The sequence below is a fragment of the Metapseudomonas resinovorans genome, assembly GCF_002003485.1.
Classification (GTDB): Bacteria; Pseudomonadota; Gammaproteobacteria; order Pseudomonadales; family Pseudomonadaceae; genus Metapseudomonas; species Metapseudomonas resinovorans_D.
This window is the reverse complement of sequence record NZ_BDMA01000012.1, coordinates 57,672-113,373: the sequence shown is the minus strand read 5'-3', so window position 1 is coordinate 113,373 and position 55,702 is coordinate 57,672. Positions and strand designations below refer to the sequence as shown.

At 64.0% G+C, this 55,702-nt stretch carries 58 protein-coding genes (2 of these 58 only partly in view); 5 read left to right on the top strand and 53 right to left on the bottom strand.

Features of this window, described 5'->3' with window-relative positions:
• From MnOB_RS03295 to ccmA, 11 genes are all read right to left on the bottom strand, one after another.
• On the bottom strand, positions 1 to 504 hold the 5' portion of the coding sequence (locus MnOB_RS03295) for a DUF4124 domain-containing protein (protein ID WP_077521979.1). It extends 45 nt beyond the left edge of the window; 504 of the gene's 549 nt are visible here — the first part of the coding sequence; the start codon lies at positions 502 to 504; its stop codon lies off the left edge, out of view.
• Positions 505 to 741: 237 nt separating this feature from the next.
• Positions 742 to 1,188, bottom strand: coding sequence for a hypothetical protein (locus tag MnOB_RS03290; RefSeq protein WP_077521977.1), 447 nt, complete (start codon positions 1,186 to 1,188; stop codon positions 742 to 744).
• A complete protein-coding gene (gene ccmI / locus MnOB_RS03285; protein ID WP_077521975.1) occupies positions 1,185 to 2,396 on the bottom strand; it encodes a c-type cytochrome biogenesis protein CcmI in 1,212 nt (403 codons plus the stop codon). Before ccmI ends, MnOB_RS03290 begins: the two co-directional genes overlap by 4 nt.
• On the bottom strand, positions 2,393 to 2,881 hold the full coding sequence (locus MnOB_RS03280) for a cytochrome c-type biogenesis protein (protein WP_077521973.1): 489 nt from the start codon (positions 2,879 to 2,881) through the stop codon (positions 2,393 to 2,395). The genes ccmI and MnOB_RS03280 overlap by 4 nt, the downstream gene beginning before the upstream one ends.
• Positions 2,878 to 3,414: a DsbE family thiol:disulfide interchange protein gene (locus tag MnOB_RS03275; RefSeq protein WP_077521971.1), complete on the bottom strand. Its 537-nt coding sequence runs from the start codon at positions 3,412 to 3,414 to the stop codon at positions 2,878 to 2,880. Before MnOB_RS03275 ends, MnOB_RS03280 begins: the two co-directional genes overlap by 4 nt.
• Positions 3,411 to 5,384, bottom strand: a complete 1,974-nt coding sequence (locus MnOB_RS03270; RefSeq protein ID WP_077521969.1) for a heme lyase CcmF/NrfE family subunit — start codon at positions 5,382 to 5,384, stop codon at positions 3,411 to 3,413. The genes MnOB_RS03275 and MnOB_RS03270 overlap by 4 nt, the downstream gene beginning before the upstream one ends.
• Before the next feature lie 4 nt (positions 5,385 to 5,388).
• Entirely contained in the window at positions 5,389 to 5,835 is a 447-nt protein-coding gene (gene ccmE / locus MnOB_RS03265; RefSeq protein WP_077521967.1) for a cytochrome c maturation protein CcmE, read from the bottom strand.
• Complete coding sequence (gene ccmD / locus MnOB_RS03260; protein WP_077521965.1) at positions 5,832 to 6,008, bottom strand: heme exporter protein CcmD; 177 nt, start codon at positions 6,006 to 6,008, stop codon at positions 5,832 to 5,834. Before ccmD ends, ccmE begins: the two co-directional genes overlap by 4 nt.
• Complete coding sequence (locus tag MnOB_RS03255; protein ID WP_077521963.1) at positions 6,008 to 6,760, bottom strand: heme ABC transporter permease; 753 nt, start codon at positions 6,758 to 6,760, stop codon at positions 6,008 to 6,010. Before MnOB_RS03255 ends, ccmD begins: the two co-directional genes overlap by 1 nt.
• Before the next feature lie 70 nt (positions 6,761 to 6,830).
• Entirely contained in the window at positions 6,831 to 7,502 is a 672-nt protein-coding gene (ccmB, locus tag MnOB_RS03250; RefSeq protein WP_028626578.1) for a heme exporter protein CcmB, read from the bottom strand.
• The gene (ccmA, locus tag MnOB_RS03245; RefSeq protein ID WP_077521961.1) at positions 7,499 to 8,134 is read right to left on the bottom strand and encodes a cytochrome c biogenesis heme-transporting ATPase CcmA; all 636 of its coding nucleotides are present in this window, start codon (positions 8,132 to 8,134) and stop codon (positions 7,499 to 7,501) included. The genes ccmB and ccmA overlap by 4 nt, the downstream gene beginning before the upstream one ends.
• A 151-nt stretch (positions 8,135 to 8,285) precedes the next feature.
• Here ccmA and fliK point away from each other — a divergent pair, with 151 nt between their 5' ends.
• Both fliK and MnOB_RS03235 read left to right on the top strand, forming a co-directional pair.
• Entirely contained in the window at positions 8,286 to 9,824 is a 1,539-nt protein-coding gene (gene fliK / locus MnOB_RS03240) for a flagellar hook-length control protein FliK (protein ID WP_077521959.1), read from the top strand.
• Positions 9,825 to 9,945: 121 nt separating this feature from the next.
• Positions 9,946 to 10,275, top strand: a complete 330-nt coding sequence (locus MnOB_RS03235) for an EscU/YscU/HrcU family type III secretion system export apparatus switch protein (protein ID WP_077521957.1) — start codon at positions 9,946 to 9,948, stop codon at positions 10,273 to 10,275.
• Here the strand turns inward: MnOB_RS03235 and MnOB_RS03230 are convergent.
• Positions 10,256 to 10,693, bottom strand: coding sequence for a rhodanese-like domain-containing protein (locus MnOB_RS03230; RefSeq protein WP_077521955.1), 438 nt, complete (start codon positions 10,691 to 10,693; stop codon positions 10,256 to 10,258). The two genes, MnOB_RS03235 and MnOB_RS03230, sit on opposite strands and share 20 nt — an antisense overlap.
• A gap of 391 nt (positions 10,694 to 11,084) precedes the next feature.
• On the opposite strand from MnOB_RS03230, the gene MnOB_RS03225 reads away from it, so the two are divergent.
• From MnOB_RS03225 to MnOB_RS03215, 3 genes are all read left to right on the top strand, one after another.
• Entirely contained in the window at positions 11,085 to 13,166 is a 2,082-nt protein-coding gene (locus MnOB_RS03225; protein ID WP_199824444.1) for a zinc metalloprotease, read from the top strand.
• A 70-nt stretch (positions 13,167 to 13,236) separates the two neighbouring features.
• On the top strand, positions 13,237 to 13,536 hold the full coding sequence (locus MnOB_RS03220; protein WP_077521953.1) for a hypothetical protein: 300 nt from the start codon (positions 13,237 to 13,239) through the stop codon (positions 13,534 to 13,536).
• A gap of 33 nt (positions 13,537 to 13,569) precedes the next feature.
• On the top strand, positions 13,570 to 16,341 hold the full coding sequence (locus MnOB_RS03215) for an HAD family hydrolase (RefSeq protein ID WP_077521951.1): 2,772 nt from the start codon (positions 13,570 to 13,572) through the stop codon (positions 16,339 to 16,341).
• A 36-nt stretch (positions 16,342 to 16,377) separates the two neighbouring features.
• Here the strand turns inward: MnOB_RS03215 and MnOB_RS03210 are convergent, their stop codons facing one another.
• The 41 genes from MnOB_RS03210 to MnOB_RS03010 all read right to left on the bottom strand — a co-directional run.
• Complete coding sequence (locus MnOB_RS03210; RefSeq protein ID WP_077521949.1) at positions 16,378 to 16,788, bottom strand: DUF2802 domain-containing protein; 411 nt, start codon at positions 16,786 to 16,788, stop codon at positions 16,378 to 16,380.
• A gap of 1 nt (position 16,789) precedes the next feature.
• Positions 16,790 to 17,269 carry a chemotaxis protein CheW gene (locus MnOB_RS03205; RefSeq protein WP_016493839.1) on the bottom strand — a complete coding sequence of 160 codons (480 nt, stop codon included), beginning with the start codon at positions 17,267 to 17,269 and terminating at the stop codon, positions 16,790 to 16,792.
• Positions 17,270 to 17,361: 92 nt separating this feature from the next.
• The gene (locus MnOB_RS03200; RefSeq protein ID WP_077521947.1) at positions 17,362 to 18,207 is read right to left on the bottom strand and encodes a CheW domain-containing protein; all 846 of its coding nucleotides are present in this window, start codon (positions 18,205 to 18,207) and stop codon (positions 17,362 to 17,364) included.
• Between the two features lie 85 nt (positions 18,208 to 18,292).
• A complete protein-coding gene (locus MnOB_RS03195; RefSeq protein WP_077521945.1) occupies positions 18,293 to 19,081 on the bottom strand; it encodes a ParA family protein in 789 nt (262 codons plus the stop codon).
• A 49-nt stretch (positions 19,082 to 19,130) separates the two neighbouring features.
• Entirely contained in the window at positions 19,131 to 20,018 is an 888-nt protein-coding gene (motD, locus tag MnOB_RS03190; RefSeq protein ID WP_077521943.1) for a flagellar motor protein MotD, read from the bottom strand.
• Positions 20,019 to 20,028: 10 nt separating this feature from the next.
• Positions 20,029 to 20,769, bottom strand: a complete 741-nt coding sequence (locus MnOB_RS03185; protein WP_077521941.1) for a flagellar motor protein — start codon at positions 20,767 to 20,769, stop codon at positions 20,029 to 20,031.
• 16 nt (positions 20,770 to 20,785) lie between these two features.
• On the bottom strand, positions 20,786 to 21,898 hold the full coding sequence (locus tag MnOB_RS03180) for a protein-glutamate methylesterase/protein-glutamine glutaminase (RefSeq protein WP_077521939.1): 1,113 nt from the start codon (positions 21,896 to 21,898) through the stop codon (positions 20,786 to 20,788).
• 44 nt (positions 21,899 to 21,942) lie between these two features.
• A complete protein-coding gene (locus tag MnOB_RS03175; RefSeq protein WP_077521937.1) occupies positions 21,943 to 24,180 on the bottom strand; it encodes a chemotaxis protein CheA in 2,238 nt (745 codons plus the stop codon).
• A 14-nt stretch (positions 24,181 to 24,194) separates the two neighbouring features.
• Entirely contained in the window at positions 24,195 to 24,983 is a 789-nt protein-coding gene (locus MnOB_RS03170; protein WP_077521935.1) for a protein phosphatase CheZ, read from the bottom strand.
• Positions 24,984 to 25,003: 20 nt separating this feature from the next.
• The gene (locus MnOB_RS03165) at positions 25,004 to 25,378 is read right to left on the bottom strand and encodes a chemotaxis response regulator CheY (RefSeq protein WP_003083073.1); all 375 of its coding nucleotides are present in this window, start codon (positions 25,376 to 25,378) and stop codon (positions 25,004 to 25,006) included.
• Positions 25,379 to 25,461: 83 nt separating this feature from the next.
• Positions 25,462 to 26,208, bottom strand: a complete 747-nt coding sequence (gene fliA / locus MnOB_RS03160) for an RNA polymerase sigma factor FliA (RefSeq protein WP_077521933.1) — start codon at positions 26,206 to 26,208, stop codon at positions 25,462 to 25,464.
• Positions 26,205 to 27,038 (bottom strand): flagellar synthesis regulator FleN, encoded by an 834-nt coding sequence (gene fleN / locus MnOB_RS03155; protein ID WP_077521931.1) that lies wholly within the window; start codon positions 27,036 to 27,038, stop codon positions 26,205 to 26,207. Before fleN ends, fliA begins: the two co-directional genes overlap by 4 nt.
• A gap of 70 nt (positions 27,039 to 27,108) precedes the next feature.
• A complete protein-coding gene (gene flhF, locus MnOB_RS03150; protein WP_077521929.1) occupies positions 27,109 to 28,458 on the bottom strand; it encodes a flagellar biosynthesis GTPase FlhF in 1,350 nt (449 codons plus the stop codon).
• Between the two features lie 15 nt (positions 28,459 to 28,473).
• Positions 28,474 to 30,597: a flagellar biosynthesis protein FlhA gene (gene flhA, locus MnOB_RS03145; RefSeq protein WP_077521927.1), complete on the bottom strand. Its 2,124-nt coding sequence runs from the start codon at positions 30,595 to 30,597 to the stop codon at positions 28,474 to 28,476.
• A 423-nt stretch (positions 30,598 to 31,020) separates the two neighbouring features.
• Positions 31,021 to 32,157: a flagellar biosynthesis protein FlhB gene (flhB, locus tag MnOB_RS03140; RefSeq protein ID WP_077521925.1), complete on the bottom strand. Its 1,137-nt coding sequence runs from the start codon at positions 32,155 to 32,157 to the stop codon at positions 31,021 to 31,023.
• Between the two features lie 210 nt (positions 32,158 to 32,367).
• Positions 32,368 to 33,144, bottom strand: a complete 777-nt coding sequence (gene fliR / locus MnOB_RS03135) for a flagellar biosynthetic protein FliR (protein ID WP_077521923.1) — start codon at positions 33,142 to 33,144, stop codon at positions 32,368 to 32,370.
• A gap of 2 nt (positions 33,145 to 33,146) precedes the next feature.
• Positions 33,147 to 33,416: a flagellar biosynthesis protein FliQ gene (fliQ, locus tag MnOB_RS03130; protein ID WP_077521921.1), complete on the bottom strand. Its 270-nt coding sequence runs from the start codon at positions 33,414 to 33,416 to the stop codon at positions 33,147 to 33,149.
• Positions 33,417 to 33,426: 10 nt separating this feature from the next.
• On the bottom strand, positions 33,427 to 34,176 hold the full coding sequence (gene fliP / locus MnOB_RS03125; RefSeq protein WP_077521919.1) for a flagellar type III secretion system pore protein FliP: 750 nt from the start codon (positions 34,174 to 34,176) through the stop codon (positions 33,427 to 33,429).
• Positions 34,176 to 34,616, bottom strand: coding sequence for a flagellar biosynthetic protein FliO (fliO, locus tag MnOB_RS03120; protein WP_077521917.1), 441 nt, complete (start codon positions 34,614 to 34,616; stop codon positions 34,176 to 34,178). Before fliO ends, fliP begins: the two co-directional genes overlap by 1 nt.
• 4 nt (positions 34,617 to 34,620) lie before the next feature.
• Positions 34,621 to 35,082 (bottom strand): flagellar motor switch protein FliN, encoded by a 462-nt coding sequence (gene fliN / locus MnOB_RS03115; protein ID WP_077521916.1) that lies wholly within the window; start codon positions 35,080 to 35,082, stop codon positions 34,621 to 34,623.
• A 42-nt stretch (positions 35,083 to 35,124) separates the two neighbouring features.
• Positions 35,125 to 36,096: a flagellar motor switch protein FliM gene (gene fliM / locus MnOB_RS03110; protein ID WP_077521914.1), complete on the bottom strand. Its 972-nt coding sequence runs from the start codon at positions 36,094 to 36,096 to the stop codon at positions 35,125 to 35,127.
• A 13-nt stretch (positions 36,097 to 36,109) separates the two neighbouring features.
• The gene (gene fliL / locus MnOB_RS03105; RefSeq protein WP_077521912.1) at positions 36,110 to 36,631 is read right to left on the bottom strand and encodes a flagellar basal body-associated protein FliL; all 522 of its coding nucleotides are present in this window, start codon (positions 36,629 to 36,631) and stop codon (positions 36,110 to 36,112) included.
• A gap of 235 nt (positions 36,632 to 36,866) precedes the next feature.
• On the bottom strand, positions 36,867 to 38,144 hold the full coding sequence (locus MnOB_RS03100) for a flagellar hook-length control protein FliK (RefSeq protein ID WP_077521909.1): 1,278 nt from the start codon (positions 38,142 to 38,144) through the stop codon (positions 36,867 to 36,869).
• 80 nt (positions 38,145 to 38,224) lie between these two features.
• The gene (locus tag MnOB_RS03095; RefSeq protein WP_077521907.1) at positions 38,225 to 38,578 is read right to left on the bottom strand and encodes an Hpt domain-containing protein; all 354 of its coding nucleotides are present in this window, start codon (positions 38,576 to 38,578) and stop codon (positions 38,225 to 38,227) included.
• A gap of 32 nt (positions 38,579 to 38,610) precedes the next feature.
• The gene (locus MnOB_RS03090; protein WP_077521905.1) at positions 38,611 to 40,305 is read right to left on the bottom strand and encodes an ATP-binding SpoIIE family protein phosphatase; all 1,695 of its coding nucleotides are present in this window, start codon (positions 40,303 to 40,305) and stop codon (positions 38,611 to 38,613) included.
• A gap of 11 nt (positions 40,306 to 40,316) precedes the next feature.
• Complete coding sequence (locus tag MnOB_RS03085; RefSeq protein WP_028626550.1) at positions 40,317 to 40,622, bottom strand: STAS domain-containing protein; 306 nt, start codon at positions 40,620 to 40,622, stop codon at positions 40,317 to 40,319.
• 410 nt (positions 40,623 to 41,032) lie between these two features.
• The gene (fliJ, locus tag MnOB_RS03080; protein WP_077521903.1) at positions 41,033 to 41,479 is read right to left on the bottom strand and encodes a flagellar export protein FliJ; all 447 of its coding nucleotides are present in this window, start codon (positions 41,477 to 41,479) and stop codon (positions 41,033 to 41,035) included.
• 6 nt (positions 41,480 to 41,485) lie between these two features.
• On the bottom strand, positions 41,486 to 42,838 hold the full coding sequence (fliI, locus tag MnOB_RS03075) for a flagellar protein export ATPase FliI (protein WP_077521901.1): 1,353 nt from the start codon (positions 42,836 to 42,838) through the stop codon (positions 41,486 to 41,488).
• Entirely contained in the window at positions 42,828 to 43,625 is a 798-nt protein-coding gene (gene fliH, locus MnOB_RS03070) for a flagellar assembly protein FliH (RefSeq protein ID WP_077521899.1), read from the bottom strand. Before fliH ends, fliI begins: the two co-directional genes overlap by 11 nt.
• A gap of 7 nt (positions 43,626 to 43,632) precedes the next feature.
• Positions 43,633 to 44,649 carry a flagellar motor switch protein FliG gene (gene fliG / locus MnOB_RS03065; protein ID WP_077521897.1) on the bottom strand — a complete coding sequence of 339 codons (1,017 nt, stop codon included), beginning with the start codon at positions 44,647 to 44,649 and terminating at the stop codon, positions 43,633 to 43,635.
• Positions 44,642 to 46,432: a flagellar basal-body MS-ring/collar protein FliF gene (fliF, locus tag MnOB_RS03060; RefSeq protein ID WP_077521895.1), complete on the bottom strand. Its 1,791-nt coding sequence runs from the start codon at positions 46,430 to 46,432 to the stop codon at positions 44,642 to 44,644. The genes fliG and fliF overlap by 8 nt, the downstream gene beginning before the upstream one ends.
• A 14-nt stretch (positions 46,433 to 46,446) precedes the next feature.
• Entirely contained in the window at positions 46,447 to 46,779 is a 333-nt protein-coding gene (fliE, locus tag MnOB_RS03055; protein WP_077521893.1) for a flagellar hook-basal body complex protein FliE, read from the bottom strand.
• Positions 46,780 to 46,971: 192 nt separating this feature from the next.
• A complete protein-coding gene (fleR, locus tag MnOB_RS03050; RefSeq protein ID WP_077521891.1) occupies positions 46,972 to 48,387 on the bottom strand; it encodes a sigma-54-dependent response regulator transcription factor FleR in 1,416 nt (471 codons plus the stop codon).
• 6 nt (positions 48,388 to 48,393) lie between these two features.
• Positions 48,394 to 49,599: a sensor histidine kinase gene (locus MnOB_RS03045; protein WP_077521889.1), complete on the bottom strand. Its 1,206-nt coding sequence runs from the start codon at positions 49,597 to 49,599 to the stop codon at positions 48,394 to 48,396.
• A 111-nt stretch (positions 49,600 to 49,710) separates the two neighbouring features.
• The gene (locus MnOB_RS03040) at positions 49,711 to 51,183 is read right to left on the bottom strand and encodes a sigma-54 dependent transcriptional regulator (protein WP_077521887.1); all 1,473 of its coding nucleotides are present in this window, start codon (positions 51,181 to 51,183) and stop codon (positions 49,711 to 49,713) included.
• A gap of 219 nt (positions 51,184 to 51,402) precedes the next feature.
• Positions 51,403 to 51,699, bottom strand: a complete 297-nt coding sequence (fliT, locus tag MnOB_RS03035; protein ID WP_077521885.1) for a flagellar protein FliT — start codon at positions 51,697 to 51,699, stop codon at positions 51,403 to 51,405.
• Between the two features lie 29 nt (positions 51,700 to 51,728).
• Positions 51,729 to 52,109, bottom strand: coding sequence for a flagellar export chaperone FliS (gene fliS / locus MnOB_RS03030; protein ID WP_077521883.1), 381 nt, complete (start codon positions 52,107 to 52,109; stop codon positions 51,729 to 51,731).
• Positions 52,110 to 52,168: 59 nt separating this feature from the next.
• Positions 52,169 to 52,567 carry a flagellar export chaperone FliS gene (gene fliS, locus MnOB_RS03025; RefSeq protein WP_077521881.1) on the bottom strand — a complete coding sequence of 133 codons (399 nt, stop codon included), beginning with the start codon at positions 52,565 to 52,567 and terminating at the stop codon, positions 52,169 to 52,171.
• Positions 52,567 to 53,982 carry a flagellar filament capping protein FliD gene (gene fliD, locus MnOB_RS03020; RefSeq protein ID WP_077521879.1) on the bottom strand — a complete coding sequence of 472 codons (1,416 nt, stop codon included), beginning with the start codon at positions 53,980 to 53,982 and terminating at the stop codon, positions 52,567 to 52,569. Before fliD ends, fliS (MnOB_RS03025) begins: the two co-directional genes overlap by 1 nt.
• Before the next feature lie 85 nt (positions 53,983 to 54,067).
• A complete protein-coding gene (locus MnOB_RS03015) occupies positions 54,068 to 54,433 on the bottom strand; it encodes a flagellar protein FlaG (RefSeq protein ID WP_199824442.1) in 366 nt (121 codons plus the stop codon).
• A gap of 76 nt (positions 54,434 to 54,509) precedes the next feature.
• Positions 54,510 to 55,702 carry the 3' portion of a flagellin gene (locus MnOB_RS03010; protein WP_077521875.1) on the bottom strand. It continues 325 nt past the right edge of the window, so 1,193 of the gene's 1,518 nt are visible here — the last part of the coding sequence; its start codon lies off the right edge, out of view; it ends in the stop codon at positions 54,510 to 54,512.

Here is a 55,702-nt window from a genome sequence, read left to right as displayed (position 1 = left end):
GAATGTCAGCACGTCCTGCGTGTCCGCCAGGCAATCGATGGAAACCCGGCTTTTCTCGCTGGCGACGTACTCGCTAACGCACTCACGCTCGTTGCGCTTCAGGCCCTTGTAGAAGTCGTCCATCTTGAACATCGCCTTGTCGAGCTGGTTCTGGGTGATCTTCTGCTTGCGCACCGCATCGCGGCCGAGCTTCTGCGTTTCGTTGATCAGGGTAGGCATGCGCGCGATGGCCGTGGAGCACTGCTGCAGTCCCTTCTGCTGGAGCTGGGCTGGGGTGGGCGATGGCTTCTGTGCCTCAGGGTCGACGGCCGGTTCCGGCGGTTTTGGGGGAAGCGAATTCATGCTGTTCACCTGGAGGTTCTCGCTCTCCACCGCGCGGCTCTGAGGCGGCGGGGTGTCGGTGAAATGCAGCTTCCCATCGGCATCGCGCCACTGGTAAACCTGGGCGGCAAGGGGTTGCGCCAGCAGCACGGCGATGGCGGCAAAAGCAAGACGGGGCAGCATCCGTGACCTCCGAGATAGCGGAATGCCAGCACGTTACAGAAGGCCAATGGCAGGGGCAACCGGAGGCGTTCATTTGAACGTGGGAAACCACGGCATGAAGCCGATCCAGTAGGGTGCGCCGTGCGCACCGGTGATCTGAGGGGTTACGAGGCCAGATCCCGGAATCGGTGCGCGCAGCGCACCCTACAAGAGGTCGGCCTTGTGCTCGGGGGACTACTGAAAATCCGGGTATACGAATCAGCGGAAATGCCGGCCCAGGCCTGCCGGAACGCCACTGGAATCGGTGGGTTGCCAGGGCCCCTGTGGGCCATTGGAGTAGCTCCAGCCATTGTCCCAGCGATAGTAGACGCGCTCCCGATAGAACACGTTGCGCTCACCTTCGAGCACATAGACGCCCAGACCGGTGTCCCAGTAGCAGTTACCGCCGGGTGGCGGCGCAAAGCGCGGATGGGCCTTCATGCGCGGAGCCTGCTTGGGAGGCTGCGGCTGAACCGGCGGCAGCGGGCGATTCTGCGGCGGCGGAGTCTGAACCGCTGGCGGCTTGCGGGAAGGTTCCCACACCGGCTCTTCGGGTTCTTGATAGGGGCCCTGGCCAGCACAACCGGCCAGGGTCAGGAGGATGCAGATCAGGGGCAGGCCGAAGCGGGTGCTCGGCGCTGCCGGAAACGCGGTGTGGATGGTCATTTCTTGTCCGGGCTGTCGATGGTCAGTCGTTGGGTATCCGACGTACCAGTAGACAGCGGCGAACTGCTTCCTATCCATTCACCTGCGGTCGCATTGCCACTACGGGAAATCCGGGCGACCAGTTGCACTTGGGGGAAATTGGACAGCTTGAGCTGCGGCATCATCGCGTCCGCGTCGCTCAGGCTGACTTCCACCGGCAGGTCGGCCACAGTCATGCGCTTGACCGCCAGCGGCATCGGCGGGCCCGAGGTGGCGCGGGCGAAGATGAACACGCTGTCGCCGGGCTGCACCTTGTCCTTTAGGGAGGCCGCCAGATCGACATGGACCTTGAGCTGGGCACCGGTCGGCGCCGGGGCTGTGGCCGGCTCTTCGACCGCCACGCCGCTCTCCTTGAGTTTTTCGCGCGCTTTGTCGATCCCGCCCTGCAGGGCGCCACGGGACGGATCGTCGGCCGGCAGCTGGGTGATCAAGCGTCCCCAGTAGGTGATCGCGTCCTGGAAGCGGCCTTCCTCGAAGCCGGCGATGCCGAGCAGTCCAAGGCTGGTGATTTCGTTGGGATCGGCCTTCAGGGCCTCTTCGGTCAGCGCCTTGACCTCGGGGGTCAGCTTCTTCTGGCTGGCGAAGTACAGGGCCTGGGCCCACTGGCCGAGCAGCTCGGGCTCGCGGCCGCCACGCTTGACGGCCTGCTCGTAGGCACGCGCGGCATCCGCCGGGCGATCCTGCGCCATGTAGGTGCGGCCGAGGAAGTACCAGCCTTCGGCGGATTCCGGTTGCGCCTCGACCATGCGCTCCAGGCGCGAGGTCATTTCCTCGATGCTGCGCGGTTGCTCGCGCAGCTCACGGGCCAGCTCCACCTTGCTGCTGGCGCCCCAGTGCAGGTACAGGCCGAAACCCAGTGCCGGCACAAGTATCGCGACCACCAGCGGCAGGGCTTTGCCCAGACGGGAAACGCGGCCGTTGTCGGCACCTTCGGTATCGGCCAGCAGTTCACGGGCAGCTTCCGCACGGCCGGCTTCAAATTGCTCGGCGGTCAGGGTGCCGGCGGCATGCTGGGAGTCCAGTTCGTCCAGGCGCTCCTGGTAGAGGGCGACGTTGAGGGAGGTGCGGTCTTCCTCGGTCTGGGCCTTGCGGCCGCGCAGCACGGGGATCAGCAGGAAAGCCAGGGCGACCAGCAGGAGCAGGCCGGCGGCGAGCCAGAAATCGATCATGAGTCTTTCTTGTCCTGGTTCTCGGAGTTCAGCAGGGCGTCGAGACGGGCCTGCTCATCGGCGGAAAGCAGCACCTGCGTGGGGCTGTTCTCCACCCGGCGACGGCGGACGACGATGATGCCCAGCACCACCAGGCCGCCAACCAGCAGGCCGGCGGGGCCATACCAGAGCAGCAGCGTGCGGGTGTTGACTGGCGGCTTGTAGCGCACGAAGTCGCCGTAGCGCGCCACCAGGTAGTCGACGATCTCGTCGTTGCTCCTGCCCTCTTCCAGCATGCGGAAGATTTCCCGGCGCAGGTCGGTGGCAATCGGAGCATTGGAGTCGGCGATGTTCTGGTTCTGGCACTTCGGGCAACGCAGTTCTTCGGTCAGGACGCGGAAGCGCTCGCGCTCGGCCTCATCCTTGAACTGGTAGGTGTCGATGGCGGCCTTGGCGACTCCGGTCAGGGCCAGCCCCAACAGGGCAGCGGCGATCAGGCGTTTCATTTGCCGCCCTCATCCACCAGGGACTGGTACAGCGGGGCCAGTTGCTCGCGCCAGACCACTTCATCGATCACACCGACGAACTTGTGGCGAATGATGCCGTCCTTGTCGATCAGGAAGGTTTCCGGAGCGCCGTAGACGCCCAGGTCCAGGCCGAGGCTGCCCTGCTCGTCGCGAATGTCCAACTGATAGGGGTTGTGGAACTCCTTCAGCCATTTCAGCGCGGCGGCGTTGTCATCCTTGTAGTTGACGCCGTAGATGGTCACGCCCATCTCCGCCAGTTTGTTCAGTACCGGGTGCTCCACGCGGCAGGACACGCACCAGGTGCCCCAAACGTTGACCAGCGCCGGCTTGCCCTTGAGGTCGGCCTCGGTGAGGGTGCGCTCTCCGGTGACGTTGGGCAGCGAGAAGGCCGGGAACGGCTTGCCGATCAGGGCCGAGGGCAGCTCGGCCGGATCGAGGAACAGTCCGCGATACAGGAACAGCGCGATGGCGAGGAAGCCCAGCAGGGGCAGGACGAGGATCAAACGCTTCATGCTTGGGCTCCAGCCATGCCCAACGCCTCACGGACGCGGGTCTTCACTTTCACGCGGTAGCGACGATCGAAGGCCGCGAGCAGGCCGCCGAGGCCCATCAGCAAGCCGCCCAACCAGATCCAGCGGACGAAGGGTTTGACGTGTACGCGTACGGCCCAGGCGCCATTGTCCAGGGGTTCGCCGAGCGCGACGTAGAGGTCGCGGGTGAACCCGGCGTCGATGCCGGCTTCGGTCATCACGGACTGCTGCACGGTGTACAGACGCTTCTCCGGATGCAGCACCGATACCTGTTTCTCGCCCTCGTAGACGATCACGGTGCCCTTGTCGGAGGTGAAGTTCGGGCCTTCATGGTGAGCCGCGCCCTCGAAGAGGAAACGATAGCCGCCCAGCTCCACCGATTCGCCAGGTGCCAGGCGCAGGTCGCGCTCGGCGCTGTACTGGCTGGAGAGCACTACACCCAGGGCACAGAGGGCAATACCGGCGTGGGCCAGTTGCATGCCCCAGTAGCTACGGGTCAGGCCAGCGGCACCTTTGAGCAGGCCCTTGTGGCGGGTCTTGTCGATCAAATCCCGGACACCGGCCAGCACGACCCAGGCAGACAACGCGCCCACGGCCAGCACCGCCCAGTGGAAGTCGCCATAGAAGAAGGCGGCCAGCACACCCAGCAACAGGCTGCCGATCAGCACCGGACCGAGCATGCCCAGCAGCCATTTCACCGGGGTGTCTTTCCAGCGCACCAGCACGCCGACGGCCAGGGCCAGCATGACGAGGCCCATCAACGGCACGAACAGAGCATTGAAGTACGGCGGGCCCACCGACAGCTTGGCGCCGGACAGGGCGTCCAGTACCAGCGGGTAGAGGGTGCCGAGCAGGATCATCGAGGCCGCCACCACCAGCACCAGGTTGTTCACCAGCAGCAGGGTCTCGCGGGACCAGAGGGCGAAGCCCACCTGGCTCTTCACCACGGGAGCACGCACCGCGAACAACGCCAGTGAACCGCCCACGACCAACAGCAGGAATGCCAGGATGAACACGCCGCGCTCCGGGTCGGAGGCAAAGGCATGTACCGAGGTCAGCACACCGGAACGGACCAGGAAGGTGCCCAGCAGGCTGAGGGAGAACGCCGCGATGGCCAGCAGCACGGTCCAGCTCTTGAACACGCCGCGTTTCTCGGTCACCGCCAGGGAGTGAATCAGCGCGGTCCCCACCAGCCAGGGCATGAAGGAAGCGTTTTCCACCGGGTCCCAGAACCACCAGCCGCCCCAGCCCAACTCGTAGTAGGCCCACCAGGAGCCGAGCACGATACCCACGCCGAGGAAGGCCCAGGCGATGATGGTCCACGGCCGCGACCAACGCGCCCAGGCAGCGTCCAGGCGACCACCGAGCAGCGCGGCAATGGCGAAGGCGAAAGCCACCGAGAAGCCCACGTAGCCCATGTAGAGCATCGGCGGGTGGACGATCAGGCCGAAGTCCTGCAGCAGCGGGTTGAGGTCATTGCCGTCGGCCGGCATGTTCGGCAGCAGGCGATTGAACGGGTTGGAGGTGACGATCAGGAACAGCAGGAAGCCGATGCTGATCATGCCCATCACGGCCAGTACACGGGCCAGCATCACTTCCGGCAATTGCCGGGAGAAGATCGACACGGCGAAGGTCCAGCCGCCGAGGATCAGTGCCCACAGCAGCAACGAACCTTCGTGGGCGCCCCAGACGGCGCTGAACTTGAAGTACCAGGGCAGTGCACTGTTGGAGTTGCTGGCGACGTAGGCGACGGAGAAGTCGTCCACCATGAACGCGTAGGTCAGGCAGCCGAAGGCGAAGGCCAGAAACGCAAACTGCCCCCAGGCGGCCGGCTGCGCCAGGCTCATCCACTGGCGGTCACCGCGCCAGGCGCCGATCAGCGGCAGCGTTGCCTGCACGAGCGCCATGCACAGGGCAAGAATCAGGGCCAGATGGCCGAGTTCGGGAATCATCAGGTCAGCCCTCCTTCTTCGGAAGTTGGCCACTTTCCTTGAGGGCCTTGGTCACTTCCGGCGGCATGTAGTTCTCGTCGTGCTTGGCCAGCACTTCGTCAGCCACCAGCACGCCATCGCCATTCAGCTTGCCGAGGGCGACGATGCCCTGCCCTTCGCGGAACAGGTCGGGAAGGATGCCGTGGTAGCGAATGGTCACGCTCTTGGCGAAGTCGGTGACGACGAACTGCACGTCGAGGGAGTCGCCACTGCGTTGCACCGAGCCCTTTTCCACCATGCCGCCAGCGCGGATGCGGGTGTCCTGCGGGGCCTCGCCGTTGGCGATCTGGGTGGGGGTGTAGAACAGGTTGATGTTCTGTTGCAGCGCGGAAAGCGCCAGCGCCACGGCAATGCCCACGCCCGCCACGATGGCAAGGATGATGAACAGACGCTTCTTGCGAACCGGATTCACTTTGACTCCTCCCGGCGCAAACGGCGCGCCTCGTCTTGCAGGTAACGGCGCCGCGCAATCAGCGGCATGGCGACGTTGATGGCCAGTACCACCAGGCTGATGCCGTAAGCGGTCCAGACATACAGGCCATGGTCACCCATGGCGAGAAATTCGGTGAAGGAAGAAAAACTCATCAGACCTTACCCACTTGTGCCTGAATCTCGGCCTTGGCCCAACTGGCGCGGGACTCGCGCCGGAGCACTTCCAGGCGCATGCGCATCAGCATCACGGCGCCGAAGAAGCAGTAGAAGCCGAGCACCATGATCAGCAGCGGCACCCACATTTCCGCGGGCATGGCTGGTTTCTCGGTGATCTTGAAAGTGGCCGGCTGATGCAGGGTGTTCCACCACTCCACCGAGTACTTGATGATCGGGATGTTGATCACGCCGACGATCGCCAGCACCGCACAGGCCTTGGCGGCGCTGTCACGATTGCTGATCGCCTGGCCGAGGGCAATCACACCGAAGTACAGGAAAAGGAGGATGAGCATCGACGTCAGTCGGGCATCCCACACCCACCAGGCGCCCCAGGTGGGCTTGCCCCAGATGGCGCCGGTCACCAGCGCCACGAAGGTCATCCAGGCGCCGATGGGGGCGGCGGCCTGCAGGGCGACGTCGGCGATTTTCATCTTCCAGACCAGGCCGACCACCCCGCACACGGCGAGCATGATGTAGCAGGACTGGGCGAGGAAAGCCGCCGGCACGTGGATATAGATGATGCGGAAGCTGTTGCCCTGCTGGTAGTCCGGCGGCGCGAAGGCCAGCCCCCAGACCAGGCCGAGGGTGATCAGGATCACCGCGCCCCAGGCGAACCAGGGCAGCCAGCGCCCACTGATTTCGTAGAACCACTTCGGCGAGCCAAGCTTATGGAACCAGGTCCAGTTCATCGGGGCCACCTGCTCGGCGCTGCGGCCTGTTCGGACATTGGCAGTTTTCTCATCAGGGCAACTCTATTTCTTATTCACCGACGCTGATGGTCAGGCCGGCGGCAATGGCAAAGGGTGTCAGGGTCACCGCCAGAGCGGTGAGGCTCGCCAGCCACAACAGGTGGCCAACGGTCGGCAATCCTTGCAGCGCCGCCTGCAACGCCCCGCTGCCGAGAATCAGCACCGGGATGTACAGCGGCAGGATCAGCAGCGCCAGCAGCAGGCCGCCGCGCTTGAGCCCTACGGTCAGTGCGGCGCCAACGGCGCCCAGCAGGCTCAAGACCGGGGTACCGAGCAGCAGCGAGAGCAACAGCACCGGCAGGCAACGCGCAGGCAAACCGAGCATCAGCGCCAGCAGCGGCGCCAGCAGGACGAGGGCCAATCCGGAAAAAAGCCAGTGTGCCAGCACCTTGGCCAGGACAAGAAGCGGCAGGGGGTGCGGCGAAACGACCCACTGTTCGAGGGAGCCGTCTTCGAAATCACTGCGGAAAAGCCCGTCCAGCGAGAGCAGCACTGCAAGCAGGGCCGCTACCCAGACCAGGCCGGGAGAAAGGCTTTGCAACAATTGGGTCTCGGGACCGACGGCCAGCGGGAACAATGCGACCACTATGGCGAAGAACACCAGCGGGTTGGCCAATTCCGCCGGACGGCGTACCAGCAGGCGTGCTTCGCGGGCGACCAGCAGGGTGAAGACGTTACTCATGCGCGGCGCTGCCCCAGGTCAAGTTCGCGATAACCGGCGGGCACCTGACCCATGGTGTGGTGGGTGGTGAAGACAACCAGGCCGCCCTGCTCACAGTGCGCCGCAAGATGCGCTTCGAGCTGGGAGACGCCCTGCTTGTCGAGGGCAGTGAAGGGTTCATCGAGAATCCACAGGGGCGGCGCATCCAGGTACAGACGTGCCAGGGCGACACGGCGCTGCTGGCCGGCGGACAGGGTGTGGCAGGGCACATCCTCGAAACCGCGCAGGCCCACGGCCTCCAGTGCCTGCCAGATGGCGTCGCGCTCGGCGGGCTGGTGCAAGGCACATAGCCAGCGCAGGTTTTCCTCGGGGGTCAGCAGTCCCTTGATCCCAGCGGCATGGCCAATCCACAGGAGGTTGCGCGCCAGTTCGCTGCGCTGGCTGGCCAACGCCTTGCCGTTCAGGCGAACTTCCCCCGCGGTGGGCTGCATCAGACCGCAGAGCAGACGCAGCAGGCTGGTCTTGCCGCTGCCATTGGGGCCGGCGACCTGGAGCATCTCGCCACGGGACAACTGCAGGTCCAGCCGCTCGAACAGCAGGCGCCAATCCCGCTCGCAGGCGAGGGCCACGGTCTCGAGATAGGGACTGGTCACGGCATGGGTACCCGGGATGTATTCAAGTCAGGAAGGTGCCGGCCGCTATACTGGAGAACCCCAAGGCTCGCGGCCGGCCCGGACGGGGCGGCATTATACATGCCATCTCTCACCCCCGAAGCCAGCTTTTTCGACAGGTTGTAACCCCTTCATGACCGAGATCAGCGGCGCGCGCCCTCTCCCGCCCAGCCAGCCCGTCTCCCGCCCCGTGCAGAACGCGGCGGACATGGCGCTCAAACTGCTCCAGCCCCTGGACGGACTGCTGGCCGCCGGCGAAAGCGCCGACGCCGAAGTGATCGCCCTCAAGGAAACCGCGCAGAGTTTCCAACTGCTGCTCAAGCTGACCCTGGCCAACGGCACCCAGACCACCCTGGAAGCCAGCAGCACGCGCCCTCTGGCCCAGGGAAGCCTGCTCAACATCACTGCACTGTCGGATACCCGCCTGGCCATGGCACTGAAAGGGGGTGAGCGCGCCCTCGGCAGCCTCGACCTCGATCTGCTCCCGGTGGGCACCCTGGTCCAGGGCAAGGTCGTGTCCAGCGAGCTGGCCGCCCAGAGCAAGGCCCAGGCGGCGGTCTACAAGGTGCTGGTCAATGTACTCAACACACCGCTGGCCGGTAGTCAGCTGAGCATCGAAAGCCCGCGCCCGCTGGCCATCGGCAGCCTGCTCAGCGCCCAGGTCCAGGGCAGCCAGATGCTGCAGTTCCTGCCTCTGGCCGCACAACTGGACCAGCTCGAACTCACCCAGCAACTGGCCGGGCAACAAAGCCGCCAGGGGTCCCTCGACGCCTTGATCGGCGCGCTGCAGAACACCGGCCGGGACAACCTGCCGGAAAACCTTCGAGCGGCCATGGACAAACTGCTAGGCGCCCTGCCCGACATCCGCCAGCTGGGCGACCCCAAGGTCCTGGCTGCTGCCCTGGAAAACAGCGGCGCCCTGCTGGAGGCGCGGCTTCTGGCTGGCCAGGCCGGCTCCCTGTCCCAGGACTTCAAGGCCAACCTGCTACGCCTGGTCGCCCAGCTGCTGCCGGCTTTGCCCACCGCGACCAGCCTGCCGACCACCGGCACCAGCAACGCCATGGCCCAGGCCCTTCCGGCCTTCATTCGCAATGCCCTGGGCACCCTCGGCCAGGCCAGTGCCCGTCAGCAGGCGTTGAGTTTCCCCTTGCCGTCGCGCCTGGCGCAGTCCGCCGAGGAAGAAGGCGACCTGGAAACCCTGCTCAAACTGGCCGCCGCCGCCGTTTCCCGACTGCAGACGCACCAGCTCTCCAGCCTCGCCCAGACCCAGGTGACGCCCGAGGGCAACCTGCTGACCACCTGGCAGCTCGAAGTGCCGATGCGTAACCAGCAGGACATCGTCCCGCTGCAGCTCAAACTGCAGCAGGAGCAGGAAGGCCGACAGGAAAAGAACGAGCGCAAGGAAAGCCTCTGGCGTGTCGAACTGGCCTTCGATCTGGACCCCCTCGGCCCCTTGCAGGTGCAGGCACAACTGGCACAGGGCAGCCTGTCCAGTCAGCTGTGGGCGGAGCGTGCCGACACCGCCGGATTGATAGGCCGCGAACTGCCGAACCTGCGTGAGCGCCTGCAGGCGGCGGGCCTCACTGTTGGAGAACTGGCCTGCATCCAGGGCCAGCCACCACGTGGCCACCGCACGACACTCGAACAACGCTGGGTAGACGAAACCGCATGATTCCAACTCCGTTGCATGCGTTCAGCTTTGTCGGCTGCGCACCCGACTCCTCGCCGTACGGTTCGTACTGTCTCGTCGCTGCTCGCTTGCCTTCGCGCTGCACATTTGCAAGGAAGCCGGAATGAGCAAGAAACCGCGCCAGGCCATTGCCCTCTCCTACGACGGCACCAGCGCCCCCAACCTGACCGCCAAGGGCGACGACGAGCTGGCCGAAGCCATCCTCGCCATTGCCCGCGAGTACGAAGTGCCCATCTACGAGAACGCCGACCTGGTGCGTCTGCTGGCCCGCCTGGAACTGGGCGATGCGATCCCCGAGCCGCTCTACCGCACCATCGCCGAGATCATCGCGTTCGCCTGGTACCTGAAGGGCAAATGCCCGGACGGCTTCGACCCTGACGCTGAACGCGACGCCACCCCTGCCCTGCCCCTGCTCAACGCTCCGGGTCACTGAGCACCAGGCGCTCACCCGCCAATCCCTTGCCCTGGGGGAAATCCTGCAACTGCCAGGCGAAATAGCCTTCGCGGAAATAGAAGACCTGCCGATAGCCCCAGCTCACGGCCATCTTCACCGCCTGGGCGCCATGGGGGCAGACCTCGCTGTCGCAATAGATCACCAGGGGAATCTGCCGTGGCCATTGCGGCTGGGCCAGATCGCTGAAGCGATCGAGCAGGTCGAGGTGCAGGGCGCCATGGATATGGCCCCAGGTCCACTCGCGCGTGGGTCGGATATCGATGAAGATCGCGCCGCGCTCGTACAGGTAACGTGCTTGCAACACATTGACCGTCATTGCGCCCTCTACTTCCATGGGGGCTTCCTGGGCTTGCAGACAGGACACCAGGCATAACAACAGAACTGGAAGTAGACGCATCGGCGGACCTCCCCGGAGAGAAGCCCCGGAATTTCAGCTTAGGCCAGTCCGCCCGCCTGGAACCGACCTGCGCGGAACCGCCCGACGACAGGCTAAGAACCCGCCGCGCTAACCCACCGCCGGACAACTTCGAAATTGCTGGAACCCGCGTACCAAGCGGGTTTCAGGCGATGAGTGGCGTTTTACAGACGCCGCCTCCGACCCATACTTTTGACGTCATGCGATTGTCGCCATGCATGACCCGACCTCATCGAAGGAGACAACATCAAGGGCACCGTACCGGATGTGCAGTCGCTCGCGTGCAAGCTGGATTCCACGGGCAGGGTGCGCCCCTTGTTGAATAGGAGTGTTCAACGTGTCCAACCTGCCAGATCAAAACAACATCCCTCCCATGCCCGACCTGATCCCGCCGACGCAGGAAGACGGTCCCACGCCCTCCACCACCACGCTCAACCCCAACCTGCCCCTGGCCATACCGGGCCGCCTCACCCTGCCGCCCATCCGCAGCGTGCGCGCCGGGTGCTGGTTGCTGAACTACAAACCGAGCGGTGCACCGCTGGTGTCCTACGACGGGACCCTGCGCGTGGAGAGCCACAGCGACGGCCGCACCGCCAGCGGCGACCTCTACCAGCGACCGGTGATCTTCCTGCCGATTCCCATCCCCTTGCCCTTCCCGGTCCTCCAGGGGCAGCCAATAGTCACCCACGACCTGCCGCTCAAGCCGATCCTCCTTGCCGGCCCCAATCCCGCTTCGGGCATCCCCATCCTGGCGCGCTCGCGCTACCGCTACTACGTCCGGGTCACCGCGCTGCCCGAGTACTTCTACCTCGGCAACAGCTTCGGCCTCAGCTTCCAGCTATACCGGTTCACCGCCCCGAACAGCTGGGCGCTGGAGTCCACCCTCACCGCGCAGATGACGCGAATGATCGCACCAGCCGGCTATCCCTCGTCCTCCGACTACGCAGAAGGGGATGTGAAGAACGCTGCCAACACGGTGGTCGGACGCCTCACCATGGGCTGGCTATCGGCCTACTTCCGCCGCTGCAGCGTCGAGATCGACACGGTGTCCGGCTCCGAACGCCCCACCAACAGCGGTATCGGCCACACCTGGGCGACCGTGATGGACGCCGTCGGCTGGCAGACCGCGGTGAACCTCAGCGATACCAATGTCGCCGAACCCTCGGGCAATTCGTGGACCGACGCCGAGATGCACGCGGCGATGCTGGCACGCCGTGCGGTAGTGAACCTCGACAGCGAATGGCGCTACCACATCCTCGCGGTGAAGAACATCGACTCTACGCCGCGCGGGATCATGTATGACGCCAGCGGAACCGACTCCAACAACGTTCCCCGCGAAGGTATCGGCATCGCTTCGCACTGGACCATCGCCGCTGGCTGGGGCACGGTCAGCGGCCAGCGCTTCGGCACGGCGGCGGCTCCATACTTCCGCACCGCGGTCCATGAACTGGGGCACGCCATGGGCCTCTACCACAACTTCGCCGACCACGGTTTCATGTGCACCAGCGATGTCATCGCTTCCGCCGGTACGCCTGCGACGCCTTTCCCCAGCAACATCCAGTGGTCCTTCAACCCGGACAACCTCAAGCAGTTGCGTCACTACCCCGATCCCTTCGTGCGCCCAGGCTCGGTGGCCTTCGGTGGTGCCTCCACCAGTACCCCGAGCATCACCCCGACCGACCTCGAAGCCGAGGTCTTCGGGCTGGCCGTGGAGGTCGCACCGCTGCTCGGAGAAGTGCCGCTGGGAGCCCCGGTGCGCGTCGGCGTAGCCCTGGTCAACCAGGGCGACCAGCCGGTCCGGGTGCCGGCAACCCTGAGCCTGAAGAGCGACTTCGTCAGTGGCACCGTCACCGATCCGGCCGGCAGCGTGCGCAGCTTCCGGACTCTGGTGCACTGCATCGAGGATCGTCCGTTCCGGGTGCTCCAGCCCGGCGAGCGTCTGGAAGACTCCATGACCCTTCTACGGGGGGCCGAGGGCGCTCTCTTCGGCGTGCCCGGAATCCATGAAGTCCGGGTCGAAGTGCACTGGGAAATCGACGGCATGGTTGCCCACGCGGCCGGTAGCTCGACCGTGATGGTCACCGCAGCGGTGGATGCCCGCCACGCCGAAGCGGCGCACAAGGTGCTCGCCACTCCCGACCTGCACCTGGTGCTGGCCCTGGGCGGCGACCATCTGGGCGACGGCCTGGACGCGCTGGACGCGGCACTCGGCTCTGCGGTGCTGCGGCCGCACTTCGCCGCTGTCGCAGCCAAGCGTCTGGCGCGTCGTTTCCTCAAGCGCAAGCCTGACGTCAAGGCTGCGGTGGCCTTGCTCGAAGACGATGCCGTGATGAGCGACGCCGAGCGCAGCAAGCTGGCTGCGCTGATCGACGACGCCGGCGGTGCGGCCACCAAGGACCTGGCCAAGGCACTCAAGGGCAAGTCCAAGTCGGCCACGCTGGTACGCGCGAAGTAACGCGCTGCAGAAAGGTGGAGCGCCGGCCCCGGCCGGCGCCCCCCAAGCGGTTCACCAAGGAGCCACGAAAATGACGGAAGCGGACCTGCGACTGGTCGGCCAATGGCATCGGAGTTCCGCGGACGCCGGTGCAACCGGCTATGCCGGCTACCTGCGCTTCGCGGCCGACGGACTCTATGCCGGCCAGGCTGATCCCCCCGGCGCTTTCACCTGGTGGGACGGCGGCACCTGGGCAACCCGGACACCGGGGCAGCTCGCGCTGTCCACCGCCAATGACGCCATCGTCACCTACAGCTACGAACTGGATCGCGACACCCTCACCATCACCGACGCCTCCGGCAACGCGGTCACCTATCACCGCATCGTCTGAGTCGCCGACCTGAATCATTGCCAGGAGGGCGATATGCCAGGCCCCTACCCCACTACGGTCTTCTTCGACCTGGGCGACACCCTGGTCACCACCATCGGCGGCATACGCCAGCGCTATGCCGACACCCTGGACTGTCTGCAGATCCTCAAGGCGCGCGGTTATCGCCTGGGCCTGCTGAGCAATCAAGCGGCCGGCACCAGCGTCGCCTCCATCCAGTCACAGATGGAAGCATTGCGGTTGGCCCGTTACATCGAGCCCGGGCTGATCACACTGTCCACCGAAATTCCGGGCAACGTCGGCAAACCGGCGCAGCCCATCTTCGACCTGGCCCTGCTCAAGGCGGGGCATGACGCGGCCAGCGAACGCGCCATCTTCATCAGCGAATCAGCCGCGGACGTGCTTGCCGCGCGCAGTTTTGGCTGGCGCGCGATCCTCAAGCGCAATGGCGGCGCCTGCCTGCCCGGCGATGGTGAGTGCGTGGCCAACCTCGCCGGCTTGCTCGAGCGCTTGCCGCCCCTGGCTGACATCGTCGGCAGCAACCTCGACCTGGCGCCACCGCCCCGCCTGGTGGACGGCCTCTGGGCAGTTCCGCTGGACATCGTGCGAATCGACGCCGCGCTGCGGTTCGATGCGGCGACCCAGCAAGCCAGCGGCGATGCGACCCTGGAGTTTCGCCTGGGCGTCAATGCCGGCTGCCCCATCTTCGACCTCCGCCAGACACCCACCGGAGCCTGGCTGGATGGCACCCCCATCCCGCTGGCCGAGATAGCCGCACACGACTTCGGCGGCGGCGCACATGCCAGCCTGCGGGTGCTGGCCCGTGTGCTGGAGGCCGGCAGCCTCCACAGCCTGCGCCTGACCTACGTGGTTGGCCTGCCCCAGGCCTCCACCGCCGGCTCCTATCAGCCGCAGGTCACCTGGAGCGCCGGCCCGAAACTGGTGTTCAACTTCGGCTTCACCGACCTGGGCGCGGGACGCTACCTGGAGGCGTTCGTCCCGGCCAACCTCATCTACGACCAGTTCGAACTGGACCTGGAATTGCAACTGCTGAACACGCCCGTGGCCCATACCCCCATCAGCAACGGCACGATCAGCCCACTGGGTAGCAACCACTGGCGCATCACCTTTCCTGCGCGCAGCACGGCCTTCTCACCGCTGCTCGAGCTGCGACCAGCCGATAGCCTGCAGAGCGCCACCTTCGACACCCTGCTTCCGGTCTCGGGCAGTGCAGTGACCGTGACCGCCTGGAAGCTCAGCAGCAGCCCGGTGGATATCGCGGCCCAGGCTAGCGCCATCGCCGGCTTTCTCGTGGACAACGAGAACAGCTCCGGACGCTACCTGCATGGAGGACGCTTCACCGCCTTCATCCATCAGGGCGGCATGGAGTACGACGGCGGCACCACCAGCGGCACCGGTGCGTTGCGCCATGAGGCATTCCACAGCTGGTGGGCGCGCGGCCTGAAGCCGGCGAGCCAGCCCGACGCCTGGTTCGACGAGGCCTGGACGGTCTACCACGGCAACGGAGCCGGGGGTGTTCAGCCCTTCGACTTCAGTGCGCCTGCCCTGGCCCTGTGTCCGCGCAATCCCTGGGTGCGGGTCACCCATCTCGATGCCTATGGCGCCGGCGAACGACTCTGGAAAGGCATCGCGGCACTGACCGGGGCGGCAGCCCTGCGTGACCAGATGCGCGCCTTCTACTTGGCTCGTCACACCCGCCCGGTACGCAGCGAGGACCTCGAATGCCATCTGCTGGCGAGCACGGGGCAGCCCGACTGCGTGGATGCATTCCATCGCTTCGTTTATGGCTTCGCCGACCCATCGCCCGTGCCGGACCTCTGGCTGCGTGACGACGCTGCCGACCCCGGCGGCAACGATTGGCCCGGCCGCTTCTGGGACTCGCCCGATCTCTGGATACGCAATCGTGACGACGATGGACTGGAGCACCAGAACCTGGAATACGGCCAGGACAACTGGATCCACGCCCGTGTGCGCAATCGCAGTGCCACGGCCATTGCGCGCCATCTGGTGGTCAGCTTCAACGTCAAACAGTACGCCGGCAGCCAGTTCACCTACCCCGCCGACTTCCTGCCTGCCGTCACGGCGGCCGCCGCCTTCGACCTGGGGCCCGGGGAAAGCCGCATCATCAAGGCACGCTTGCCCCGCTCGGCGATTCCGCCCGTCGGCAGCCATCCCTGCCTGCTGGCCAGCGTCTTCGCCCGCTTCGATCGCCCGCAGGCCGGGCGTCACGTCTGGGAGCAGAACAACCTGGCGCAAAAGAACCTGACGGTGGTCGACCTGGCGCCGAACGCCTGGATCGTGTTGCCGATGCTGGCCATCAACCTGCGGCCTCGGCGCGCGCTGACCGTGCAGCTTGAACTGGTCCGGCCAAAGGGCCTGGAAGGCCTGGCGGCGAGCCTGATTCTGGATAAACGTGCCCTCGCGCCCGGATTACGAAGCAACGCCCTGGCATTGCCCACGGCTCCTCGATTGCAGGACACCACGCGCCTGGATTGCTCCTGCGGTGATCTCAGCGACGGAACACACTCAAGCACAGCAGTGCTCACCAGCCATGCACCGGAGCGGCTGATCGAGCAATTTCCGGGGGCGCTGGAGCTGCCCTGGGCACAGGGCGAACGCGCGCAATTGCCCGTCTTGCTGCGACCCTCGGAGGCGCTACGTGTCGGCCTGCGTATCCAGGTACCGAGTACGGCGAAGCGCGGTTCGCGCTTCACCATCGATCTGTTGCAGCGGGAGAATGGCAAGCCGGTTGGCGGCGTGGCACTGGAGGTACGGGTGAGCCGGTAACCGGCTGGAGGGGAATGAGCCTACGGTCCGGCGAACTCAGTCGTGATCCTTGCGGGCCTGGTGCAGCCTGCTCACCAGTTCGGCTTCGGCCTTGGTCAGGCCGCAGGAATGGGTGAGGTCGTCGACGCTGGCGCCGAGACCGACCAGGCGCGCCGCCTGGGAGAAAGACAGGCTGGTGGGGTCACGCTGCTCCATGCGGCTCAGCTTGTCCGGCAAGGGAGCGACCACGCGGCGAAGCTCCTGGAGGTCTTCGCCCATACGTACGCTGCCGTCGAAATAGGCTTCGAGGCGGCGCCCCAGCTCCTTGAGTTTCTGGTCGCGCACTGCGTCGCGCTTGGCTTGCGCCTCCACTTCCTGGCGCAGGCGCTTGGCCAGCCAGTAGCACGTCCAGCCCAGACTAATGCAGGCCAGGGCCAGGACCACCGCGAGCAGTGCAACCCAGATCAACTCAGATGCTCTCCAGCTCGGACCACTCTTCCTCGCTCATCATCTTGTCCAGCTCGACGAGGATCAGCAGTTCGCCGTTCTTGTTGCAGACGCCCTGGATGAACTTGGCGGATTCGTCGTTACCGACGTTGGGTGCAGTCTCGATCTCCGACTGCCGCAGGTAGACGACCTCGGCCACGCTGTCGACCAGGATGCCCACCACCTGCTTGTCCGCTTCGATGATGACGATACGGGTGTTGTCGGTCACCGGTGCCGGGCCGAGGCCGAAACGCTGGCGGGTGTCGATCACCGTCACCACATTGCCACGCAGGTTGATGATGCCCAGCACGTAGCTCGGCGCCCCCGGCACCGGCGCGATTTCGGTGTAACGCAGAACTTCCTGTACCTGCATTACGTTGATGCCGTAGGTTTCATTGTCCAGGCGGAAAGTCACCCATTGCAGGATGGGATCTTCGGCACCTTGAGCGGACGATTTCTTCATGTTCCCTAGCCTCTCTTGAGCCACCCTGGGCGGCGTTCGCGGGTTGACCCGCTGTTGTGTTCATGGCGCTCCGTACGGCACGGAGGCACCTTTCAATTCAGTGTCATGCGCTTGGTGGCGCCGCTGGCGATCAGCTCGGCAAGGGCCGAGACGTCCAGCAGCGCACACATGTGTTCGATCACGGTACCGGCCAGCCAGGGCCTTTGGCTACGCTGGCTGCGCCATTTGATTTCGTTCGGGTCCAGGCGGATGGAGCGGCTGACCTGATGAACCGCCAGCCCCCACTCGTAGCCCTGCACCGAAATCACGTATTGCAGGCCCTCGCGGAAATCGTCGCGGTAGCGTTCGGGCATGACCCAGCGCGCGGTATCCAGCACTTTCAGGTTGCCCGCCTGGCACGGCAGTATGCCGAGGAACCAGTCCGGCTGCCCGAACAACGGCGTCAGCTCCTGCCCGGCCAGCGGGTAGATGGAGCCAAGGGATACCAGCGGAACGGCCAGCGTCAGGCCGGCGACATCGAACAGCAGGCACTCGAAGGGTTCCTCGCCCCATGCAGGACGCCCACCGGCGACAAGCGCGGGAACATCGGACTGCAGCGTGCCCGGCATACCGAGTTCCACCAGCGGTTCAACGCGCGCCAGCACGGGCTCCGGCTCGGCCACGACCGCAGCCGGCATGAAGACTTCCGGCTCCAGGACCAGCAGCGGCTCAACTTCCGGCTCAGATACAACCAGGACCGGAGCCGCCGGCGGCTCGGCCGCAGCTTCCAGCACGTGAATCAGGCGTGCGTCACGTACCTGCTCTTCCAGCACCGCGGCTTCGAACTCTTCCCGGCTGATGCTTTCGGCCAGCTCGACCGAAGCCTCATGCAGCAAGGCATCCAGGTAGGACTGCAGGGCCAGTTGTGGGCGGGTGGCGGTGGCGAGGGGACGACTCATGTTGGAAACCCACGGGATTGATCTGTAGAGCCTATCGGCAGGCGGCGCACTTCACTTGAGTTCCAGCGGTCGACATTGCAACGCATCAGGCCACCTGGGCGGCCAGTTGCTGGTTGAGCAGGTGCTTGAGCAACGCCCGGTAGGCGATCACGCCCCGGCTGTTGCCATCGTACTGCGACGGTGTGACGCCGGCGCGGCTGGCATCCCGCAGACGGGTATCCACCGGAATGTAAGCCTGCCAGAGGGTTTCCGGGTAGTTGTTGCGCAGCACCTTGAGGGTATTGAGCGATGCCTGGGTGCGGCGGTCGAACAGCGTCGGCACGATGGTGTAGGGCAGCGCCTGCTTGCGCGAGCGGTTGACCATGCTCAGCGTGCTGACCATGCGCTCCAGCCCCTTCACCGCAAGGAACTCGGTCTGCACCGGGATCACCAACTGCTGGCTGGCCGCCAGAGCGTTGACCATCAGCACGCCGAGCAGCGGCGGGCTGTCGATGATGGCGTGGTCGAACTGCTGCCAGAGTTGCGCCAGGCTCTTGGCGATCACCAGGCCGAGGCCATTCTGCCCGGGCGACTGGCGCTCGAGGGTCGCAAGCGCCGTGCTGGATGGCAGCAGGGAAATGCGTTCGTGGCTGGTCTGCAGCAGCAGCTCGCGCGGCAGGCCGTCGGGTACACCACCCTGGTTCAGGAACAGGTCGAAGCAGCTGTGTTCCAGCGTGTCCGGGTCATGCCCGAAATAGCTGGTCATCGACCCGTGGGGGTCGAGGTCAACCACCACGACGCGCTTGCCGGCATCAGCCAGCAGACCCGCCAGGGCGATGGATGTGGTGGTCTTGCCGACTCCACCTTTTTGGTTGGCTACTGCCCAGACTCTCATCTTCTTCATCCTCCCGGCTGCGCTGATGCACCGAGACTCTCAACCTGCCCTAGGGAGCAGGTGACGGGGAATTGACGGCACCCGCTGCCGGGGCCTGTGCTGGGGCTGCTGGTGCAGGTTGCGTGCCAGCCCTCTGCAGCGCGGCATCTGGCTTGGCATTGGCGCTACCGACGCCACTGACACTGCGGCGCACATCGAGGTTTCGGGAAATCACCAGCACCACGCGCCGATTGCGCGCACGCCCTTCAGCCGTGGCGTTATCCGCGACCGGCTGGAACTCGCCATAGCCCACCGCCGCCAACCTACGCGGTGCCAGACCGTCCATGGCGAGCATGCGCACGATGCTGGCGGCGCGCGCCGTGGACAGCTCCCAGTTGGACGGGAACTGCGAGGTGGCAATGGGCATGTTGTCGGTGAAACCTTCGACGTGGACCGGGTTGTCGTAGGGCGCCAGAATCCTGGCAACCTTCTCGATCAGGGTGAAGGCAACGTCATTGGGAACAGCATCGCCACTGGGAAACAGCAGGCTGGAGTTCATCTCGATCTCCACCCAGAGTTCGTTGCCGCGCACATTCAACTGTTCGGACTTGATCAGGTCGCCGAAGGCGTCGCGCACGCTCTGGGCGATCTCCTGCAGCGGATCGGAACCCGGATCGTCGATGGCCGTCTGGCTGCGCTCACTCTCCTCCACCATGCTGCGGTCGGGTTCGGTGGTGCGCGGCTTCTCCTCGCCCACCGGAATCGCCTTGATCGAACGGTCCGGCTGGTTGAACACGCCGACCAGGGATTCCGAAAGGATCTTGTACTTGCCTTCGTTGATCGAGGAGATGGAGTACATCACCACGAAAAAAGCGAACAGCAGGGTGATGAAGTCCGCGTAGGACACCAGCCAGCGTTCGTGATTCTCATGCTCTTCCTGATGCCGCCTGCGTGCCATGGGCCGCTCCTCAATCCATGAAGCCTTGCAGCTTGAGTTCGATCGATCGAGGGTTCTCGCCTTCGGCGATGGAGAGAATGCCTTCCAGGAGCATTTCGCGGTAACGCGACTGGCGTATGGCGATGGATTTCAGCTTGTTGCCGATAGGCAGAAGCAGCAGGTTGGCGAAGCCGACGCCGTAGATGGTGGCGACGAAGGCTACCGCGATGCCGCCACCCAGTTGGCTGGGATCGGCCAGGTTGCCCATCACGTGGATCAGGCCCATGACGGCGCCGATGATGCCGATGGTCGGCGCGTAGCCCCCCATGCTCTCGAACACCTTGGCCGCTTGCAGGTCCCGTCCCTCCTGGGTGAAGAGATCGACCTCGAGGATGCTACGGATGGATTCCGGCTCGGCACCGTCCACCAGCAGCTGCAGGCCCTTTCGAGCGAAGGGATCGGGTTCGCTGTCGGCGACTGGCTCCAGGCCCAGCAGACCCTCCTTGCGCGCGGTCATGCTCCAGTTCACCACGCGGGTGATACCACCGGCGAGGTCCACCTGGGGCGGGAAGAGAATCCAGCGGAAGATGACCAGCGAGCGCTTGAAGATGCTCATGGGCGTCTGCAGGAATGCCGCGCCCAGGGTGCCGCCCAGAACGATGAGCGCCGCTGGTCCATTGAGCAGGGCCGCGGCGTGACCGCCTTCGAGGTAGTTGCCGCCAATGATGGCGACGAAGGCCAGGATTACCCCGATGAGGCTCAGTACATCCATTACCTGGGTTTCTCCATCACATGCACGCCTCGACCAGATGGCGGCCGATATCGTCCAGGCCATACACGGCATCGGCCAGATTGGCCTTCACCACCGCCATGGGCATGCCGTAGATCACACAGCTGGCTTCATCCTGGGCCCAGACCTGGCTGCCGGCCTGCTTGAGCAGGCGCGCACCTTCACGGCCATCGGCACCCATGCCGGTCAGCACCACCGCCAGGACCTTGTCATTGTAGGACTTGGCCGCCGAGCCGAAGGTGATGTCCACACAGGGCTTGTAGTTCAGGCGCTCGTCTCCGGGCAGGATGCGCACCACACCACGGGTGTCGACCATCATCTGCTTGCCGCCGGGGGCCAACAGGGCCAGGCCGGGACGCAGCACATCGCCATCCTCGGCTTCCTTGACGGTAATCCGGCAGAGCTTGTCCAGGCGCTCGGCGAAGGCCTTGGTGAAGGCCGCCGGCATGTGCTGGACCAGCACCAGCGGCGCCGGGAAATTGGCCGGCAGCTGGGTGAGCACGCGTTGCAGGGCAACCGGCCCGCCGGTGGAGGTGCCGATCGCCACCAGCCGGTAGGCCTTACGCTTTGGGGCAGCGGACGCGATCGGTGCTGCCGGTGCGGCATGGCTCGGCTGCGCTGGCGCATGAGCGGGACGTGCCGGGATGCTGGCGGTCGGTGCCGGGGTCGAATGAGTCGGATGCGCGGGAGCACTGAAACTGCTGTAGCGGCGGTTGCTGCGCGCGATGCTGTGCACCTTCTCGCAGAGCAGCTGCTTGACCTTTTCGGGGGTGCGCGAGATGTCCTCGAAATTCTTCGGCAGGAAATCCACCGCGCCGGCATCCAGGGCGTCGAGGGTGACGCGGGCGCCTTCGTGGGTCAGCGAGGAAAACATCAGGACCGGCGTCGGGCAGCGCTGCATGATGTGCCGCACTGCGGTGATGCCGTCCATCATCGGCATCTCGTAGTCCATGGTGATGACATCGGGCTTGAGCGCCAGCGCCTGGTCAATGGCTTCGCGGCCATTGGTGGCAGTGCCCACCACCTGGATATTGGGGTCGGAAGAAAGGATTTCCGAGACACGGCGGCGGAAGAACCCGGAGTCATCCACCACCAGAACCTTGACTGCCATAAGAATAAAGCTCCTAGCGGGCGGCCGTTCCCGGCCGCCCCAGATCAACCACGGCGTGCGTAATGCTTGAGCATGCTCGGCACGTCGAGGATCAGTGCGATACGGCCGTCACCGGTGATGGTGGCACCGGACATGCCTGGCGTTCCCTGGAGCATCTTGCCGAGCGGCTTGATCACCACTTCTTCCTGGCCCACCAACTGGTCGACCACGAAGCCGATGCGCTGGGTGCCCACGGAGAGGATCACAACATGGCCCTCCCCTTGCTCCTCGACCGCTGCATCACGCACCAGCCAGCGCTTGAGGTAGAAGAGCGGAAGTGCCTTGTCGCGGACGATCACCACTTCCTGGCCATCCACCACGTTGGTGCGCGACAGGTCGAGGTGGAAGATCTCGTTGACGTTGACCAGCGGGAAGGCGAAGGCCTGGTTGCCCAGCATCACCATCAGCGTCGGCATGATCGCCAGGGTCAGCGGGACCTTGATGACGATCTTCGAGCCCGCGCCCTTCTGCGAGAACACGTTCACCGTGCCGTTGAGCTGGGAGATCTTGGTCTTCACCACATCCATGCCGACGCCGCGGCCGGACACATCGGAAATCTCGGTCTTGGTCGAGAAGCCCGGGGCGAAGATCAGGTTGTAGCACTCCAGCTCGGTCAGTCGCTCGGCGGCATCCTTGTCCAGCAGCCCTTTCTCCACCGCCTTGGCACGTAGCACGGCTGCATCCATGCCCTTGCCGTCGTCAGTGATCATCAGGAGGATGTGGTCGCCTTCCTGTTCGGCAGAGAGGACTACCCGGCCAGTGCGCGGCTTGCCAGCGGCCTCGCGCTCATCGGGCGATTCGATACCGTGGTCGACGGCATTGCGAACCAGGTGGACCAGCGGATCGGCCAGGGCCTCCACCAGGTTCTTGTCCAGGTCGGTTTCCTCGCCCACCAGCTCGAGGTTGATTTCCTTCTTCAGGTTTCGCGCCAGGTCACGAACCAGGCGCGGGAAACGGCCGAAGACTTTCTTGATCGGCTGCATCCGCGTCTTCATCACCGCGGTCTGCAGGTCGGCAGTGACCACGTCCAGGTTGGACACGGCCTTGGCCATGGACTCGTCGCCGCTGTTGGAACCCAGGCGTACCAGACGGTTACGCACCAGCACCAGCTCACCGACCATGTTCATGATTTCGTCCAGGCGCGCGGTATCCACCCGAACGGTGGTTTCCGCTTCGCTGACCACTGCAGGACCCGCAGCGCCATTGCCAGCGGCTGCCGGTGCGGCGGGCTGACGGGGCGCCGGGGCCGGTTCGGCCTTGGCGGCAGGCCTGGCAGCCGGAGCAGGAGCAGCAACGGGTGCGGGACGGCTGATAGCGGCAACGGCGACCGGCTCTTCGGCGGCGCCGTTGAACTTGCCCTTGCCGTGCAGTTGGTCGAGCAGCGCTTCGAATTCGTCGTCGGTAATGTTTTCACCACCGCCAGTGACCGGGGCGTCCAGCACGACGGGCGCGGGCGGGACGATGGCTGCCACTTCAGTGGCGCCATTGAACTTGCCCTTGCCATGCAACTGGTCGAGCAGGTCTTCGAATTCGTCGTCGGAGATTTCCTCGCCACCGCCAGCAGTGGCCAGGGCGCTCACCGGAGCGTTGGCTGCTACGGCGGCTTCCGGCTCCGCTACAGCCACGAATTTGCCCTTGCCGTGCAGTTGGTCGAGCAGTGCTTCGAATTCGTCGTCGGTGATTTCATCGGCCGTGGCAGCGACTGGCTGGGCGGCGCCACCAGCGTTTTCGCCCAGCGCGTCGAGCAACTGCTCGAACTCGCTGTCGGTGATATCGGCGTTCGCTTCGACGGGAGCAGGCTCGGCGATCACCGGAGCCGGAACTGCCGGAGCAGCGGCCACGGGCTCCGCACCGCCAGGTTCGGCCAGGCGCGACAAGGCAGCCAGCAGTTCCGCAGTTGCGGGCGTCGGTTCACTGCGCTCACGCACTTCGCGGAACATTTCATTGACCGTGTCCAGCGCCTGCAGCACCACGTCCATCAGTTCGGCATCCACGCGGCGTTCGCCCTTGCGCAGGATGTCGAAGACGTTCTCGGCGATATGGCAGCACTCCACCAGAGCGTTGAGCTGGAGGAAGCCAGCGCCACCTTTCACGGTATGGAAACCACGGAAAATCGCGTTGAGCAGGTCCATGTCGTCCGGGCGGCTTTCCAGCTCGACCAGCTGCTCGGACAATTGCTCCAGAATCTCGCCGGCCTCTACCAGGAAGTCCTGGAGGATTTCTTCATCGGCGTCGAAGCTCATAAGCGGAGTGCTCCCTAAAACCCAAGGCTGGATAGCAGATCGTCGACGTCGTCCTGTCCGGACACCACGTCCTCACGTATATCGGCATGGATCTGCGGACCTTCACCCCTGGAAGGATTTTTTTGTTCTTCCAGCTCTGCGCGTAGCGCAGCGTGGTCGTGCTCGATGCCGGCGTAGCGATCGACCTGGCTGGCCATCATCACCAGCTTGACCAGGTTGCTCTCCACTTCGGTGACCAGTTGCGTGACGCGTTTGATCACCTGGCCGGTGAGGTCCTGGTAGTCCTGTGCGAGCAGGATGTCGTTGAGCTTCCCGGAGAGCGCATCGGTGTCACGCTGGCTGCGGGCGAGGAATTTCTCGATGCGACGGGCCAGGTCACGGAATCCGTCCGCGCCGATTTCCCGACGCATGAAGCGGCCCCATTCCTCACCCAGCTTCTGGGCTTCGTCGCTCAGGCCGTTGAGCAGCGGTGCGCTTTCCTCCACCAGGTCCATGGTGCGGTTGGCGGCCTTTTCGGTCATCTGCACCACATAGGAAAGGCGGTCGGTCGCATCGGCGATCTGCGACATCTCCTTGGCATGGGGCAGGTGCGGGTCGATCTGGAAGTTGACGATGGCGTTGTGCAGCTCACGGGTGAGCTTGCCGACTTCCTGGTAGAGGCCGCGATCACGGACGTGATTGAGTTCGTGGATGAGTTGCACGGCATCGGTGAAGTTGCCTTTTTCGAGGCTGTCCACCAGTTCTCGCGCACGGTCTTTCAGGGTCGACTCGAAGTCTCCCAGCAGGTGTTCTTTCTGGTCCATGGTGCCCTCGCGGCTGACATTCAGCCGTTGACCCGCTCGAAGATCTTCTCGATTTTTTCTTTCAGCACCTGGGCAGTGAAAGGCTTGACCACATAGCCGTTCACACCGGCCTGGGCCGCTTCGATGATCTGGTCGCGCTTGGCCTCGGCAGTCACCATCAGCACCGGCAGGTGTTTCAGGCGCTCATCGGCGCGTACCGCGCGCAGCAGGTCGATACCGGTCATGCCAGGCATGTTCCAGTCGGTCACGAGGAAGTCGAAGTTGCCGCTGTGCAGCATCGGCAGGGCGGTGGTGCCGTCGTCCGCTTCAGCGGTATTGGTGAATCCCAAGTCGCGCAAGAGGTTCTTGATGATGCGTCTCATCGTCGAGAAATCATCAACGATGAGGATTTTCATGTTCTTGTCCAAGTCGACCTCCGTACAGTCTCAAACGCCCCTCTTGCCGGGGACGCCATCCAAATCTGAAAGCGGTGTACCGTTCAGCGCGCGCGCCACTCGCCGAGCCGCGCGCGCAGGCGTGCCGCGCACTGGCTATGCAACTGGCTGACGCGTGATTCGCTGACCCCCAGCACTTCACCGATTTCCTTCAAGTTCAGTTCTTCGTCGTAATACAGCGCCAGCACCAGGCGCTCACGCTCCGGCAGGTTCGCGATGGCATCAGCCAGCGCGGCCTGGAAACGGTCTTCTTCCAGATCATGGGAAGGCGAGAATTGGGTGACACCGGCGTCCTCGTGCACACCGCCCTGCTCGCCGTCCTGCAACAGGTCGTCGAAGCTGAACAGGCGGCTGCCCAAGGTGTCGCTCAGGATGCCGTAGTAGTCTTCGAGACTCAATCCAAGTTCGGCAGCAACTTCCTGATCTTTAGCGTCGCGACCAGTTCGGGCCTCGATGGTGCGGATCGCGTCACTCACCATGCGCGCGTTGCGGTGCACCGAACGCGGCGCCCAGTCGCCCTTGCGGACCTCGTCGAGCATGGCCCCGCGGATGCGGATGCCGGCGTAGGTTTCGAAACTGGCACCCTTGCTGCCATCGTATTTCTTCGAGGCTTCGAGCAAGCCAATCATCCCGGACTGCATGAGGTCTTCCACCTGAACGCTGGCCGGAAGGCGCGCGAGCAGGTGATAGGCAATACGCTTGACCAGGGGGGCGTAGCGTTCAATCAACAGATGTTGCGAATCCCTTGCCTGTGCCTTGCCGTACATACGCAGCCCCGTGGCGGGTGTCATACAGGGGTTTCCGCGGACTGCTGCCGGACCAGCCGCTCGACGAAGAACTCCAGGTGGCCCCGCGGATTGGCCGGCAGCGGCCAGCTGTCGACCTTCTGTGCGATGGCCTTGAACGCCAGGGAGCACTTCGAACGCGGGAAGGCTTCATAGACCGCGCGTTGCTTCTGCACGGCCTTGCGCACCGATTCGTCATAGGGGACGGCGCCCACGTACTGCAGGGCAACATCGAGGAAACGGTCGGTAACCTTGGTCAGCTTGGCGAACAGGTTGCGCCCTTCCTGCGGGCTGTGGGCCATGTTGGCCAGCACGCGGAAGCGGCTCATGCCGTAGTCGCGGTTGAGCAGTTTGATCAACGCGTAGGCGTCGGTGATCGAGGTGGGTTCGTCGCAGACCACCACTATCACTTCCTGGGCGGCACGGACGAAGCTGACCACCGAATCGCCGATGCCGGCGGCGGTGTCGATCACCAGCACGTCGAGGTTGTCGCTGATCTCGCTGAAAGCCTGGATCAGGCCAGCGTGCTGCATGGGCGAAAGCTGCACCATGCTCTGGGTGCCGGAGGCGGCCGGGACGATGCGAATGCCCCCCGGCCCCTGCAACAGCACGTCGCGCAGGTCGCATTCGCCATTGATCACATCGGCCAGGGTGCGCTTGGCGGTAAGGCCGAGCAGGACGTCGACGTTGGCCAGGCCGAGGTCGGCGTCCAACAACATGACGCGGCGGCCGAGATCGGCCAGGGCCAGCGAGAGGTTGACGGACACGTTGGTCTTGCCAACGCCGCCCTTGCCGCCGGTCACCGCGATCACCTGTACGGGATGCATACTACCCATTTCAAATACCTTGCCTTAGGGGCCAGTTTGGCGGTCCAGCACCGCCCCACGCGGGGCGGCTCACAATTCTTCAACCGGCGCGTCGCGCCGGATTCTGGTAAAGCCCGGCGAACAGATCGGCCATGGCTTCTTCACTCGGGTCCTCCGGAGCCTGGAGGCTGACCGCACGACTCACCAGCTGGTGGTTGCGGGGAACCTGCAGATCATCCGGGATTCGCGGGCCGTCGGCCAGATAGGCTACCGGGAGATGCTGGCCGATAGCCAGCCCCAAAACCTCGCCCAGGCTGGCCGCTTCGTCCGCCTTGGTGATGATGCAACCGACCAGGCCGCAACGCTTGTAGCTGTGATAGGCAGCCTTGAGCACCTGGCTCTGGCTGGTGGCCGCCATCACCAGGTAATTCTTCGCGTTTATCGCCCGGCTGGCCAGCGCTTCGAGCTGCATGGTCAGAGCCGGATCATTCACCGGCAGACCGGCGGTATCGATCAGCACCACGCGCTTGCGGACCAGAGGCGCGATGGCCTGGGTCAGGGACTGGCCCGGATCGACCAGGGTCACCGGCACATTGAGGATTCGGCCCAGGGTCTTGATCTGCTCCTGGGCGCCGATGCGGAAGCTGTCCATGCTCACCAGGGCGACGTTTTGCGCGCCGTACTTGAGCACGTAGCGGGCGGCCATCTTGGCCAGGGTGGTGGTCTTGCCCATGCCGGCCGGGCCGACCAGGGCTATCACGCCACCCTCTTCCATCGGTTCGATCTGCGGGGTGCGAATGGCGTGGGCCAGGTGCGCCAGCAGCATGCGCCAGGCCTGGCGCGGCTCGCTGACCTTGGCCACCTTGTCCAACAGGGCACGGGCCAGTTCAGCCGGCAGGCCCATGCGTTGCAGGCGACGCCAGAGGCTGGCCTGCTGCGGGCGGCGACTCTGCATCTGGCCCCAGGCGATGGAGCCGAGTTGCACTTCGATCAGCTCACGCAGGCCACTCAGTTCGAAGCGCATGGCATCCAGGGCAGCCTGATCCACGGCAGCGGGCTGGGGCGCGCTGACAGGCTCGATCGCACGGGGTACAGCGCGAGGGCGATTCATGGCAGCGGCCAGGGCGGATTCCGGCAGCTCCGACTCGATGGCGGTCAGGGGCTCCCCGGCGAACAATTGACGGTCCTTGCCGGCGTCGGCCTGGGCACGGGTGGTCAACTCAGCCTGGGCTTCGGCGATGCGCGCCTGGGTCTTGCGCAGCTCCGCCTCGAGGGCCGGGTTCGGCCTGCTCGGGGCCGCTGCCGGCATCGGGTAGTCCAGCGCCGCGGTCAGCTCGACACCGCCGGCGACACGGCGGTTACCGATGATGGCGGCATCCGCGCCCAGTTCATCACGCACCAGCTTCATGGCTTGACGCATATCGGCGGCGAAGAAACGTTTGACCTGCATGGCCGTTGACCTCGGTTAGTTCTGCCCCACAGTCGCAACTATGGTGACCTGCTTGTTGTCCGGTATTTCCTGGTAGGCCAGTACGTGCATGGTTGGCACGGCGAGCCTTGCGAAGCGCGACATCATCGCCCGGATCGGCCCGGCCACCAGCAGGATCGCCTGCTTGCCGAGCATTTCCTGGCGCTGCGCCGCTTCCACCAGGGAACGTTGCAGCTTCTCGGCCATTCCGGGTTCGAGGAGAACGCCATCTTCCGAACCTTGTCCGGCCTTCTGCAGGCTATTCAGCAATATCTGTTCCAACCTGGGTTCCAGAGTGATCACAGGCAGCTCCGGCTCTAGTCCCACAATGCTTTGCACGATTGCGCGAGCCAGCGAGACACGGACCGCCGCGACCAGCGCGGCGGGATCTTGACTCTTCGGCGCGATGTTAGCGATGGCTTCGGCGATGGTGCGGATGTCACGCACTGGCACCTGCTCTTGCAGCAGGGCCTGGAGCACCTTGAGCAGGGTCGACAGCGACACCATGCCCGGTACCAGCTCTTCGGCCAGGCGTGGCGAGCTCTTGGCCAGGTTCTGCATCAGTTGCTGGACTTCTTCATGGCCGAGCAACTCGTGGGCGTGCTTGTGCAGCACCTGATTCAGGTGAGTGGCAACCACGGTGCCGGCATCGACCACGGTGTAGCCGAGCGACTGCGCCTGATCACGTTGGCTGGCGTCGATCCACACCGCCTCCAGGCCGAACGCCGGATCCTTGGCGGCGACGCCATTGAGGGTGCCGAACACCTGGCCGGGGTTGATCGCCAGTTCGCGGTCCGGATAGACCTCCGCCTCGGCCACGCTGACGCCCATCAGCGTCAAGCGATAGGCGTTGGGCAGCAGGTCGAGGTTGTCGCGAATATGCACCGAGGGCATCAGGAAGCCCATCTCCTGGGACAGCTTCTTGCGTACGCCCTTGATCCGCGCCAACAACTGGCCGCCCTGGTTACGGTCTACCAGCGGAATCAGGCGGTAGCCCACTTCCAGACCCACGAGATCCACCGGGGTCACGTCGTCCCAGCCGAGCTCCTTGGTTTCCTGTGCACGTTGAGCCGGCAGCAATTCCTGCTGACGCTGCTCCTCCTGCACCGCCTGCTCCTTGACCTGCTTCTGCCGATGCCAGATCCACCAGGCACCACCGGCAGCTACGAGGCCCAGGCCGATGAAGGAGACATGCGGCATGCCCGGCACCAGGCCCATGGCGATGAGGATGGTGGCGGACACGGCCAGCGCCTTGGGCGAGGCGAACATCTGGCGATTGACCTGCTGCCCCATGTCTTCGGACGAGGACACGCGGGTCACCATGATGGCCGCCGCAGTGGACAGCAGCAGCGACGGAATCTGCGCCACCAGGCCGTCGCCGATGGTCAGCAGCGAGTAGATGCGGCCGGCGTCGCTGAAGCTCAGGCCATGCTGCAGCATGCCGATGGCCATGCCGCCAATGAGGTTGATGAAGAGGATCAGCAGGCCGGCGATGGCGTCGCCGCGCACGAACTTGCTCGCACCGTCCATGGAGCCGTAGAAGTCGGCTTCCTGGGAAACTTCGGAGCGGCGCTTCTTGGCTTCAGCCTGGTCGATGAGGCCGGCGTTGAGATCGGCGTCGATGGCCATCTGCTTGCCGGGCATGGCGTCCAGGGTGAAACGCGCGCTCACTTCGGAGATACGTCCGGCACCCTTGGTGACCACCACGAAGTTGATGATCATCAGGATCGCGAAGACCACGGCACCGACCACGTAGTTGCCGCCCACCACCACGTCGCCGAAGGCCTGGATCACCTTGCCCGCGGCATCGTGACCGTCCTGGCCGTGAAGCAGCACCACGCGGGTGGATGCGACGTTCAGCGCCAGGCGCAACAAGGTCGCTACCAGCAGGATGGTGGGGAAGACGGCGAAGTCCAGCGGGCGCAAGGCGTACACGGACACCAGCAGGACAACGATGGACAGGGCGATGTTGAAGGTGAAGAAGACGTCCAGCAGGAACGGCGGCACCGGCAGGGTCATCATGCCCAGCATCACCAGCACCAGCAGCGGCACCCCGAGGTTGCCACGGCCCATGCCGATCAGGTTACTGCGGACATTGCCGATCAGTTGCGTACGATCCACTGCTACTCCCCTACCCCTTTCGCGAAGCATCGCTCCGCACATCCAATCTTTTGACGCCAGACGGCGTCTCGATCCCCTTTGTGCAAGAAGCTTTCCAACTTCGTTAAGGGGTTGATCGAAAAGGATTAATTCGGGGAATGGCCTGTAGGGGCGAATCCGTCCGTTGCAAAAGGCCGATCTCTTTAGCTAGGTCTGGACCGTAGGGTGCGCTGTGCGCACCGACTTCAGGCCCAGCCTCGGCATCAGGCCCAAACCGCTGGTGCGCACGGCGCACCCTACCCAATCGGCCTCATCCTGCTAGCCCGAGCATTCGAATCGTCACAGGCAGAGCCGATGACTCATGACCACGTCCTCAGGACGTGGTTTCCCAAGTTCAAATGAATTCGCCCCCCCCCCACAGAGAAGCATCGCCCGTGCGGTGAATCACTCGTCGCGCCGCAAATCCGGCGGAATGGGCAGGTTGCTCAACGGCGCCGGGCGTTTGCCGCGGCCGGCGCGGAACTGCTTGAGCTGATAGACGTAGGCGAGGACCTGGGCAACCGCCAGGTAGAGGCCGGCCGGGATTTCCTGGTCCAGCTCGGTGGAGTAGTACACCGCCCGCGCCAGTGCCGGGGATTCCAGCACGGTGATCTGGCTCTCCTGGGCGATCTCGCGGATCTTCAGTGCGGTGAAGTCATTACCCTTGGCCAGCAGCATCGGCGCGCCGCCCTTTTCGGCGTCGTACTTGAGCGCCACGGCAAAGTGGGTCGGGTTGGTGATGACCACGTCGGCCTGGGGCACGGCCGCCATCATGCGCCGCTCGGCCATTTCGCGCTGGAGTCGGCGGATTCGCGACTTGACCTCGGGCTTGCCCTCGGAGTCCTTGTACTCGTCGCGCACTTCCTGCTTGGTCATCATCAGCTTCTGCTTGTTGTCCCAGAGCTGGAAAGGCACGTCCACGGCGGCGATGAGGATCAGGCCACAGGCGAGCCAGACCGCGCTCCAACCCACCACCTGGACGCTGTGCAGGATGGCCATGTCCAGCGGCTCATGGGCGATGGCGAGAAGATCGTCACGGTCGGAATTGAGCACCGCGAGCGCCACCAGCAGGATGAGCGCGAACTTGGCCAGCGCCTTGAGCAACTCCGCCAACGCGTGCAGCGAGAACATCCGTTTGAGCCCGGAAAGCGGATTCATGCGGCTGAACTTGGGCATCAGCGATTCGGTCGAGAACAGCCAGCCACCCAGGGAAATCGGGCCGACAATGGAAACGACCAGCAGGGTGATCAGCAAGGGCAACACGGCGTCCAGCGCCATCTTGCCCGAGGTGAGCAGGAACAACCCCATGCTGCGCTCATCCATCAGCACGGCGCGCGGCAGGTCGAAGTTGCTGTGCATCAGCTTCATCAGCATGTCGGCCATGCCGCCACCGGTTGCGAGGAGGCCACCCGCGCCAGCCAGGGTCACGGCCAGGGTATTGAGCTCCCGGGAACGGGCGATCTGGCCCTTGTCGCGGGCTTCCTGCAACCGTTTACTTGTGGGTTCTTCGCTCTTATCGGCCCCACTCTCACTCTCTGCCACGGAAAACTACCTGCGTTGCCAATACTGCGTTGAAGACGGCCTCAAAAATGCTCATTTACAGTCGTAAACTCCGCTTTTTTCGGCCGTCCTACTCGTTTCACTCGCCCTGCGGGCCAGCCTTCGGCTGTTACTTCGCTTCGCTGCGTTTCGCCTTGTCTTGGCTGCCTCGCCTACGTTTTCCAGCAGGACAAGCGCCATTAGATGAAGTGTTCATCGCGCCCTCGCCAGCTCACGCATGAGCTGCAGTGCGTCGCCGGCCAGTACCTGGTACTGGCTGAGGATGTCGGCCATGCCGATCCAGACGATCACCAGGCCCAGCGCCAGCGTCAGCGGGAAGCCGATGGAGAAGATGTTCAGCTGCGGCGCTGCACGGGTCATCACGCCAAATGCCAGGTTGACCACCAGCAACGCGGTGATCGCCGGCAGCGACAGCAGCAAGCCAGCGCCCATCACCCAGCCAAGCTTGCCGGCGACTTCCCAATGATGGTTGGTCAGCAACCCGCCCCCCACCGGTAGGGTGACGAAGCTTTCGGCAAGAATCTCGAACACCACCAGATGGCCGTTCATGGAGAGGAACAGCAGGGTCACCAGCATCAGGTAGAACTGGCCAAGCACCGGTACCGAAACGCCATTGGTGGGGTCGACCATGGAGGCGAAACCCAGGCCCATCTGCATCGAGATGATCTGCCCCGCCACCACGAAGGCGTGGAAAAACAGTTGCAGCACGAAACCGAGCAAGGCTCCGATCAGGATTTGCTCGCCAATCAGAAGGATGTTGCCGAGGTTGATCGCGTCCACCTGCGGCATGGGCGGCAAGGTCGGCACCAGTACTACGGCGATCGCCAGCGCCAGGTACAGGCGAACCCGCGTCGGCACGAGCTGGGTGCCGATGATCGGCATGGTCATCAGCAGCGCGGCAATGCGGAACAGTGGCAGCACGAAGCTGCCGACCCAGCCGCCGATCTGTGCGTCGCTGAGTTCGAGCATGGTCAGCCGATCAGCATCGGGATGTTCTGATAGAGCGTCTGGATGTACTCCATCAGTTGGCGAGTGAGCCAGGGGCCGGCCCAGATCAGGGTGAGCAGCATCACCAGCAGGCGCGGCAGGAAGCTCAGCGTCTGTTCGTTGATCTGCGTAGCGGCCTGGAACATGGCGACGATCAGGCCGACCACCAGGCTCGGCACCACCAGGATGGCGACGATCAGGCAGGTCAGCCAGAGCGCCTCGCGGAACAGGTCGACTGCAACTTCCGGAGTCATCGCAACTCTCCTAGACGCCGCCGAAACTGCCGGCAAGGGTGCCGATGATCAATGCCCAGCCATCCACCAGGACGAAGAGCATGATCTTGAACGGCAGGGAGATGATCAGGGGCGAGAGCATCATCATGCCCATCGCCATCAGCACGCTGGCCACCACCAGGTCGATGATCAGGAACGGGATGAAGATCATGAAGCCGATCTGGAATGCGGTCTTCAGCTCGGAGGTGACGAAGGCCGGCACCAGGATGGTCAGCGGCGCGGCATCCGGGCTGGGGATGTCGGTGCGCTTGGACAGCCGCATGAACAGGTCGAGGTCGCTGGCGCGGGTCTGCGCCAGCATGAAGTTCTTGATCGGCACTTCGGCCTTGGCGATCGCATCCTGGGCCGTCATCTGCTCGTTGAGATAGGGCTGCAGCGCCTCGCGATTCACCTGGTCGAACACCGGCGCCATGATGAACATCGTCAGGAACAAGGCCAGGCCAATGAGGATCTGGTTCGACGGCGTCTGCTGCAAACCCAGCGCCTGGCGCAGGATGGAGAAGACGATGATGATCCGGGTGAAGCTGGTCATCAGCATGACGAACGCCGGGATGAAGCTCAGCGCCGTCATGATCAGCAGGATCTGCAGGCTTACCGAGTATTCCTGCTGTCCTTCGGGGTTGGTGGACAGGGTGATGGCGGGAACCGACAGCGGATTGTCGGCGCCAAGCGCCAGGGGCGCGGCCAATACCAGCAGCAGCGCGATGAGGAGGCGGGGCATCAGTGCTTGTCCTTGCCGAGCAGTTCCATCAGTCGTTGGGCGAATTCCGGGCTGGCGGTCTGGCCGTCAGCCTGTTGCACGGGCTCTTTCAGCACATGCAGCGGCGTGATGCGGCCGGCGCTGATGCCGAGCAGGATCTGCTCACCGCCCACTTGGACCAGCACCAGTCGGTCACGCGGGCCGAGGGCCTGACTGGCCACCAGCTTGATCACCTGGCCGCTTCGTGGACCCAGCTGCTGCACCCGGCGCAGCAGCCAGGCGAGCACAAAGATCAGCCCCACCACCAGCAACAGGCCAATGGCCAGTTGCCCCAGCTGCGCAGCCATGCCGCTGCCAGCCTGGGCGGCCGCTGCAGCGGGAGGTGGCGTGGTTACCGCGGTTTCAGCGGCGAAGCCGCCGAGGGGCAGCAGAAACAGCCCGGCAAGAAGAAAACGGCGCATGGTCTCAGCGCAGCTTCTTGATGCGTTCGCTCGGGCTGATCACATCGGTCAGCCGGATACCGAACTTCTCGTTGACCACCACCACTTCGCCATGGGCGATCAGCGTGCCGTTGACCAGCACGTCCAGCGGTTCGCCGGCCAGGCGGTCAAGCTCGATCACCGAGCCCTGATTGAGCTGCAGCAGGTTGCGGATGGTGATGTCGGTATTGCCCACTTCCATGGAAATGGACACCGGGATATCCAGGATCACATCCAGGTTCGGGCCGTCGAGAGTGACCGGACCGCTGGCCTTGGGTACGCTGCCGAACTCTTCCATGGGCGCGCGTGGAGAACTGGGGGCGGAGGAGCCCTGGTTCATCAGCGCATCGATATCGTCCTGGGAAGCGTCACCGGCCTCGGCCAGTGCCGCAGCCCACTCATCGGCCAGGGCCTGTTCTTCTGGGGTGGTGTCCATATCGTTTGCCATCGCTTGACCTCGGCTGGCTCTGAATTCGTGGGAAACGCGCAATCAGCGCTGGCGTTCGATCGGTTCGAGGATCTGCAGGGACAGGTTGCCCTTGTGCGACCCCAGCTTGGCCTTGAAGGCCGGCACGCCATTGGCGCGCATGATCATGTGCTCGGGCATCTCCACCGGGATCACATCGCCCGGCTGCATGTGCAGGATGTCCCGCAATTTGAGCTGGCGGCGCACCACGGTGGCGGCCACCGGTACGCTGACGTCGAGAATGTCCTCGCGCAGTGCCTTGATCCAGCGTTCGTCCTGGTCGTCGACATCGGACTGGAAGCCGGCGTCGAGCATCTCGCGGATCGGCTCGATCATCGAATAGGGCATGGTGATGTGCAGGTCCCCACCACCGCCATCCAGTTCGATGTGGAAGGTGGATACGACCACCACTTCACTGGGGCTGACGATGTTGGCCAGAGCCGGGTTCACTTCGGAGTTGATGTACTCGAAGTTCACGTCCATCACCGCATGCCAGGCCTCGGCCAGGTCGACGAAGGCCTGGTCCAGGACCATGCGCACGACACGCAGTTCGGTAGGCGTGAACTCGCGACCCTCGATCTTGGCGTGACGGCCGTCGCCACCGAAGAAGTTGTCCACCAGCTTGAACACCAGTTTGGCGTCGAGGATGAACAGCGAGGTGCCGCGCAGTGGCTTCATCTTCACCAGGTTGAGGCTGGTGGGCACATAGAGCGAATGCACGTACTCGCCGAACTTCATCACCTGCACGCCGCCGACCGCCACGTCGGCGGAGCGACGCAGGAGGTTGAACATGCTGATGCGGGTATAGCGGGCGAAGCGCTCGTTGATCATTTCCAGGGTCGGCATGCGCCCCCGGACGATGCGGTCCTGGCTGGTCAGGTCATAGCTTTTGACACTGGTAGGGTCCGCGTCGGTTTCGGTTTCAACCAGGCCATCGTCGACGCCGTGCAGCAGCGCGTCGATTTCATCCTGGGACAGCAGGTCTTGAACGGCCATGGTTGTACCTTGCCTACTGCAGTACGAAGTTGGTGAAGAGCACTTGCTCGACGGTTATCGCCCCGGTTTCCTGCTTGGCCAGCTCCTGCACGGCAGCGGTGGCTTGCTGACGCAGCATTTCCTTGCCCACGGGCGTAACCAGGCTGTCGAAGCTCTGGCTGGAGAACAGCATGACCAGCTTGTTGCGCAGCACCGGCATGTGCACCTTGAGCGCATCCACCTGGGCCTGGTCACGGGCCATGAGCGCAACGCTCACCTGCATGTAGCGCTGGCGACCGTTCTGGCTGAAGTTGACCACGAAGGCTGGAGCGAGGTCCTGGTAGATGGCGGGCTGTTTGGTGGGTGCTTCCGCGGCGGCTTGTTCCTTGGTCGGCTCGGCGGACTTGTCGCCGCGACTGAGGAAGAACCAGGTAGCGCCGACCGACAGGCCGATCGCCAGCAACAACGCCACGACGCCCAGGATGATGAGCTTCAGCTTGCTCTTGCCGCCTGCCACAGCGCCCTCTGCCGGGGCCTTCGCTTCTTTCTTCGCCATGCCAATAATCCGTCGCCGAGCGGGGAAAACCCGCCTTTTCCTGGGGAGTGAGCAAGTGTTATGCCAGCTCGCCGGCCAACCGGCGGTTCAGGCAAATGCTTCAGGGCTGCGGATATACCAGTGTCGGGGGGCGACTGTCACGAGGGGTTGGCGGAAATCTTGGCGCGAGTGGAACGCCCTCTCCCCCGCCCCCTCTCCGCTTCAGGGAGAGGGGGCGGGGGAGAGGGAAGCGAAGTCAGACGTAGAAATCCACCAACCCGCGCCCCGCGCCGGAACTGGTTGGACGGATCTCGCTGTGGCTCACGCTGATCTCCTCGTCGCGGCCACCGCCAAAGCCACGCCCGCCGCCGGAGCGCCGCTCACCGTCGCCACCTTGCCCCTGCCAACCGCGGTTGAGCGACTGGTCGGACACGTTTACGTCGGGCTGGCTCATGCCCTGCTGGGCGAACATGTCGCGCAGGCGGTGCATCTGCCCTTCCAGCGCATCGCGAACGTTGGCGTTGGCGCTGGCGAAGGTCACCTGGGTTTGATCCGGGGTCATGTGAACCCGGACCTCGAGTCTTCCCAGTTCCTGGGGATCGAGCTGAATTTCCGCGGACTTGAGGTTCTGGCTCGACAACCACATCACCCGGTCCACGACCGCCTCACTCCAGCCACCCTGCTGCATGGCAACCGGCTGTCCAGGGACCAGTGCCGGCGCACGCTGGGCCTGGGCAGTCTGCTGGCTGACGGCCTGGCTCAGCGCGTTGAGACGGCTGGCCAGTAGTTCGTTGCGCACTTCACCTTTGTTTTCGCCAAGGCCTTCCGTCAGCTCCACCGAGAGATCAGTGGAAGACAGCGCCTTGTCCAGTTTGCCCTCACCCGCCTCAAGCGGCTTGTCGGCGAAGGCGGCCAGGGCATCGGCGAAGTCCTGGTCGGCGGTGGGTGCGGCCTGCGCCGCCTGGGTGGCGGCACTCTGCGCTTGCTGGGCGGCCTGGGCGCTCTGCTCCAGCGCCATCTTCACCGCTGGCACGCCGTTGAGCTGGTCAAGGTCTGGATCAAGACTGGCTTCGCTCAGGGTCGCCGGGGCACTGCTGGTCACCTGAGCCGTCACAGCCGGCAGCGCTTCAGCGGCGCCATCTGCCTCCACCGGCACGGCATCAGCCGGCAGTTGGCCGGTCATCGCCAAGAGCAGCATCGGGTCCATTGCCGACTCGTCCGCTTTCTCCTGGGATTCACCGCCTTCCTCGGCCGGCAACGGCTTGCCGCTATCGGCAACGGCAGGCGGGCTGGCGGCAGGATCTGCCGCCGGCTGGTCCTGGTTTGCCGCCTCGTCCGCCTTGTCCCTGGCCTGTTTCGCAGCCGCCTCGCTGCGCTCCGCAGCCTTGGCCTGACGCTCTTTCGCGTACATCTGGGCGAAGCTGGGAGCCTCGCCCTTGTTGGTTTCCGCCGGTTTTTCCGGGGCTTTTGCGGCCGGTGCTTTCGGCTTCACTTCAGGCCGGGCCTGAAGAAGCAGATCGGGGGCAACGGGCATGGGCACTCTCCGCTCGGGTTGGTTCGTGCCAGTGGGAGTGCAAGGGATGGGCCAACATGGGCAGCGAGCGTAAGCCGTGATCAGTGCGGCAGGCCGCGACGTGCTTCCTGCAGCAGATCACGGACGACGAGGAACTCCTGTTCAATCAGCAGGATGACGCCAGGTGCATCGGAAAGCTGGTCACGACGGGCCATGTCTTCCAGTTGCTTGCACAGGCCCGCCAGCTCGAGGGCCCCCATGTTGCTGCAGCTGCCCTTGAAGCTGTGGGCAGCCAGGCGCAGGGCCTGGCTATCGGCTGCTGCATGGGCCTGGCGGATCTGTCGCAGCCGCTCCGCCGAGTCAGCCAGAAAGGTATCCAGCAACACGGGGAACTCGTCCTCCATGACATCCCGCAGGGCGGACAGCACTGAATGGTCGAGATGGATATCGGACAACTCCGTCGCTCCCTTCACTGAACGTCAGAAAATTATGCCTTAACGGGCCAGCGGAATTCGACGCAGATGCCCTTGCCATCCTCGGCGGGCTCACAGCTCGCAGCGAGCTGCCTGATCAGCGTCAGGCCCCGACCACAGAGACCTTCCGTGAGTGGTTCACGCGCCAGGACAGAGCCCAGTTCGAAGCCCTGGCCGCTGTCCTCCACATGCACCAGCAACCGCCCTCCCCGGCCTTCCGGGACCAGCTGCAGATTGAAGCGCACGTAGCCGTCTTCCAGCGCGGCAAGGCGCTCGCTGCGCTCGCGGTAGTAGCGGGCGAAGCCTTCGGCATTGCGCTTGAGGGACGAATCCAGCCCCAGCACACCATGCTCCAGCGCATTGGAATAGAGCTCGGCCAGCACCGTGTAGAGCGCACCGCCCTGGTCGCGCAACCCCTGGACTTCCAGCAGAAGCTGCAGGAGGAACGGCAACGGATTGAAGCGCTTGAGTGTCTGGGCGCGAAACTCGAAGGATGCCGACCAGTCCAGCGGGCTGGCCTGGCCACTGTCGGTGAAGGCCAGTTTGGCGCGTTCGTTGGAGTCATCGAGCATGCGCACTTCGATCATGCTGACGTCGTCCTGGGCATGACCGCGGAAGGCGCTCAGCGCCAGTTGGATTTCGTCGAACAGGCGGTTGCCGTCGCCATTGGCATCGAAAACCTCGCGCAAGCGCTGGTCACCGAAGGTTTCGTCACTGTCATTGCGAGTTTCCAGCACGCCATCAGAGACCAGGAAGATGCGGTCGCCGGTTTCGATGGGGTAGGACTCGAAATGCGCATTGAAGCTGCCCTGGTCAAGCACCCCCAGCGGCAGGTGGCGCGACACCAGCGGCACCAGCTCGCCACTATCAGCGCGACGCAGGTAGCCCTCAGGAAGACCGCCATTCCACACCTCGACCAGACGCCGCTGGAAACTCAGGTTGAGGAAGGTGGCACAGCAGAACACGCCAACCGGCAGGATGCGTTTCAGCTTGGCATTCATCTCCCGCAGGATGTCCGCCATGGCATAACCCTTGGCGGTCATGCCGTAGAACACCTCGGCCAGGGGCATCGCGCCAATGGCCGCTGGCAGGCCATGGCCAGTGAAGTCGCCAAGCAGCACATGCATGCCGCCGGAGGGCTTGTAGGCCGCCAGCAGCAAGTCGCCATTGAAGAGCGCGTAGGGCGATTGCAGGTAGCGGATGTTCGGCGCGCTCAGGCAGCCCGAGTGCGCGACCTTGTCGAATACCGCCTTGGCCACCCGCTGTTCGGTGACCAGGTGCTCGTTGTGCCGGGCGATCAGGTCACGCTGCTGCAGTACCGTGTCCTGCAGGCGGCGCAGGCGGTCGAGCGCCTTGATCTTGGCTTCGAGGATGACGCGGTTGTAGGGCTTGGCGAGGAAGTCATCGCCGCCCGCCTCCAGGCAGCGCACCAATGCCTCGTTCTCGGTGAGGGAGGTGAGGAAGATGATCGGCACCAGCGCTTCGCCAGCCAGCTGCTTGATCCGGCGGGCGGCTTCGAAGCCATCCATCACCGGCATCAGGGCATCCATCAGTACCAGTTGCGGCTGCTCCTGCTGGAACAGCGCCACGGCCTCGCGGCCATTGGCGGCGGTCAGGGCGCGGTGGCCCTGGCGGCTGACAATGGTGGACAGCAGCAGCCTGTCCGCCGCGTTGTCCTCGGCTATCAGGATCGTCAGCGGCGACGGCATGGCAACGGGCCTCAGGCGATCTGGAACAGTTGTTCGAAGTTGGAAATGGCGAGGATCTTGCGGACGTCGGGGTTGCAGTTGGCAAGGCGGATCTGGGCACGCTCGCCACCGGCGTGGTCACGCAGCAGCAACAGCATGCCGAGGGCAGAGCTGTCGAGATAGGTGGTGCCCTTGAGATCCACGACGTAGCGCTTGGGGGTGAAATTGACGCGCTCGTAGGCGTCGCGGAATTCCTGGTGGGCGCCGAAATCGAAACGTCCCTGGATAGTGATGGTCAGCTCCTGCCCATCGTCGGAGGGCATCGAGGTGATGGCCATGCAAAGCTCCTTGTTCAAGTTCGGAATGGTGAAGATTTAGCACCCACCTTCAGGCACGGCAACTGGAAAGCGGCGAGCCGGGAGAATTTATGGTTCTGAGATGACGCGTTGAAGAATGCATTCGCTCGCCGGCGTAGGGTGTGCTGCGCGCACCGGGGCTCTGGCGACTACTCGTGACTGGCTCGGTCTGGACCGTAGGGTGCGCTGTGCGCACCGACTTCTGGATCAACTTCGACGCCAGGTCAAACCGCCGGTGCGCACGGCGCACCCTACTGGGGAAATCCAGGGCCGACCTCTTTAGCTTGGTCTGGACCGTAGGGTGCGCTGCGCGCACCGATTCCGGGATCAGCTTCGGCACCCCGTCAAAGCGCCGGTGCGCACGGCGCACCCTACCGGAAATGAATTCGCCCCTACAGGTCTCTGGCCGGCAAGCGCTGGGCCAGTTCGTCCAGCAGCTTCTGCTCGCGCTTGTCTTCGGCCGCACGGGCTTCGTCGAGGTAGCGCTGCACCAGCCTGCGCAGCCCCTCGAGGCGCGCGTAGCGCTGCTGCCAGGCGGCGCGGGCCTTGTCGAGGTTGTCGCGGTGCCATTTGACGCTCTGCAACTGCTGACCGATGGCGGACTCGAGCTGCGACAGGAAGCGCTGGTAGTTCATCAGCCATTGGCCGGAAACACCGCGCCGTCCTTCCTCGATCCATTGCTGCTGGTAGTCGGAGCGATAGCGCTCCAGCTCGCCCAGCTTCATTTCCGCCTGGGTGGCCTGAGCCTGGCAGCGACCGAGCATGCGCGCCGCCTCTCGCTCGGCGCGCGCGGCCATCTCGACCACCGGCGCCAGGCGCGCCGCACGATTTTGCGACATGCGCTATCAGCCCTGGATGCCCAGGGCGGCCGCAAGTCGCTGGGCGCTCTGGGGAAGGCTCTCGCTCTCGTCCAGGCCCTGGCGCAGGAAGGCGCTCATGGTCGGCTGGCGAGCGATGGCCAGATCGGTGTCGGGATCACCGCCAGCGACGTAGGCGCCGACGCTGATCAGGTCGCGGCTCTGCTGGTAGCGCGACCACAGCTGCTTGAAGCGCTGGGCCATCTTCATATGCTCCGGGCTGACCACCTGGGGCATGACCCGGCTGATGGACGCCTCGATATCGATGGCCGGGTAATGGCCCTCCTCGGCCAGGCGACGGGACAGCACGAAGTGGCCGTCGAGCACGCCGCGCGCGGAGTCCGCAATGGGGTCCTGCTGGTCGTCGCCTTCGGAAAGCACGGTGTAGAAGGCCGTGATGGAGCCGCCTCCCTGCTCCGCATTGCCGGCACGTTCCACCAGCTTCGGCAGCTTGGCGAACACCGACGGCGGGTAGCCCTTGGTGGCCGGCGGTTCGCCAATGGCCAGGGCTATCTCGCGCTGGGCCTGGGCGAAACGGGTCAGGGAATCCATTAACAGCAGAACGTTCTTGCCCTTGTCGCGGAAGTACTCGGCGATTCGGGTGCAGTACATGGCGGCCCGCAGGCGCATCAGCGGCGCATCGTCCGCCGGGGATGCCACCACCACGGAGCGTTTGAGGCCTTCCTCACCGAGGATATGCTCGATGAACTCCTTCACCTCGCGGCCCCGTTCGCCGATCAGGCCAACGACGATGATTTCCGCTTCGGTGAAGCGGGTCATCATGCCCAGCAGCACCGACTTACCCACGCCGGTACCGGCGAACAGGCCGAGCCGCTGGCCACGCCCGACGGTGAGCAACGAGTTGATGGAGCGAATGCCCACATCCAGCGGTTCGCTGATGGGGTGGCGCTTGAGTGGGTTGATGGTGGGGCCGTCCATCGGCACCCAGTCTTCGGCCTTCATGCCGCCCTTGCCGTCCAGGGCGCGACCGGCGCCATCCAGCACGCGGCCGAGCATGGACATCCCCATGGGCAGGCGGCCCGTATCCGGCAGCGGCACCACGCGAGCGCCCGGGGCAATGCCGGAGAGGCTGCCCACCGGCATCAGATAGATCTTGCTACCGGAAAAGCCCATCACTTCGGCTTCCACCTGTACCGGGTGGTAGCTGTCGTCGTTGATCACCAGGCAGCGGCTTCCCACCGGCGCGCGCAGCCCTTCGGCCTCCAGGGTGAGGCCCACCATGCGCAGCAGGCGGCCTTCCACCGTGGGTTGCGCGGGCAGATCGATGACGTCGTTATATCCCGCCAGTCGCTTGGCGAAGCTGGCGCGCTCAATACGCATGGTCGAGGCTGTCCGGCGAATCCAGGTCGACCACCAGATCGGCCGACGGCGGATGGACCTTCTGTTCGCGCTGCTGCTCGAAGAGCTGCTTCATGGCCTGGTTCAGGCGCGTCTCGATGCTGGCGTCGATGCGCGAATGCTCGGTCTCGACGCGGCAGCCGCCTGGCTCCAGCGATTCGTCTTCGAGAATGCGCCAGCTTTCTTCATGGCGCTCACGCAGGGCCTTCACCTGTTCGAAGTCCTGCGGGTTGATGTGAATGCGCACATTGTCGGCGCCCATGGGCAGCAGCTTCAGCGCTTCGCGCAGCACATGGCGGATCTGTCCGGAATCCATGAGCAGTTCGCGCTGGATCACCTGGCGGGTGATCAGGCTGGTGAGGTGAACCAGGGATTCCTCGATCTGCCGGTCCTGCTCGGCGATCGGGTCCAGCAACTGGGCCATCAGCGTGTCGAGCTGGGCCAGGCGGGCATTCACGGCAGCCTCGGCTTCCTGGCGGGCCTTGAGCTGGCCGGCGTGGAAACCGTCGCGCTCGCCGGTGCCGAAGCCTTCGTTGTAGGCGTCCTGGCGGATGGCCTCGAGTTCGTCCAGCGTCAGCGGCTTGACCTCCTCGACCGGCACGTCCTCGATCTGCGGTTCAGGCTCGGGCGCAGGTACCTCTGCGGTAACCGGCTCTTCCGGCTCGGCCGGTTGCGGGGCGTCCGGGTCGAAACTAGGCAGCGACCAGCGATCGAAGACGTTGACGTCCTTGGCGCGGATCAGTTCGCTTGCCGAATCCTTGTTGGCCATGGGCGCCTCAGATCATTTCTTCGCCGCCCTTGCCGCCGAGGACGATTTCCCCGGCTTCGGCCATACGGCGGGCGATGGTGAGGATTTCCTTCTGCGCCGACTCGACGTCGCTGACACGCACCGGCCCCTTGGCTTCCAGGTCGTCGCGCAGCAGTTCGGCCGCGCGCTTGGACATGTTCTTGAAGACCTTCTCCTTGATCGCCTCGTCCGAGCCCTTGAGGGCCAGCACCAGCACGTCGGAGGACACTTCGCGCAACAGCGCCTGGATGCCGCGGTCGTCGACATCGGCCAGGTTGTCGAAGACGAACATGAGGTCTTCGATCTGGGTCGAGAGGTCTTCGTCCACTTCGCGGATGGAGTCCATCAGCTGGCCTTCGACCGAGCTGTCGAGGAAGTTCATGATGTCCGCCGCGCGCTTCACCCCGCCCATGGCGGTGCGGGTGGTGCTGGCATTGCCGGCGAACTGCTTCTCGAGAATCAGATTGAGTTCCTTGAGCGCGGACGGTTGCACGGTGTTGAGCGACGAAACGCGCAGGACGATGTCCAGGCGAACCTTGTGATCGAAGTGGCTGAGCACTTCGGCCGCCTGGTCCGGGTCCAGGTAAGCGACCACGATGGCCTGGATCTGCGGGTGCTCGTAGCGGATGACGTCGGCCACGGCACGCGGCTCCATCCATTTCAGGCTGTCCAGGCCGCTGGTGCTGCCGCCCAGCAGGATGCGGTCGATCAGGTTGTTGGCCTTGTCCTCGCCCAGGGCCTGGGTGAGCATCTTGCGGATATAGCCATCGGCGCCGACGCCCAGGCTGGTCTGGTCGCCGACGATCTCGACGAACTCGCTCATCACCTGCTCCACCTGCTCGCGGTGGATGTTGCGCATCTGCGCCATGGCGACGCCGACTCGCTGCACTTCCTTCGGCCCCATGTGACGGAGCACCTGGGCGGCATCGGTCTCGCCCAGGGACAGCAGCAGAATGGCGGCCTTGTCGACCTTGTTCAGCTTGGCGGGCGCGCGGGTATCACTCATCGGCGTTGATCCACTCTTTGACTACCAGGGCCACACGGCCAGGATCTTCGGCCACCAGGCTCTTGATGGCGTTGAGCTGCGCATCATACCCGTCGCTCGGGCTCGGCAGCAGGATGCTTTGCGGTCCACCCAGGCTGACGCGGTCATCCGACAGCTCGCCGGACAGCCCCATCTCACCGAGGTCGGCGTCGCCGCCGCGACCACCTTCGAGTTCCCTGGATTTGCTGGTTCCACTGATGTTGTTCAGCACCGGACGCAACACGCCGAACACCAGCACCAGGATGAAGAGCACACCGAGCACCTGTTTCACCACATCCCAGAACCAGGGTTGGGTGTAGAAGGGAATCTCGATGACTTCTTCGCCGTTGTCGTTCATGAAGGCGGTGTTGATCACGCTGACGCTATCGCCACGGCTGGCGTCGTAGCCGACCGAGTCCTGCACCAGGCGGGTGAAGCGGGCAATCTCGTCGGCGGTCCACGGCACTCGCGTGGTTTCACCGGTCGTCGCGTCGACCTTCACCTGATCGTCCAGCACCACTGCGACGGAAAGCCGGCGCAGGCGGCCCTGCTGCTGCTTGGTGTAGCTGATGGAACGGTCCAGCTCGAAGTTGCGGGTGGTCTGGTCGCGCTTGTCGGTCGGGTACGGTGCGAGCATCGGCTTGCCGGTGGCCGGGTCGATGATCTGCTGGCCGTTGTCATCCAGCAGCGGCTGCCCCGGCTGTACGCCGGCCGGTGCGGTACTGGTGGCCTGCTGAGGTGCGGCACCCGGTGCCGGCGGCTGGTTGGACAGTGCCCCCGGCACGCCTTGCGGACCGCCGTTGTTCTGGCGCTCCTCGGCGAGCTTCTGCTCGCTGCGCAGGGCCGGCTGATCCGGGTTGTACATTTCGGAGGTGGATTCCACCGCGCTGAAGTCCACGTCCGCAGACACTTCCGCCTTGTAGCGGCCGTTACCCAACACCGGCTGCAGGATGCTGTGCACACGCTGGGTATAGAGGGTTTCCATGCGGCGGGTGTAGTCGAACTGCTTGCCAGCCATGGTCAGCTCGGACAGTTCCTGCTGGTCGGACAGCAGATTGCCTTTCTGGTCGACGACGGTGACTTGGGATTTCTCCAACTCCGGCACGCTGGTCGCCACCAAGTTGACGATCGCCATCACCTGGCTCGGCTCCAGGGAGCGCCCCGGATAGAGTTCGACCAGTACCGAAGCGGTCGGCTTGCGCTCGTCGCGGACGAACACCGAACTCTTCGGAATGGCCAGGTGCACACGCGCACCCTTGACGTTGTTCAGACTGGAAATGGTGCGCGCCAGCTCGCCTTCCAGGCCCCGGCGGTAGCGGGTGGCCTCCATGAACTGGCTGGTACCCAGCCCCTGTTCCTTGTCGAGGATCTCGAAGCCGACGGTGTTGTCGCTCGGCGCGACGCCGGCAGCAGCCAGCTTCATACGGGCACGGGCCAGGTCGTCGGACTTGACCAGCAGGGCGCCGGAGTTGGGCTCGATCTTGTATGGGATATCGGCCGCGCCCAGGGCTTCCACCACCTGGTTGGCGTCCATCCCGGACAGGCTGCCGTACAGCGGGCGGTAGTCCGGCTGCTGCGACCAGAGAACCACGGCGAAGCCGATGGCGACACTGGCGGCCAGGCCGACCAGGAGGCCGACCTGACGCAGCATGCTCATCTGCGAGAGGTTATCCAGGAAGGACAGGCCGAACAGCGGCTTCTTCTCTCCCTGTGCATCCGGCGCATCTGCCTTGGCGGGAACCTTTGCAACAGCGGCTTCAGCCATTTCTCAATCCGTCCTCAAACCGGCATCTGCATGATGTCTTGGTAGGCCTGGACCAGCTTGTTACGCACCTGGGTCATGGCCTCGAAGGAAACGCTGGCTTTCTGCGAAGCGATCATCACGTCGGTGAGGTCGACGCCCTTCTGCCCGACCTCGAATGCGGTGGCCATGTCAGTGGAAACTTTCTGGGTTTCCGCAACCTTGTTGACCGCCTTGCCAAGCATGTCGGCGAAGCTCGGCACACTGGCCTCGGGAGCTGCCACAGGGGCAGGTTTGGCACGGGCCATTGCATCCATCTGCATGGCTCGCATTTCCAACATCAGGCGATTGAATTCAACACCCTGGCTCATCTCATTCCTCCAACTGCCGCGTTTTTTTGACGCTACGCGGTCCGATGAAGGGGTATCTGCAACAAGGGTGCCAAAAGCTCAGGAAAGGGGTTTTGCGAGGAGATATGAACTTGTAGGAGCGAGCTCTGCTCGCGAAATATCGCGCGCGGACTGTTCGCGAGCAGAGCTCGCTCCTACAAAAAAGCTTCAGCTTCAGCTGGCGTAGAGGTACGCCTCGACATCCATTCCGGCATCGCGCATCTGCGCCAGCTTGTAGCGCAGGGTGCGAGGGCTGATGCCAAGGCGCTCGGCGGCCTCCTTGCGACGGCCACGTTCAGAACGCAGGGTATCGATGATCATCTGGAACTCGTGGCGGCGCAGGTCATCACCCAGCGCGCTTGGCGCCTCGGCCGGCATGGCGGCTACCGGCAGCGCAACCACGGGCGCGGAAAGCGGCACGGATGCCAGCGTCGACACGGCCGGGGCGATGGCCATGCCGATGGGAGCAGTCAGGCACAGGTCGTGGGGCTGAATAGTCCCGCCCTGCTGCAGGATCAGCGCGCGCTGCACGGCGTTGTCCAGTTCACGTACGTTGCCCGGCCAGCCATGGGCCAGCAGCGCTCCATGGGCTTCGGCGGAGAAGCGCACGGCGGCGTGATTCATTTTTTTGACGTGCTTGGCGAGCAGGCGCTCGGCCAGTGGCAGGATGTCCGCCGGACGCTCCCGCAACGGGCGCCAGGCCAGCGGGAAAACCGAAAGGCGGTAATAGAGGTCTTCACGGAAGCGCCCCGCCGCCACTTCACCGGCGAGGTCACGGTTGGTGGTGGCCAGCACGCGGATATCCAGGCTGATCGGCCGGCGCGCGCCAACCCTTTCCACTTCGCGTTCCTGCAACACCCGCAGCAGCTTGGCCTGCAGGCCCAGGGGCATTTCGGAAATCTCGTCGAGCAGGATGGTGCCACCGTCGGCCATCTCAAACTTGCCAGGTGCACTGGCGATAGCTCCGGTGAAGGCACCCTTCTCGTGACCAAAGAGAGTGGCTTCGAGCATGTTGTCCGGAATCGCCGCACAGTTGATGGCGATGAAGGGACCGGTGGCGCGGGTCGACTGCTGGTGAATGTACTGCGCCAGCACCTCCTTGCCGGTGCCGGACTCGCCGGAAATGAGGACGGTCGAATCACTGCGCGCCACGCGCGCGGCCAGCTCCAGCAACTGACGGCTGGCGGGCTCCAGGGCTACCGGGCCATCACGGGTGACCTGAGTCACGCGGCCAAGGGCATGACGCGCCACGAGGTCCAGCAGCGTGTTGGGTTCGAACGGTTTCACCAGGTAATCGGCGGCGCCCTGACGCATGGCGTCCACTGCCCGCTCCACTGCGCCGAATGCGGTCATCAGCAGCACCGGAAGCTGCGGGAAACGCTGACGAACGATGGCGAGCAACTGGTGACCGTCCATGCCGGGCATGTTGACGTCGCTCACCATCAGGCCGAAGGACTCTTCGCCCAGTGCTACCAGCGCGGTTTCGGCGCAGTCCACGGCACGGAAGTCGTAGCCACCGATCAGCAGGGTGTCCGCCAGGGCCTCGCGCAGGGCGCGGTCATCTTCGACCAGCAGAATTTTGGCAGTCATCGTCCTTTACTCCTGTGTAACCGACTGCGCCGCGGGAATCAGCGGCAGGACCAGGGTGGCGCAAGTGCCGCGACCGGGCCGCGAGCGCAGTTTCAGCTCGCCCTGGTGGGCACGCGCCACCGCCTTGACCACGGCCAGCCCGAGGCCGGTGCCGGTGGTCTTGGTGGTGAAGAAGGGTTCCCCGAGGCGCGCCAGGGTCGTGGCGTCGATGCCTGGGCCGTTGTCACTGATGGACAGGCGCAGATCGCCGCCACGGCGATAGAGATGCACCTTCAGACGCAGGTCGCGACCCGCAGCCTGGTTGGCGTTCTCGATCAAATTGAGCATCGCGCCTACAAGGGTGTCGCGATTGCACAGCACTTCGCCGCCGGTGAGGTCGCACTGCCAGCGCACCTCCTTGCCTTCCACATGGGATTCAGCCGAGGCGCGCAAGGCGGAAAACACGGCAGAAGGCGTCAGTCGGTCCGGCAATGGCAACTCGCCGCGCGCGAACACCAGCATGTCGCGGACCTGGTGCTCCAGCTCGTGCAGGCGTTCCTTGAGGCGCCCGGCGAAGCGTTGCTGCTGGTCCGTCGGCAAGACCTGCTGGGTCAGGTGACTGGCATAGAGCAAGGCCGCGGAAAGGGGCGTGCGAATCTGGTGGGCCAGGGAGGCGACCATGCGCCCCAGGGCGGAAAGGCGTTCATGGCGGGACAGCTGGTCCTGCAGACGACGGGTTTCCGTCAGGTCCGTGAGCAGCACCAACTGGCCGGGTTCGGCATTCAGGGAGCGAGTGGCGATGGAAACACGGCGGCCATCCTTGAGGGAGATTTCATGGCCATCGTCTTCACGGGGGGCAAAATTGCGGGCGATCACTTCGCGCCAGAGCATCCCCACCAAAGGCTGGCCAAGGAGATTGCGCGCCACGGGATTGGCTTCACGCACCACGCCCTGTCCATCGATCACGATGACGCCACCCGGCAGCAAGTCGAGCAGGCTCTGCAGGCGGTTCGCCAGGCGTTCCTTTTCCGCCAGCTCCTGCATGCGCTGGGCACTGACCAGGGCCAGTTGGCCCTTCAGCTCGGTGACGCGCGCCTCCAGCATGCTGTAAGACTCGCTGAGCTGGGTCGACATCTGATTGAACAGCGCGAACGCCTGTTCGAGACCAGCGCGACTGGACTGTTCAGCGGGGGCGTTTTCCGGATTCTGTGCGGGGGGTACTGCGTGGCTCATTGCTCGTCTCTCGCTCCATCGACCGTCAGCAGACGGTCGGTCGAGGGAGAGGTAGCAATACTCGTGCCTAAAATTTAGCCCTTTAAAAACAAGGACTTGGGAAAATCGGAATTATTCTTCCGCCAATTCCTCGTCGCGGCGGCTCATGCCGTACTTGCGCATCTTCTCCACCAGGGTGGTGCGGCGGATACGCAGGCGCTCGGCGGCGCGGGCCACTACGCCGGACGCATCGTCCAGCGCCTGCTGGATCAGCCCCTGCTCCAGGTTGCCGAGGTAGTCCTTGAGATCCAGGCCTTCCGGCGGCAGCAGCGCCGGCGAAGCGACGCCGGGCAGGCCGGCGCCGATGGCCGAACGCTCTTCGATTTCCTCGCGCAGGCTGGCCTTGAGCTGCTCGTCCTCGTCATCCACATGGCGGAACTTCTTCGGCAGTTCGCTGACGCCGATGACGCCGTAGGGATGCATGATCGCCATGCGCTCCACAAGGTTGGCGAGCTCGCGGACGTTGCCCGGCCAGTCGTGGTTGCACAGGGACATGATGGCGGCCGAGTTGAAGCGGATCGAACCGCGCTTCTCGTGCTCCATGCGCGAGATGAGTTCGTTGATCAGCAGCGGAATGTCTTCCACCCGCTCACGCAAAGGAGCCATTTCGATGGGGAAGACGTTGAGGCGGTAGTAGAGATCTTCGCGGAAACTGCCCGCCTCGATCATCTGCTCGAGATTCTTGTGGGTAGCGGCAATGATGCGCACATCGACGTTCTGGGTCTTGTTGCTGCCCACGCGCTCGAAGGTGCGTTCCTGCAGCACGCGCAGCAGTTTGACCTGCATCGGCAACGGCATGTCGCCGATCTCGTCGAGGAACAGGGTGCCGCCGTTGGCGAGCTCGAAGCGCCCTGCCCGGCTGGTGATGGCGCCGGTGAAGGCACCCTTTTCATGGCCGAACAGTTCGCTTTCCAGCAGTTCCGCCGGAATGGCGCCGCAGTTGACCGGGACGAATGGGGCTTCGCGACGCTTGGAATGGTAGTGAAGGTTGCGCGCAACCACTTCCTTGCCGGTGCCGGACTCACCGAGGATCAGCACGCTGGCGTCGGTATCGGCTACCTGCTGCATCATCTGCCGGACCTGCTGGATGGCACGGCTGGTGCCCACCAGGCTGCGGAACAGGTTGGGTTCGCGCTGGCGGCCACGCTCGCGGGCGTGGTCGTACATTTCACGATAGACCTGGGCGCGATGCAGGGAGTCGAGCAGCTTGTTGTAGCTGGGCGGCATCTCCAGGTTGGTCAGCAAGCGGCGGCGGAGGTCTTCCGGCCAGTCCATCTGGATCTGGTCGCCAATCAGCAGGACCGGCAGGAACTCGTCCCACGCCAGCAACTGCTTGACCAGTTCGAGCGCGCCGCCCTTGGCACTCGTCTCGCCCAACATGACGCAAAGGACGTCGCGGCTGGAGTTCAGGGGACCGGTCACATCGCGCCAGTCGTGGCTGGCACAGTCCAGGTACTCTTCCCCGAGGAAATTCAGGATCACCGCGAAGTCGCGGCGGCGATCGCTATTGTCGTCGATCAGCAGAATCTTGGTTTCACGCCACATTGTCTGGTTCTTGCTTTTATGGGCTGAACGCCGCGTTTCGCGACGTATGGACAGACGGTGCTTCCCAAAGGCGGGTTTGACCGGCAATTGGCCACTAGTAAAGTGAAAAACCCTTGCCGAGTCAATTTTATGGCGTGCTTTTTTTGGTTGAGCCGACGGAATGGCTAAGCGGTTGTCAGAGCAATATCGAACTAGTGGCAGATAGGAACTGCCCGGCCATCAGCCGAACAGCTTGTACACCTTGGCCCCTTGCTGGGCCTGATTGATCTGCACCAGTTCCCCGGCAATGCGTCGCTGCTCGGCCTGGCAGATTTCCACCAGCTCGCGATAGAGCGACAGCAGTTCCTCCAGACGAGCGCCGAGTACTTCGCCATCGTCCACGGCATCGACCATGGCGTCGTCGACCGCCTGGCGGCAGAGCTGGTCCAACTCACCGATGGCTGCCCAGTCCTGGCGAGCCAAGGCATCGCGCAACGCGCTGCCGGTTACTTCAAGACGCTGGACTGATGCATTCATTGGAATTCTCCTGGCCAACCCGGACGGCATCACTGGGCGATGCCATCCCATCCGGTTTTCACGTTACGCAGCAGCCCTGCCACTTCGTCCACCAGCGCAGCGTCGCTTTTCAGGTTCGCTTCGAGCAGGCGGGACACCATGTACTCGTAGAGTGAATCGAGATTGGCCGCGATATCGCCGCCCTGCTCGAAGTTCAGGCCATCACGCAGGCCGCCGATGATAGCGATTGCCTTGCCGATCAGCTCACCTTTTTGCGCCAGCTGCCCACGTTCGATGGCACCGTGAGCCTGGGCCAGGCGAGTCAGACCGCCTTCCATGAGCATCTGGATCAGCCGATGGGGGCTGGCATCCACGGCTTGGGCCTGGGTGTTCACGGACTGGTATTGCTTGAGGGCCGCCATCGCGTTCATGGTGTTTTGCCTTGATGTCTGACTGGATACCTTAGGTATCGGCCAGCCAACTCAAAGCTTTAGCCAGGAACTGCATCTATCTCGCGGTTTTCATCCGGCCCAATCGCATCCCAGGCCAACTTGATCTCGCAGAGCAAGGCCTCGACTTCATCCAGGCGCCGGGGGGTCTTGTCGAGGGCCACACCAGCAAGCCGGCGCGTCATGTAGTCATACAACGCGTCCAGGTTCTCAGCGATTTCCCCGCCCGACTCCTTATCCAGACCGGTCTGCAATGCAGCAATGATGCTAAGCGTGCTGCCCACGGCCAGACCACGAATCTCGGCATTACCTTCTCGCTGCGCCAGTCGTGCAAGCGACACGCGCTCAAGAGCCCCGCCAAGCAACATTTGCACAACCTGATAAGGCGAGACGTCTGGAGAAGCCATGACCTGCTTGTAGGTATCGATCGGAGTGTTCATTAGCTTTTCACCAGGCCAGGGAGGCTCTTGAATGCTTGTTCCAGACGACTGCTGGTCTGGTTGAGCTGACCAACCAGGCTGTCCATGGCGTTGAACTGAGCCAGCAGACGGGTTTGCAGTTGCTCGACCCGGCGGTTGAGCGCTTCGCGCTGGTCATCCACTGAATTGATGGTGCCGTTCAGACCACTCAGGCGCTGCTCAAGTACCCCGCCGGTCCGGGCATAGGGATCGAGCTTGGCATTGAGGCGGTTCATCAATCCAGTGTCACCAGTGAAGAAGGTGGCGACGGACTCGAAGTTCTCATTGAGCGCCTTACCCAGCTTGGTGTCGTCGATCTTCAGGGTGCCGTCTTTCTGGGTAGTGATACCCAGATCAGCGAGGATGCGAATGTCCCCGTCACCCGAGGCATTGGCCAGCTCATTGCGTGCTGCCGATAGTAACGTACGCACACTGGCATCACCCACCAGTACCCCAGTAACCGGCGCCTTGTCCTCGCCCACTGCGGACACCGCAGTCAGCGACGAGGTCGTGGTAATCAGCTTGTTGTAGGCATCGACGAACTTCTTGATGTTGCTGGTGATGCTGGACTTGTCCTGATCCACGGTCAGAGTGATCGGTTTGCCAGCCTCGGTGGGTCCGACCAGATTGATCGTCACGCCCTCGATGTAGTCCGCGATACTGTTGTTTGCGTTCTCCATGGCCAGGCCGTCGATGCTGAATTTGGCGTTGGCCGCGACGGAGAGATGAACATTCGCCACGGGCGGGGTACCACTGTCCGGGTCGTACTGGGCGATGTTCAGCGCAGCCAGATCACCGGTCCCTGTCATGCCCAGATTGGCATCGCTGCCGGTCTTGGTGGAGGACAGCATGAGGCGAGAGGTCGCCGGGACTGTGGAAGAATCGGTGACGATATTGGCACTGACGCCCTGATCCTTGAGCTGGGTATTGATGGCGTCACGGATGTCTTTGAGCGAGGCATTCGCTGCGATGTTGACCGGTGCGAGGTCAGTGTCGCCCAGCTTGACGGTCAGGGCTCCGCCGCTGGCGAAGGTGGCGGAGGAACCGCCGCTGATGGTTGCCGTCGCCACCTTGCTGGAGGTGGCCAGGCGCTCGACATCGATCTTGTAGGTACCTGCCAGGGCATCCTTGGTCGCCGAAGCGGTGACCAGCTTGGTGTCGGACGATGTTGCGGTGCGCTTCTGGAAAAGCTCCGCTTTGTTCATGTCCTTGAGGATGGTCTGCAGGTCGGCAATCGCACTCTTGAGCTGCCCGACGCCGGTGATCTTCGCCGTGGTGGCCTTTTCCAGACGATTGAGTTGCGCTTCCTTGGGCCCCTTTTCCGCGGCGACCAGGCTCTCCACGATCGACGGGATATTCAGCCCGGAGTTCAAGCCGCTGATGGTTGTCGATGCCATTTCCCTCTACCTCGTCAGTTCATTGGCGTTTCGCCGTCACGGGCACACTGCAGTCAAGATTCGTGCCGCCTTGCCTGGAACGAACTTAGGCTTCCGCCTTGAACAGCAAGCTGCGCGCCTCTTCAAGACTTTCAGCCAAGCGCAAGGCCTCCTCGGAGGGAATCTGGCGAATCACTTCACCGGAAGCGGTATCGCTCACGGTCACGACGACCCGTCCAGTAGAGTCATCCAACTTGAAGCTCAGGTTGCGGCTGATGCTCTGGGTGAAAGCTTCGATGGTCGAAACCGCCTTCTCCACCAAGCCCGAGGACGCCGATTCCTCCTTCATCTCGTTCATCGGCGTCCCCCCCTCCATGCCTCGCACGCCCACTTCGACGCCTTTGGCCGTGTCGCCGCCGACTAACCGGAGCCCGGAGCCCACAGGCGATCCGCTCACACTGATTACGTCCATTTCTTCACCTCTCATGGCAAGACGGGGAGAAGCGCAAGCGCTTCCCCCCGTTGTGAGGCACTAACCGGCTCAGCGTTTAGCGGAGCAGGCTCAGCACTGCCTGCGGCAGCTGGTTGGCCTGGGCAAGGATCGCGGTGCCGGCCTGTTGCAGCACCTGGTTCTTGGTCATGGTGGCCGTTTCAGCGGCAAAGTCGGCGTCTTGGATACGGCTACGGGCGGCCGAAACGTTTTCGCCGATGTTCTGCAGGTTGGAGATGGTGTTCTCGAAGCGGTTCTGCACGGCACCGAGGGACGCCCGGTTCTTATCGATCGATGCGATAGCAGCATCGATCACCGAAATGGCGTTCTGAGCCCCCAGAGCGGAACTAATATCCACATCGGACACCTTGTCCAGCGTCGAAACATAAGGAGTTGCGACAGCAGCCACCAGAGTAGCGGATTCAGCTCCGGTACCTGTGACCTGGAAAGCTCCGCTGGATTGCAACTGCACATTCCCTTGAACGCGCGCAGTATCAGTTGCAGATGCGCCAGTAATCGCTACTGCACCGGAGTAGGTCTTTCCGTCGAAGCTTACTGACCGAAGATCAATGGACTTGTCCGTACCACTGTTGTTGAAGCTGGTAATGACGATATCGTCACCGGCCTCACTGGAAAGCTCGAGCTTAGCGTTGTTAGAAGTCAGAGTCGCCGTAATACCAGTCTTCGAGCTCTGGGCATTGATTGCGTTAGCCACAGCCGAGATGTCATTCGCGTCGGTCACAATGGCGCTGATCGTAGCGCTGTTGCCAGCTCCGGTATTACCAGTGAGAGTGAAAGAAACGTTACCTACTCCAACACCCGACATTTCAACCTGAGTCCGCGCATCAGCGGAAACGCCAGTGTCTTCGGAAAGGAGGTTGATAGCATCCGCAGCTCCTTTGGCAGAACCCGCACCAATGTTCGCAGTAGTTTTAGCCTGGCCGTTGGCGCCGGTGATGGTCAGAGTTGCAGCGGTACCACCAATCGCGGCAGCTGCCGGAGTAGCAGCGGCAGCGGACGCGAGAACCTTGCCCGTACCGGTGCCTGCCAGGTTGAACTTGTCAGCGCCGACCTTCGCAGCACCCGAACCGTTCACAGTAACGCCAATGGTTTCGTTGGCATTTGAACCCACCTGGAACTTCTTAGTGCCAAAACTGCCATCCAGCAGTTTCTGACCACCGAACGTGGTGGTGTCGGCAATACGATTCAACTCGTCTTTCAGTTGCTTGACTTCATCATTGAGAGCCTGGC

Coding starts and splice junctions, on each gene's coding strand:
- MnOB_RS03290 (WP_077521977.1), bottom strand. CDS start 1,188: ATGACCATCCACACCGCGTTTCCGGCAGCGCCGAGCACCCGCTTCGGC.
- ccmI (WP_077521975.1), bottom strand. CDS start 2,396: ATGATCGATTTCTGGCTCGCCGCCGGCCTGCTCCTGCTGGTCGCCCTG.
- MnOB_RS03280 (WP_077521973.1), bottom strand. CDS start 2,881: ATGAAACGCCTGATCGCCGCTGCCCTGTTGGGGCTGGCCCTGACCGGA.
- MnOB_RS03275 (WP_077521971.1), bottom strand. CDS start 3,414: ATGAAGCGTTTGATCCTCGTCCTGCCCCTGCTGGGCTTCCTCGCCATC.
- MnOB_RS03270 (WP_077521969.1), bottom strand. CDS start 5,384: ATGATTCCCGAACTCGGCCATCTGGCCCTGATTCTTGCCCTGTGCATG.
- ccmD (WP_077521965.1), bottom strand. CDS start 6,008: ATGAGTTTTTCTTCCTTCACCGAATTTCTCGCCATGGGTGACCATGGC.
- MnOB_RS03255 (WP_077521963.1), bottom strand. CDS start 6,760: ATGAACTGGACCTGGTTCCATAAGCTTGGCTCGCCGAAGTGGTTCTAC.
- ccmB (WP_028626578.1), bottom strand. CDS start 7,502: ATGAGTAACGTCTTCACCCTGCTGGTCGCCCGCGAAGCACGCCTGCTG.
- fliK (WP_077521959.1), top strand. CDS start 8,286: ATGACCGAGATCAGCGGCGCGCGCCCTCTCCCGCCCAGCCAGCCCGTC.
- MnOB_RS03235 (WP_077521957.1), top strand. CDS start 9,946: ATGAGCAAGAAACCGCGCCAGGCCATTGCCCTCTCCTACGACGGCACC.
- MnOB_RS03230 (WP_077521955.1), bottom strand. CDS start 10,693: ATGCGTCTACTTCCAGTTCTGTTGTTATGCCTGGTGTCCTGTCTGCAA.
- MnOB_RS03225 (WP_199824444.1), top strand. CDS start 11,085: ATGCCCGACCTGATCCCGCCGACGCAGGAAGACGGTCCCACGCCCTCC.
- MnOB_RS03220 (WP_077521953.1), top strand. CDS start 13,237: ATGACGGAAGCGGACCTGCGACTGGTCGGCCAATGGCATCGGAGTTCC.
- MnOB_RS03215 (WP_077521951.1), top strand. CDS start 13,570: ATGCCAGGCCCCTACCCCACTACGGTCTTCTTCGACCTGGGCGACACC.
- MnOB_RS03205 (WP_016493839.1), bottom strand. CDS start 17,269: ATGAAGAAATCGTCCGCTCAAGGTGCCGAAGATCCCATCCTGCAATGG.
- MnOB_RS03200 (WP_077521947.1), bottom strand. CDS start 18,207: ATGAGTCGTCCCCTCGCCACCGCCACCCGCCCACAACTGGCCCTGCAG.
- MnOB_RS03195 (WP_077521945.1), bottom strand. CDS start 19,081: ATGAGAGTCTGGGCAGTAGCCAACCAAAAAGGTGGAGTCGGCAAGACC.
- motD (WP_077521943.1), bottom strand. CDS start 20,018: ATGGCACGCAGGCGGCATCAGGAAGAGCATGAGAATCACGAACGCTGG.
- MnOB_RS03185 (WP_077521941.1), bottom strand. CDS start 20,769: ATGGATGTACTGAGCCTCATCGGGGTAATCCTGGCCTTCGTCGCCATC.
- MnOB_RS03180 (WP_077521939.1), bottom strand. CDS start 21,898: ATGGCAGTCAAGGTTCTGGTGGTGGATGACTCCGGGTTCTTCCGCCGC.
- MnOB_RS03175 (WP_077521937.1), bottom strand. CDS start 24,180: ATGAGCTTCGACGCCGATGAAGAAATCCTCCAGGACTTCCTGGTAGAG.
- MnOB_RS03170 (WP_077521935.1), bottom strand. CDS start 24,983: ATGGACCAGAAAGAACACCTGCTGGGAGACTTCGAGTCGACCCTGAAA.
- MnOB_RS03165 (WP_003083073.1), bottom strand. CDS start 25,378: ATGAAAATCCTCATCGTTGATGATTTCTCGACGATGAGACGCATCATC.
- fliA (WP_077521933.1), bottom strand. CDS start 26,208: ATGACACCCGCCACGGGGCTGCGTATGTACGGCAAGGCACAGGCAAGG.
- fleN (WP_077521931.1), bottom strand. CDS start 27,038: ATGGGTAGTATGCATCCCGTACAGGTGATCGCGGTGACCGGCGGCAAG.
- flhF (WP_077521929.1), bottom strand. CDS start 28,458: ATGCAGGTCAAACGTTTCTTCGCCGCCGATATGCGTCAAGCCATGAAG.
- fliR (WP_077521923.1), bottom strand. CDS start 33,144: ATGCTCGAACTCAGCGACGCACAGATCGGCGGCTGGGTCGGCAGCTTC.
- fliQ (WP_077521921.1), bottom strand. CDS start 33,416: ATGACTCCGGAAGTTGCAGTCGACCTGTTCCGCGAGGCGCTCTGGCTG.
- fliP (WP_077521919.1), bottom strand. CDS start 34,176: ATGCCCCGCCTCCTCATCGCGCTGCTGCTGGTATTGGCCGCGCCCCTG.
- fliO (WP_077521917.1), bottom strand. CDS start 34,616: ATGCGCCGTTTTCTTCTTGCCGGGCTGTTTCTGCTGCCCCTCGGCGGC.
- fliN (WP_077521916.1), bottom strand. CDS start 35,082: ATGGCAAACGATATGGACACCACCCCAGAAGAACAGGCCCTGGCCGAT.
- fliM (WP_077521914.1), bottom strand. CDS start 36,096: ATGGCCGTTCAAGACCTGCTGTCCCAGGATGAAATCGACGCGCTGCTG.
- fliL (WP_077521912.1), bottom strand. CDS start 36,631: ATGGCGAAGAAAGAAGCGAAGGCCCCGGCAGAGGGCGCTGTGGCAGGC.
- MnOB_RS03100 (WP_077521909.1), bottom strand. CDS start 38,144: ATGCCCGTTGCCCCCGATCTGCTTCTTCAGGCCCGGCCTGAAGTGAAG.
- MnOB_RS03090 (WP_077521905.1), bottom strand. CDS start 40,305: ATGCCGTCGCCGCTGACGATCCTGATAGCCGAGGACAACGCGGCGGAC.
- MnOB_RS03085 (WP_028626550.1), bottom strand. CDS start 40,622: ATGGCCATCACCTCGATGCCCTCCGACGATGGGCAGGAGCTGACCATC.
- fliJ (WP_077521903.1), bottom strand. CDS start 41,479: ATGTCGCAAAATCGTGCGGCGCGCCTGGCGCCGGTGGTCGAGATGGCC.
- fliI (WP_077521901.1), bottom strand. CDS start 42,838: ATGCGTATTGAGCGCGCCAGCTTCGCCAAGCGACTGGCGGGATATAAC.
- fliH (WP_077521899.1), bottom strand. CDS start 43,625: ATGGCCAACAAGGATTCGGCAAGCGAACTGATCCGCGCCAAGGACGTC.
- fliG (WP_077521897.1), bottom strand. CDS start 44,649: ATGAGTGATACCCGCGCGCCCGCCAAGCTGAACAAGGTCGACAAGGCC.
- fliF (WP_077521895.1), bottom strand. CDS start 46,432: ATGGCTGAAGCCGCTGTTGCAAAGGTTCCCGCCAAGGCAGATGCGCCG.
- fliE (WP_077521893.1), bottom strand. CDS start 46,779: ATGAGCCAGGGTGTTGAATTCAATCGCCTGATGTTGGAAATGCGAGCC.
- fleR (WP_077521891.1), bottom strand. CDS start 48,387: ATGACTGCCAAAATTCTGCTGGTCGAAGATGACCGCGCCCTGCGCGAG.
- MnOB_RS03045 (WP_077521889.1), bottom strand. CDS start 49,599: ATGAGCCACGCAGTACCCCCCGCACAGAATCCGGAAAACGCCCCCGCT.
- MnOB_RS03040 (WP_077521887.1), bottom strand. CDS start 51,183: ATGTGGCGTGAAACCAAGATTCTGCTGATCGACGACAATAGCGATCGC.
- fliT (WP_077521885.1), bottom strand. CDS start 51,699: ATGAATGCATCAGTCCAGCGTCTTGAAGTAACCGGCAGCGCGTTGCGC.
- fliS (WP_077521883.1), bottom strand. CDS start 52,109: ATGAACGCGATGGCGGCCCTCAAGCAATACCAGTCCGTGAACACCCAG.
- fliS (WP_077521881.1), bottom strand. CDS start 52,567: ATGAACACTCCGATCGATACCTACAAGCAGGTCATGGCTTCTCCAGAC.
- fliD (WP_077521879.1), bottom strand. CDS start 53,982: ATGGCATCGACAACCATCAGCGGCTTGAACTCCGGGCTGAATATCCCG.
- MnOB_RS03015 (WP_199824442.1), bottom strand. CDS start 54,433: ATGGACGTAATCAGTGTGAGCGGATCGCCTGTGGGCTCCGGGCTCCGG.